The organism is Yersinia frederiksenii ATCC 33641 (assembly GCF_000754805.1).
Lineage (GTDB): Bacteria > Pseudomonadota > Gammaproteobacteria > Enterobacterales > Enterobacteriaceae > Yersinia > Yersinia frederiksenii.
Map to the genome: position 1 here is coordinate 1,713,559 of NZ_KN150731.1, position 57,671 is coordinate 1,771,229.

A 57,671-nucleotide genomic window follows, 5' to 3' on the forward strand; every position below is an offset into this window, starting at 1 on the left:
TAGTAATAAAATACCAGATGAGACAATTATATAGTAAATCATTAGTTCACCACAGAAAAAATGCTATTTAGTTCATCCGATAAATTATAAATACTTGCATTTATCTTAACGGAGGAACGACTTAGTAATCCATGATTAATAAATTCACCTTGAATCTTACCCTGATCGTCGCGGATTCCGCTTGGCTTAAATGAAAAAATATCTTGTAGTACGACGTTGTCACCTTCCATTCCCATAATTTCACTAATATGTTGTATTTTCCTTGTACCATCATTCATTCGTGAAACTTGTACAATAATATTGATCGCAGATGCTATATTTCGACGAATAGTAAATAACGGCATATTAACCGGCCCCATCATGATCATACTCTCCAAACGGGCAATAGCATCTCGTGGGGAGTTTGCATGTAGGGTTGACATCGAACCATTGTGACCTGTATTCATTGCCTGAAGCATCTCAAAGGTTTCCTCACCTCGGCATTCGCCAATAATAATTCTATCTGGACGCATTCGTAGTGAGTTTATGACCAAATCTCGCATACTGATTTGTCCAGTATTTTCCAGCCCCGCTAATCGTGTTTCCATTCTTACTACATGGGGTTGCTCTAGGTTTAACTCTGCCGCATCTTCTAAAGTAATCACTCTTTCATTTTTAGATATATACATTGATAAAGCATTAAGGAGTGTTGTCTTTCCCGAACCAGTACCTCCAGAGATAATTATATTTACTCTACAACTGGCTGCAATAATCAGAAAGTTAGCTATATCACTGCTCATTGCACCCATATCAACTAAGTCTTCTAATTTTCGTTTGTTATTACTGAACTTCCGAATAGAAAGTGCCGTACCATCCAGAGCGATGGGGCTCATTGCTATATTGATACGGCTACCATCAACTAAACGAGCATCTGCCAATGGGCGACCTTCATCAATTCGACGATTAACTTTTTGCATTAAACGCTTAGCAATATCCGTCAGTTGAGTGTTACTAATAAAACGGCGATCAGTTAAGGATATCAAGCCATAACGCTCAATAAATATTTTATCTGGGCCATTAACCATAATGTCACTGATCGAATCATCCTCCATAAGTTCTCTTAACGGCCCAAAACCGGTAATTTCATCAGCAATCATTGAGATTATTTTCTTCTGATCTTGAGTTGTTATCTGGTACTCATTATCATTAAATAAGTCATAAAATGTTTGAGACAATAAGTTATTGAGTTTATTGTAGTCATCAACGAGATCCTCAACTTCATCTATATCAATATTAGCCAGTATTTTTTCACGGATTAATTCTTGAATAGTTAGTGATACTTTCATTATTTATTTTATACCCTTCAGTAATGAAATTATTCTATCTTTCCATTCTTGACTTTTTAACGAGGAATCGACTTTTATACCTAACGTGTTTTTAGCCAAATAATTTATTTTTGTTTTTTTTCTACCGAAATAATTTTGATCGCTTAGTGTGCTTTTTGTCTTATATATATAAGGTATGTGTATATCGATAGTACGACCTAATAATGATTGTATATCCGCAGTATCTAGCATGTTTTTTGTCACTGGCCTGCTTTCGTTTAGGCATATTAACAATCGGATGGCTTGCCTATTGTCTCGTTTGAAACGGTCATATATTCCAATGAATTCTTTAGCGACGCGAACCGATATCATACTGTTATCAAACAATATAATAATACAGTTAGATTGCTCGATATATTCTGTTATATTCTCTTTTGATGCATTATGAACAGATTGGTCAAATACAATAAAATTGTGTTTTTTATTCGTTTGAGCATCAACCTCACTGAAGTTTTTCTCTCTACAGAACATGAGGTCAAAGTTTTTTTGATACTCAGTTAGTTCTGCATTCATCTTTTTTTCGGTAATGAGGTCAAGATCCTGAGAACCCTGATTACCTTGTAACAGCAGTGTTGGTGATTTTTTGATTTGATTAATTTCATTAGCTAAATGATAGCTTAGCAGTGTGTTACCAATGCCCCCTCTACACCCAAGGACACTAATAAAAAAAGCCTTCCGCTCTAAATCTATCTGAATGCCTTTAAGTAATAGTTGTGTAATTTCTGACGATTGTGACTGAATATTTAAATATAGTAATCCTCGCTCTGTGAATTGTTGTGCAATGCTAATTGAATCAATGTCACCGACTAATATACACCAGCAATCTCGTGGTGTATGACTTTTTATCAAATTTAGTATTTTCTCTATATCATCACTGTATCCAATATCAATAATTACGCCGATTGTTTGCTCGTGTAAATTAATTGATAGTGTACTGAATATATCTTTATCTACCTCTTTAATATTGTTAATATCGGCCAATCGTATTTTTTCAGATACTTTTTCTATTAGCCATGATCTTTGAGAGATAACAGCAATGGTGTTTTTTATTTTACTGTCTTTTTTATTGATTAAATCTTTATTTAGGATTAATTGCATATGTCACCATACGTATTAGAGTTTATCCTATTATTATTTACAGCACAGCCTGTTTCACTATCTTTACGATAACGATAATCATTAATACTATAATTACAATTCTTGCTTTTTACGGTGGTAATGTTTCTTTTGCAATCTAAGATAGTATTTACTCTTGATGGAATACAATTTACTAGAGTAAATAAGTGGTCATTATCCTCGGGTTGGATTGTTAGCCCAGCATGAGCTGTATTAGAAAAAAATACCATGCTACTTATTATAAATAGCTTCATTTAATAAACCCTCCTTTACGTAAAAATGCTCTGGCGGCTTTCTCTCTTTTTATTTCCATTATGTGTGTAAAGTTAAAGAATCGTTCAAGCGTTGAGGTCTGCATGAAATCAGGCAACTCAACTTCTTTTTCAGCCACTGGATTGACCAAATTTACGGTTGCGATGACAACTAACTCGGTTTGACTTTGCTCGGTTTGTGCATTGCGAAAAAATGCGCCTAATAATGGGATATCACCCATTAATGGTATTTTTTTAAGTGACTCTCTTTCGTTTCTACTGATGAGGCCGCCTAATATAAAACTTTCTCCATCTCCTAGTTCTAGCGTTGTTGCCGCTTTACGTGTTCTTATGGAAGGATAAGAGTCTCCACCATTAATATTAAATGTCTTACCTATGCTGCTAACTTCTTCATTTAAAATGATACGAATACGTTTTTTGTCATTAACTTTGGCGCCGATGTTTAATTTGATACCAAATTCTTTATAGCTAACCGCCGAACCATTTTGTGTCGTATTGACAATGGGGATTTCGCCCCCCACCAGAAAAGAGGCATCTTCACCCGATAATACAGAGAGGTTTGGCTCGGCTAAAACACGAGCAATAGCATTATCGTTAATAGCATGAACTAATGTGCTAATACCTTTTGCATTAAATTTAAATAATTGAAAAGAACCGACAGACTCACCAATTGTACTCCAGTTTATCCCTATATTTTCAGTAAAATCTTTGGTGACTTCTGCGATAGTCAGTTTTACATTCACCTGATTAGACTGAGACAATTTAATTTTATTAATAATATTAGTATGGTTTGTATTACCAACGGGATGGCGATCATTATTTATTCTTTTACTACCAATAGCCTCGCCAATAATGTTAACTACAGTATCTCTAACTTCTTCTGATTCTACTAACCCTGTCAGAATATAACTGCTACCTATTTTATTAATATCTATGTTACTTTCTGGATATTCAGCTTGTATTCTTCGATGGACTGAAGGAATAATGTTATTAACTAACACAACTGATTTAGTTATTGCCTTATGGTCATGATTAAACAAAGTAAACTCTGCTACTCCTTCATTTTTAGCGTATACAATGATGCTATTTTTACCAATGAGTTCATAGTCAGCAATGGCTGCAGCAGAAACAAAAACTGTATTTATTTCATCTTGTGTATTAATAATGTATGACTCGCCAGCCGATAAATAGACAGGTTTAGCATTTGCTCCCTGAGCTGTTATCAAGCAAGTTATAGTAGTGAATAACAAATACCAACTTATATATGCTAATCTAATTTTTTTCATCCTCTTAGCTCTCTTGTTGTTCGAAGTTTAGGGATAATCTCATATAAATTATTATGTTTAGTATTATCTCTGATGTTATAACTTGGCATTAAAAATATATCCCCTGAATTTTCCACTAAACGTATTAGGTCAAGATCTTTAGTTTTCATTACGACGTAAATATAACCTTTTATTTCTTCATTATTCTTTTGGTTATTTCTATTTTGTTCTGATAATTCCGCTGCGGAGTGCTTTTTTATTCTTACTACCTTCATGCTAGAAATAATGTCATTTAACGAATAGTTTTTGTTGCTAATACCACTCATTTTTTTTGTATTAATGACTATGCCATTCCCCATTCCTTTTTTTTTATCTGTTTCAAGTGTTCTCAATTGTAATGAGATAGTGTCGCCAATCCTTAGTGTATTTAGCAAATAGTCTTCTTGTTGTTTGATATCGAATTTATAAATCATGTGGTCTTTTTGTAAATTTAAATGTATAAATTCATCACTATCAGGCGGCACTAGCATATCTTTAGTGATATAAGACCCAGTTACAACATTGGTTTTCAGTAAGTAGCTATTGATATTGATAATGTCAGATATATCACTTTTTATTAGATCGCTTGATTCATCCACCGCTATTTTTTTTATAGCATAATCAGTCTTATCTAATAGGGTATCTGAAGGTAAATCACGAATGGCTTGTGCCAACAAAATGGTGACTTTTTTTTCATTATTTTGCTGTGCTAAGCGGGTAGTTTCTTTTTTATCATCGCCATAACCGACCAGTATGCCAGTAATACCTATTGCAATTATAAGAATTGAAAATAATAAAAGAAATTTACGATTCATAGTTATAACCTCTCAGTTATGCTGAAGTGGCTTACTTCCTGATTAAGAAAATAGAGATAATAAAAAACCACCGGAAATAGCAACAGCATAAGGCACACCTCTCTTTTTAATATCGACTTGATTGATTAACATACCTATGGTCATGACTACACCACCCATAATTGCAGTGTAAATAATGAAATCTAGTGATTCTTGTAAATTTAGAGAGAATAGTAATGCAGTTATTAACTTCACATCACCCCCACCAATAAAGTTGAAATGAAAGATGATATAGCCAACCAGTAATGAGCACAGTGGAATAATAATGTTTACAGTATTGTGTATAGTCAAACCTAAGGCTATTGTGTTGAGTGTAATAGTGATAATAAATCTATTACTAACCGTTCGGTGGAGGATATCGCTGTAGCAGATAGCCAGAAGCTGCATCAGTAACGATGTTATTAGTAGTATCTTAAAAAGACCCAACATTATATCCTTATAGGTGAAGTGCAATATGGCAACAAAGAGTTGCCATATTGTTAGTTAATACTAAGGCTTGATTTTATTTATCAGCTGTACCTGTGCTAATAGCTGTCTGTGCTGCTGTCATTGTATTACTAACCATAGTTGTTAGAGGCGATTTTACCAGACCTATAAAAATACCTGCCAGTGCAATTATCATGACGTACTCAATAATAGAGCCTCGTTGGTTTTTCAGAAACTCTTGTATCTTGCGTTGAACAGTTGCACAGCCTTGAGCGATAGAAATCATCATGATTTATTTTCCTTGTTAAATGTTTAGGGATTATCCCGTTATAATGAATTAAGTCCTGACTAGGTATGTCGCTACTACCAGAATTGATATTTTTTATACTCGCCTCGTTCGTAGTGGTAGTTATTTAACGATTTTTATCTACGAAATTCCTTTTTATTATCATCATTTAGTCTTTTAAAATCATACTCACTTCAAGGTGAGTATTAGTAATTAGACTTATCTCCATTGAATAAGATAATAATGACTAAGATTGAGAGGAATGAGAGCCAACAGAAAGAAAATAAGGCGAGTAAAGAGATCAATTTCTTCCAGCGATAACTCTGCAAGAAACTTTGCTTGGTGTGGGACTGGGTCTGATTGGCTAATGCCGCCATACTATTTGCCGGTAGAGGAATAGTATTTATCTGTGGTTGCTCGGTTATAGCCACTATTTGCTCGGTAGCATCGCTGTCTTGTGGGTTTTCAGGTTTTTTACATACTTCTATTTGACTGACAGAGCCAGTATATCGAACACCTTTACGTGGAATGGTATGGATAAGAGACTCTTTAAGCCCGACTTGAAGAAATGCTTTACGCAGCATGTAGAGCTGTCCATAGTAGCTGCTTTCGCTAACCGCCCCCCGTTGCTCTTTCCAGACCTGATTAATGATTTTTTCTTTTTCAGTAATCCCATTAAGTAATAGCTGTAAGAATCGCAGATTATTCTCAGTCAATATGACAACTGAACCGTCAGGACCATTTAAACAACGTTGTGAGGGGGAAAATAACACCGTTCCTTCTAATTTAAACACAATCTCATTTGTCTCCATATTGACTGCTACCTATCCTGTATAAGGGGTCTATTTATTCTTGTAGTACGTTAATTTTTTGTCTGGTCTTGGGTAAGTTAACTTTATGATTAATCAATGTTACTCTTTGATATTTTCTGCCGGGAGGTTTATTTTGCCATGTGATAGTAAGACTAAGATTATTAATTTATTGTTAATTTGTCTTTTTTAACTTTCAAACTTCTTTAATGGCAACCCAGCATATTCTTGCATGATGTAATTGTGATTAACAAGTAGGTATTTTCCCTGAACATACTCTTTGTTATTATTAGTTATCACTATTTCTTATTCGTTTATTATATTGTGTTATCAATATCTACGTTTTTTTACTGTTGCTCTGTATCTTATGGTTTTTTTATGTTATTTAATCTTAATATATTAAATATAATCTTTGTTATTAATTAAATATGATAGTTGGGAGTCTGTTGCTGAGTATCTACCTTATGATTATTTAGGTAGACTGCAATAGTCTTAATTATGTCGGTTTTTGAATTGGAGTGGGGCCACTATGACCATGGATCTATTTTCCCAGTTACCTGGTGAACCTTGGACTGAAGAACTGGCCCCTGGTGCAATTGTTTTGCATCTTTATGCGCAGGAGCAAGCATCCTTATTGCTAGCTGATGTAGCGGCAATTACTGAACTTGCTGTTTTTCGTCATTTAATTACCCCCGGTGGCTATCGAATGTCGGTTGCAATGAGTAATTGCGGTTCAGCCGGCTGGGTCAGTGATGCACAGGGTTATCGCTATAGTCCGATTGATCCATTAACAGATAAAGCCTGGCCTGCCATACCAACACGCTTTATGGCGTTGGCTATTTCTGCTGCTCGTGAGGCAGGTTTTACACATTTCCAACCCGATGCATGCTTGATAAACCGTTATGAAGTTGGGGCTAAGCTGTCATTACATCAAGATAAAGACGAGTTGGATTTACGCCAGCCAATTGTTTCGGTCTCATTAGGATTACCCGCAATATTTCAGTTTGGTGGGTTATCTCGTGAGGCAAAGTGTCAAAGAGTCTTGCTGGCCGAAGGGGATGTTGTGGTGTGGGGCGGGCCGTCTCGTTTAAATTATCATGGTGTATTGCCCATTAAGCCGGGGTTTTCTCCGCGGGCGGGTGCGTATCGGATTAATTTAACCTTTCGTTGTACCGGGCGCGCTGAGAAGTTATGAGATAGCCAAGAGATAGCCCTCAGTCCTGTCCAACTGAACTGAGGGCTTGATAATATGTATTTAGGTTTTTACTGCTGCTGATGCTCTTTTTTATGTAGCAACATATATACTGCCGGAATAACCAGCATTGAAAGCAGTGGTGCACTGACCATCCCGCCGATCATTGGTGCGGCAATACGTTGCATGACCTCTGAACCGGTTCCTCCTCCCCACATTATGGGAAGCAGACCGGCCATAATTGTGGCGACAGTCATGGCTTTTGGCCGCACGCGCAGTACCGCACCCTCATGGATGGCCGCGCTTATCTCACTGGCAGTCATGGCAATTCCCGGCCGCTGATGTTTTTTCAGTGCCTGATTAAGATATAGCACCATAATTACACCGAACTCTGCTGCAACACCGGCCAGTGCAATAAAGCCCACCGCTGCAGCTACTGAAAAGTTATATCCCAATCCATATAGCAGCCAGACCCCGCCAATTAATGCAAATGGTAGCGTTGCCATGATCAGGGCAGCATCGCGGACACTGCTGAAAGTCACATACAGCAGCACGAAAATAATCAGTAAAGTGACTGGCAGTACAATTTTTAGTTTCGCGGTGGCCCGTTCCAGATATTCAAATTGTCCAGACCAACTAAGTGACACTCCCTCCGGCAGTTTCACCTGTTGCGCGACGGCCTGTTGCATATCAGTAACGGCTGATTTCAGATCCCGCCCACGAAGATCAACATAAACCCAGTCCGATAGACGGGCATTTTCACTTTTTAGCATTGGTGGCCCTCCCGCTACTTTGATATCTGCCAGTTCTGATAATGCCACTTGCCCACCACTGGCCGTTACGACCGGTAAATCACGTAATTTCTGTAGTGAATCACGTATTTCCCGTGGATAACGCAAGTTGATGGGATAGCGTTCACGCCCTTCAATCGTTTCACCGATGTTTTGCCCGCCAATAACCGTTTCTACCAGTGATTGCAGCTCTTTGACCGAAACGCCATAGCGGGCAGCCCGCTTGCGGTCAATATCAATATCAACATAGCGTCCATCAGCCAACCGCTCAGAGAGGGCCGAGGTCACGCCCGGAACTTTACGTACCACCTGCTCAATTTGCTGTGCGACTTGCTCAATCTGCTGCACATTTTTGCCATTGACCTTGATCCCGACGGGACTTTTAATCCCAGTGGATAGCATGTCCAGCCGGTTACGGATTGGCGGCACCCACAGATTGGCAATCCCAGGGATATTAACGGTTGCGTCCAGTTCCTCGATCAATTTATCCATGGTCATACCGGGCCGCCACTGATCTTTGGGCTTAAAGCGAATGGTGGTTTCGATCATGGTGAGTGGGGCGGGATCTGTGGCTGTCTCTGCACGCCCAGCTTTGCCAAACACGGTATCGACTTCCGGCACGGTCTTAATTAGGCGATCGGTTTGTTGCAGTAAATGGCTAGCTTCCCGTACTGAAATCCCCGGTAAGGTCGAGGGCATATACAGCAAATCGCCTTCATCCAGCGCGGGCATAAATTCGCTACCCAGACGGCTGAGCGGATAGAGAGTTGCGAGTAACAACATGCCCGCAATAACCAAAGTAGTTTTTGGCCGCGCCAGCACGGTGGTTAACACCGGGTGATAAAGGGCAATCAAGCCACGGTTAATTGGATTGGCATTTTCGTCAGGGATCTTGCCGCGGATAAAATAGCCCATTAGCACCGGCACCAGTGTGATGGCTAAACCGGCAGAAACCGCCATGGCATAAGTTTTGGTAAAGGCCAGTGGAGAAAACATGCGCCCCTCTTGCGCCTGTAGGGTAAATACCGGAATAAACGACAAAGTGATGATCAATAAGCTGCAAAATAGCGCCGGGCCAACTTCGATTGCTGCCTGTTCTGAAATACGCCAGTAATCCTGACTGACGGGGGTCTGCCCTGGGTGATCCCGCCGCCATTGCTCCAATACTTTGTGCATGTTTTCGATCATGACGATCGCGGCATCCACCATGGCTCCGATAGCAATGGCAATTCCTCCCAGGGACATAATATTGGCATTAACTCCCTGATAGTGCATAACAATAAAGGCACCGAGGATACCCAGTGGCAGGGTGATTATGGCCACCAACGCCGAGCGGAAGTGGAACAGAAACAGTGAGCAGATGACCGCGACGACTAAAAATTCTTCCAGTAATTTAAACGACAAGCTGTCGATGGCTTGAGTAATCAGCTGTGAGCGGTCATAAACCGGCACGATCTCTACCCCGGCGGGCAAACTGCGCTGAATCTGTTGCAGTTTCTCTTTCACGCCATTGATAGTTTCCAGCGCGTTTTTGCCATAGCGCATCACAATGATGCCGCCCGCGACTTCGCCTTCGCCATTAAGCTCTGCCACACCGCGCCGCATCTCAGGCCCCATGCGCACGGTAGCAACATCGGACAGTAAAATCGGAATGCCATCACGGGCAGTTATCACAATATTCCTGAAATCCTCCAAAGTTTTCAGGTAGCCACTGGCTCGCACCATGTATTCGGCGGCCCCCATCTCTAATACTGAACCACCGGCCTCTTGGTTGCTGTCACGAATGGCGCTGGCTATTTGTTGATGGGAGAGATTCAGCGCTCGCATCCGTTCGGGGTCAAGTACCACTTGATACTGGCGGACCATGCCGCCCACACTGGCCACTTCCGAGACATTGGGCACAGTTTTCAGCTCAAATTTCAGTGTCCAATCCTGTAGTGCGCGCAGGTCCGCCAGACTGTGTTTGCCGGTGCGATCAATTAAGGCATATTCATAGATCCAGCCGACGCCAGTGGCATCCGGCCCCAGTGAGGCCTTGGCTTCGGCAGGCAGCGTGGATTGTACTTGGCTGAGGTATTCCAACACTCGTGAGCGCGCCCAGTAAGGATCTGTCCCATCGTCAAACAATACATAGACATAGGCGTCGCCGAACATAGAAAAGCCGCGCACCGTTTTGGCTCCGGGTACCGACAACATGGTGGTGGTTAGCGGGTAAGTCACCTGATCTTCCACCACTTGTGGTGCTTTGCCGGGATAACTGACACGAATGATCACCTGTGTATCTGACAGATCCGGCAGGGCATCCAGCGGTGTCTGTTGCAGGGACCAAATCCCCCATGCCGCCATCATTACCGCCCCTAATAGCACCAACAGCCGGTTACGTAATGACCAGCGGATAATGGCAGCAATCATAAGTGGCTCCCATGAGTATCCGTGCTGTTATTGGTTTTTACTGGCTTGATGTGGCGGATCTGTGCCCCTTCATCACTTAACGTAAAGGTAAAATTGACCTGACTGCCAACCCTAATCTCTGGCGACAAATCGCCCGGAGGCAGGAGGAAATCCATGGTCATCGCTCCCCATTTCAATGCCGCAATTGGGCCATGAGATAAGGTAATGGTTGAACCGTTAATGGCGTTGACTTCCCCTTGTACCGAATAGATATCTACGGGGGTCGTTGCGCTGTTATCCATGGACGGATCTGGAGTTTCTGGCATGTCATCCATTTGTGGTAGAGCACTTTGCAAACTGGCTTCCGAATCAATCAAGAATTGCCCGGACGTGACTACCTGCTGGCCACTGCTCAATCCGGATTTGATCTCAACCCAGCCATCCTGAGTTTGTCCGGCACTGACCTCAACTGGCTTAAAGTGACCCTTTCCTTGCGCCAGCAACACGCGGTTGCGGTTGCCTGTCATCAGCAAAGCTTCCTGTGGAATAGCCAGCACTGGCTTAAGGTTATCTGATTGTGCCGATTGCACATTCAGGTACATACCCGGTTTGAGTTTCTGTTGTGGATTTTCCAGTACGATCCTCGCTTTTAGCGTGCGGGTGGTGAGATCCATATTGGGTAATAATTCACTGACTTTGCCGTGGAAGGTTTCACCTGGCCAACTGGCGGTGGTGGCGGAAATGCCACTGCCAATAGAGACTAAACTGGCCTGTGACTGTGGATAATCCACGACGATCCACACCGGATCGAGGCTGGCTAATTCAAACAGTGATTGGGTCGCTGTCACTTGTGAGCCAGCTCGAATATCCAACTTATTCACATAACCATTGGCGGGGGAGCGTAATATCACCCGAGTTTGTGGTTGACCACTTTTCTCTACACTGCGAATGACCTCTTCCGGCATGAATTGCAGTTGTAGCCGTTGACGGGCTGCGGCGGTTAATGGGTGGTCGCCTAATTGCCGAATGGCCAAATACTCTTGTTGGGCGGCACTCCAGTCTGGTACCCATAGCTGAGCCAATGGCTGATTTTTCGTCACTGGTTGCTGCTCAGCCCGAACATAGAGTTGCTCGATAATGCCGTTGGCTCGCGCCGCGATAACCTGCACGCCGCGTTCATCCGTCACCACTGTGCCGTAGCCCGCAAGGCGATAATTAAGTGTGCGCATCTCTGCCGGTGCGGTTCGTACCCCCAAGTTTTGCTGCTGGCGGGCGCTGATAGTCACGCCGCCATCTTCTTCGGTTTCACCGGCATAGCGCGGCACCAGTTCCATATCCATAAAGGGTGATTTGCCTGGTTTATCAAAACGTTGACCGGGCGACATCGGATCATACCAATAGAGCACTTTGCGACTGTTTTCTGTGGCAGTGTCAGCGCTTATGGCACTCGCTGATGTGGCATGGGGCGCGGGTCTCCCTAATAAATAGCCGGTGAGGCCGCTAATCACGGCAACCGCTACTAGGGTCAGACTAAATAACTTTTTCATCGCACGCTCTCCTGCGGGGTCAAATAACGGATGGCAGCCCAGATGCGGGCTAATTCACGAGCGGCATTGCGAGTATTTAGCTGACTGTCGAGCAGGGCGCGCCGTGCTTCCAGTACCGTGCTCAAATCGCTTTTATTGGCCTGATACTGAGCCATCATCAAGTCAACACGTTGTTTTTGCAGCGGTAAAACTTCATTAGTCTGCCGCAGCCAGAGTTGTTGTGTGGCCTGATACTGTGCCAGTAGGGTATCGAGCTGCGCCCGATGGTCACGTGCCAGTAATGTCAGTTGGTCATTAGCTTCCATAGTGCGCGAGACATCGGCGGCATAGTCTTTATCCTGACGTTGTGAGCGGAACAGCGGCAAATCGACGGTAATCATCACGCCTGCCAAATCTTCAAATTCGTCCGCACGTTTGGCGTAATAGACTTCAATGCCGACATCTGGAGTGGCGGCAATAGCTGATTGTGCCGAGCGCGCTTTGGCCACTTCGGCTTCACGGCTGGCCAGTAAGATTTCGGGATGCTGACTAATGGCATCGCGTAAGACGGTGATATCAGCAGGTAGGCGAGTAAAGGGGGGCAGCGGGCCATTGATGTGCTGGACCTCAATACCGGTCAACAGAGTCAGCTGGGTTTGCGCCAAAACTACATCGCGTTGCGCGGTGGTGAGCCTATCTTGCATGGCGGAGAGTGCCAAGCGCGCATCCAACACGCTGCTGGGTAAGCTGCCGCCGCTGGCAACGCCTGCACGTTGCAACCCGACTTGTTTTTCGCTCTCTTGTACCAAGACTTTGGCATCACTTACCGCCTGCTCGGTCAGAGCCAGATCCAGCCAAGCTTGCGCCGTCTCTTTTTGTAACCGGGTGCGGATGGTTTCACTGCCCGCCGCTGTTTTACGGGCTTCTGCACTCAGGGTATCGGCTTTTCTCTGACGTTTATCACTGCTGACATAATCTTGCATGATACCCACCCGCTGCATTGTCATGCCCTCACGGGTAAAACGGCGAGCATTGCTGCCACCTATTGGCAGATTTTCAATGCCAAATTTCAGTTTGGGGTCTGGCAATTGGGTGGCCGAGCTGGCCATGTTTTCTAAGGCATTGACTTGATGTTGATTAGCAGACAATTCAGCAGAGTAGCGCTCGGCGGAAACCAGCGCCTGTTCCAGTGTGATATCGGCGGCATAGCCAATGGCAGGTAAGCTGAATGTTGCCGCCATCAACAGACGGGCTAATTTCAAACGCAAGCTAGCCGAAGCCCGCACCTGCTGTGGGTGATTAAATTGAGGGTTCATTTTGGCTCCCGCCTTACGGCTGTTGTGCTGAAATGGCGGTGAGCTGATAGCCTTGTTCGGTCTGGCGGAAGCTGAATGTGACCAGGGTCCCCACGGGGAGAGGGGAGGGCACCAGGTTATCCGGCAGGTCGAAAGTCATGGTCATGGGGGGCCAGTTCAGGGCCGAAATTGCACGGTGGGCGATGGAAACGCTGGCGGCATTCCAGGCTTTTATTTGCCCACTAGAGTGATAGTTGTGGGGGGCAGTTACTGCATCGGCCATCATCGCCCCGTGGTCATGGGACATTGGCATACTGTCTGACATGGGCGCGGTGGCGGCGAAAAGAGAGGTCGAAAAAAGAGCCGCAACACTGAGCATGATGCCCGCAGTGGCGGAGACAGCATTAGATAAGGTATTCATAGGAATAGCTCCAAAACATAAAGTAAGCACAACACGGCAAAATAGCGTGAATAACGTGGTTAAAAATGTCTGGATCTATTCTCTAAATCGGCAGAAAGCGATTTCAGTGGGTGGCCCGACAATGGGCGGGGTGTGCCAGTCAAAATGATGAATACGTGGCGTTTGTTGTACATCCACCAACACTAATTCGGTGTGGGTGGGCAATGCTGCCAACACTAACATTCCACTGTCAGACTGAATAGAGTCAGGGATACAGTGTTTGTCACACAGCGAGTTTTGCGCCTGACCATGCGACATATCCATCATTGATGGCATGGAGTGCATTGAATGTTGCACGTGATCCGGCTGTAAATGCCCTTGATGCTGGGTAAAGACTGGTGTGGCGCTCGGAGCTATATCACATTGATGGCCCGCGATGGCCAATTGCGCATTAAGGATAAGCCAGCAGGCAACCAGCAACATACCGCACATGCGCTTTTTACTGGCGCGCATCCGGTGCATAAGCTGTGGTATTCCCCTAAATGCTGGCATGTTTACCCTGAATAGGTGGCGGCATTAGATAATGTTGTCAGCGAGTATAGGACTATCCCCCTGTTTTTAAAATGGTTTTGTCCGGTTGCACTGAATGGAATGAAAGGTTACGGAAACGTTAGTTGGCTGAATTCATTCAATTTATTTTCAAGCGAAGAGCAAACAGAGCATTGAGCGGGGGTGAAAATTTACTTATCTTTAAATAATTTTCGCTATAAAAACCGCGCCAGTTTATGCCGGCGCGGGGAGTTAAATATCCACTAATCTTACCAAGAATAGCTGACTGTTGCGGTGGCAACACGGCCACTACCATAGAAACAGGCCGCCATTTGTGCGCAACTGGCAACATATTCTTTGTTAAACACATTGTTGACGTTAACTTGCAAACTGGTGCCTTTCATTGATGGCAGAGCTTGCCCCAGTTCATAGCGCATCATCCAGTCATATAGTGTTACCGCCGGAACTTTAAAGCTGTTTTTCGCATCACCCCAACTGGTACCGATATAGCGCACACCAACACCCGTAGATAAACCATCGACGACACCTTTATCAAAGGTATACATTCCCCACAATGAGGCAGAGTGGCTAGGTGTGCGGGCTGGCATTTTGCCTAATTCGGCCAGTGTCTTGGTCTCGCGTACTTTCCCTTTAGTGTAGGTATAAGCGGCGATCAGGTTGATATTGTCGTTAATCTCACTGTTTAACTGAGTTTCGATCCCCTGAGACTGCACTTCACCAATGGGGACGTTGTAGGCCAGTGCTTGGTCGTATTGGCTGATATTTTTCTGGCGTAAATCATACAAAGCGGTGGTCAATAGGGTGCTGCTGCCCGGTGGTTGGTATTTGAGGCCAAGCTCGACCTGACGTGCAGTGACTGGGTCTAATGCTCCAGTGCCCGGTGCGCCTTTGGCGGTGCTAGGTTCAAATGAAGTGCTGTAACTGACATACGGAGAAATACCGGAATCAAAAGCATAGAGCACCCCAGCGCGGCCGGTGAAGGCATGGTCATCTTGCTGGTCTTGCGTGACCGTTTTACGGCTCATGGTTTTCAGCTGCGACCAGTCATAGCGCCCGGACAACAGGAAGTTCCACTTATCCAGTTCAATTTGGTCTTGTAAATAGACTCCGATCTGATCAAGCTTGGTCAGATCACTGCTACTAAGTGATAAGTCACTGTCTTTAATATTCAGGCCATAAACCGGTGATACCCAGTCCAGATTATTTTTTGTCTGTACGGTGCCCATAAAGAATTGGCTATCAATACGAGTACGTTTGTAATCCAATCCGGTCAACACAGTGTGGTTCAATTGGCCAGTCCAGAAATCAGCTTGCAACTGGTTATCAACGGCAAACTCAGCCGTTGTTTGGCGCTCGATTTGTGGACGACGGGTCATCGTGCGGTTATCGGCCAGTAAATCCATAAACACTAAGTATTTATAATCTTGCTTGTTGTAGCTGTAGCGCAGGTTCTGACGGAATTTAAAAGTATCATTGAGGTAGTGCTCAAGCGCATAGCCGACCGAGGTTTGCTCACGTTCAGACTGATCAAATGAGGGGTCACTGACGTTAAAATCGTAAGGAATTTTGCCGTACGCGGTACCAAATACGGTTCCTGTTGCTGGCAAGAAGTTACGCGAACCGGCTTTGGGCTCTTTCTGATAACTGGTCAGTAAGGTGAAAGTGGTGTCTTCGTTGGGGATAAAAGTTAATGCCGGAGCAATAGCAAAACGTTCTTGTTTATAGCTATTAACTGCGTCGTCCTGTGTTCTGCCAATCCCATTCAGGCGATAGAGAACTTTACCTTCATCATCTAATACGCCACCAAAGTCGAAGGCAGCTTCTGCCAGGCTATTATTGCCAGCACCGACCTGCACTTTATGAATACTTTCTGCGGTCGGACGCTTGCTGACCATATTGATCAAACCACCTGGGTTGACCTGGCCGTACAGCACAGATGCAGGGCCACGGATGACTTCAACTCGCTCCAGCAGCCAGGGATCAATTTGACCACCACGGCGCGCGCCTCCCAGAGAGTTATAGCTTAAGCCATCAAGAAAACGTGGTGCATAGCCAAAACCGCGAATGATCACTTCGTCATTCATGTTAGAGCCGCCACGATATTCAGGTACCACACCTGCGGTATAGCGCAATGCTTGAGCCACCGAGGTTGCGCCCTGATCTTGCATTTGTTGGCGAGTAATAACGGAAACAGATTGCGGAGTGCGGATCAACGGGGTGTCGGTTTTAGTGCCGGTTGAACTATTTTTAGCGACGAAACCATCATCTTGTTGTCCGCTGCCCGCTTTGGCAACCACTATCAATTTGTCTTCTTTTGCCGCTGTCGCCTCTTTGGCTGTGGTGGCAGCAAAAGCAGGTAGCGTCGGTATTAATATTAATGCTGAGGTGAATAATAAGGTTTTTGATGTGTAGCCTGTCCGGAATGGCAATGTCCTTGGCATTTTCTTGCCAGAAATATCAAACATGATTTATCCCTACCTAAAACATAATAAAAATATTTAAAGCCCATAAAGTGGGGGCTTTGATGCCATCCGGGCTTTGTTATTGCCCGGTATGATTTAAGGACTTATAAGAAAAAGTTTATCCATTCACTCTGTTGCGGCACCACAACGTACCCATACCAATATGGCGGTAATGGGGTGATGCCTTAGAGAGAACGCGCACTATGTTATTGCAAATACTAATTGTTCTCAATATTATTTGTATTCACATAAGAATCACAAATCTATTTAACTTTCTATCAAGCCGCTACCGGACATGAATTTGCACGATGAGTGGTCAATAGACTCGAGTAATAAAATTAAGAGGATTGAGTGTGAGCACGACAAATGCGTATCCGGATAGCCAGAGCCTGTTGGCAGACCCTTTGGCGGGCAGTGATCCATGGTGGCAGCACATCGCGCAATGGGGAACGCCGCTGGTAGAGCCGGTAGCCACGGGTGAAGTAAAACTGACTTTTCTCTGGCGTGATCGGCAGGGTAAGGCGCAAGACTCTGTTTATAGCCGAGTCTATATCGACGTCAACGGAGTGACAGACCACCACAGTGTGAATCCGGAAACCCTCCAGCGCTTGGGCCAGACCGATGTCTGGTATTGGCAGGCCGAGGTGGAGTCTGATTTTCGTGGCAGTTATTGCTTTATTCCTGTTGCCGCAGAGCAGTGTTTAAATTTACCCGAGGGCACGTTACAAGAGCGGCGTCAGGCGCAGCGAAATTGGTGGATTTCATTGCTGGATCTGGCAGAAAACGACCCATTGAATCATACGGCGGCGCATTGCAGCTATCGAGGGATGCCACTGTCGGGAGTGCACTTAGCGGATGCCTTGCCGCAAGCTGCCTGGCAGCCGATAGATGCGGGCCAAAAATTGCCTGTCGACCCAAAGCGGCTGCAACTCATCACCTGGAGCAGCCCACTGCTAGGCAACAGCCGCAAGGTGTGGATTTACCATACCCTAGATAATCAATGCATTAGTGCTAATGACAAAGCCGAGCGGCCTCTGGCTATCTTGCTTGATGGTCAGTATTGGGCGCAGGGGCAGACGATATTGGGGGTGTTGGACAAGGAAACTGCCGCCGGTCACTTGCCAGCAAGTGTTTATGTGTTGATCGACATTATTGACCAGCCGCATCGCTCGGAAGAGTTGCCCTGCAATCAAGATTTCTGGCAGGCACTGCAAACTGAATTATTACCACAAGTTACCTTGCTGCAACCTTTCACTGAGAAGGCTTCTCACACAGTAGTGGCTGGGCAAAGTTTTGGTGGATTGGCGTCGTTATATGCCGGATTACATTGGCCGCAGCGTTTTGGTTGTGTACTGAGCCAGTCCGGTTCTTTTTGGTGGCCAGATGTCGACAATTTCAAGGCGTTGACGGCGGGAACAGCTGAACGTCAGGGCTGGTTGACGGAGCAGGTCTATCAAGGTCTGGGTGCTGACCATCCATTGGATATTTTTATGGAGGCCGGTCGGCGTGAAGATGTGATTTATCAAGTCAATGAAGCCATGAGTGAGGCGCTACGCCAGGCCGGACACCGGCTGCATTACCGTATTTATGCGGGGGGGCATGATGCCCTATGTTGGCGCGGTGGTTTGATTGATGGACTGCGGTGTCTATTAGGTTCCACTGATTCGAAACAAGGAAGTCATAGCCATGAACAATGAAACACAAATCAATCCATTTGATAACGAAGACCTGCCCTTTTTGGTACTGAGCAATGAGCAGCAGCAATACAGTTTGTGGCCACAAATTACCGCGATCCCTGCGGGGTGGGAAAAGGTTTATGGCCCACAAACCAGAGCCGATTGTGTGAAATATCTTGAGGCTAATTGGACCGACATGCGCCCGGCCAGCTTGATTCGAGCAGAGGCAGATCAGCAATAACGCCGGCCGTAGGCGAAAGGAATTATCGAACTGTCGTAGGTGAGAATTATTGTTGGCGCGGGTGCCGCAATAAGTCGTTTGTTGCCAAAAAAAGGAATACCCATCGTGTCAAAGGATTCAACCCCGATTTTCGCGGATGCTGCAGCTATTGAATTACCACTGATTGCAGCACAACCAGGGATCTGGTTTGCCGACCAGCTAAGTCATCAAAAGAACGTGTTTACTGTGGCGCATTATATTGAGCTGGTAGGCCCATTGGACCGCATACTATTTAGCGCCGCCGTCAGACAAGGATTAGCTGAAGCTGATACCCTTCATGCCCGTTTTTATGATAGTCACGATGGCCCGATGCAGCGTATTCCTCTACAGTTGGACGCGGCAGACATGCCAGAACTTGCATGGCTGGATCTGAGCTCGCGCACTGATGGGCGTTTGGTCGCACTGACATTAATGCAGGATGACACCGAGGCAGACTTACCGGCGGATAGCGAGGATCTGTTGTTTCGGCACTGGGTTATCCGTGTACCAGACCAGCAAGGAAAACCTGTCTGGTTCTGGTATCAACGTTATCATCATTTATTGCTTGATGGCTTCAGTTTCACTGCAGTTACCCGCCGTATTGCTGATATTTACACTGCGTTATTGCAACAGAAACCTATTGGGGAATCGCCGTTTTCTCCATTTAGTGATGTAGTCAGTGAATATTTGGCTTATGCCAACTCAGAAATGCAACAGCGTGATAAGCAGTTTTGGCAACAACATACTGCGGATTTACCTGCTGCTATTTCTCTCTCCTCCATAAATTCCCCGGTTCGAGTAGAACAAACTGATCATCGTGTCCTGCGCCAGCGTATTGATATTGACCCGGCGCTGTTTGGCCGCTTAACACAACAGGGTGCTGAGCAACGTTTTGTTGCTGCGGATATGACCATGGCGCTATTGCTGATTTATTTTGCCCGCATGAGCGGTGAAATGCGCCTCTCAGTAGGGTGTCCGTTTATGCGGCGCATGGGATCGGCTGCATTGTCAGCTACCGGACCGGTGGTGAATGTCCTGCCATTGCAGGTGACTTTACAACGTGAAATGCAGATTCTTGATGTGGCACGGGCAGTGGCCAGTGAGCTCAAAACAGTACGCAAGTATCAGCGCTATGAAGCGGAGCAACTACGACGTGATTTGGGGATGGTGGGCTCTCAACGGGCGCTGTATGGCCCGGTACTGAATTTCAAAATGTTTGATTTTGCCCTTAACTTTGGCGAGATACCCGGCATTACCCACACTCTTGCCTCTGGTCCAGTCGATGATTTAGAAATTGATATTTACCTCGATAATGGTCAGTTAGCACTGGAAATACTGGCGAACGCTGAGCGTTATGACAACGCCAGCCTGCTTGAGCATGGCGCACGCATTCAATTCTTGTTGCAACAGTTGGCGACTCAGCCCGAAATCACAGTTGGTCATCTCATTCTGACGCCAGAAAAAGAGCTGCAATCTATTGATTGTTGGGCTAAGGGCCCAGCATTAACACTACCCGCCGGTGTGGTTTCGGTGTTGGATATCTTCCAGCAGCAGGTCAATGCACAACAAGATGCTATCGCGGTGAGCTGTGGTGAGCAAAACCTGACTTATCGCCAGCTTTCAGCCCGTGTTACTCAACTGGGAAGAGCACTGATTGCCAGAGGTATTGGCGCTGAAGATGTGGTGGCGATTGGTATTCCCCGAACAGTGGATTCGTTGGTTGCCATTTTGGGTGTCTTGGCCAGTGGTGCAGCTTATATGCCCCTTGATCTGGATTACCCGATGGATCGGCTGACGCTGATGTGTGAAGACGCCAGTCCGCGTTTGCTCTTGGCCTATCAATCAACTGAAGACGTATTATTGCCGCTGACGGCCACGAGTGGGATGCCGCTAGTTTGTCTGGATGATGATATTTTCCGGCGTGAATGCGCCGCTTTCTCCACTCAGCTCATCAGTGATCCAGAACGCCGGCAGCCAATGCAGGGTGATCATTTGGCTTACATGATTTACACCTCCGGCTCTACCGGGCGGCCAAAAGGGGTAATGAGTACTCACGGCGGGTTAGTCAACTTGCTCTTGGCGCATTGTACTCATCTGTATGGCCCGGCAATGGCGGAGTTTAAGCAGCATAACGCGCGCCGGATGCGCGCTGGGCATACCGCGTCATTTTCCTTTGATTCCTCTTGGGAACCACTGTTCTGGATGATGATGGGCTGTGAGATGGTTATTTTTGATGAAGAAATGCGCCGTGATGTCTACGCCTTGGTGCAGACGATGGATCAAGTGCCGATCGACACTATGGATATTACCCCGTCATTCTTCACGCAAATGATCGACAGTGGTTTATTGGAAGAGGGACGTCATCGACCAGCATTCATTATGATCGGTGGCGAAGCCGCGACGCCGCGGTTATGGGATCTGCTGAAGCAGCATCCTGAGTTGAATGTCGTCAACTTCTACGGCCCGTCGGAATATACCATTGATACCCTTGGCGCTAACACCAAGGTCTCGGAGCAACCGGTTATTGGCCGCCCAGTGGCGAACACTGAAGTCTATTTGCTCGATAGTCAACTTACCAAAGTACCGGTTGGCGCGGTCGGCGAGCTATATATTGCCGGGCCTGGCTTGGCTCGTGGTTATTTAAATCGACCTGACTTAACGGCGGCACGTTTTGTGGCGAACCCCTTCCGCCACGGCGAAGTGATGTATCGCAGCGGGGATTTGATGCGCTGGACCGCGCAGGGGCAGTTGGACTTTGTCGGTCGCATTGACCACCAAATCAAAGTGCGTGGTTTCCGCGTTGAACTGGGTGAGATAGAAAATGCGCTGGTGGCCTTACCGGAAGTCAGCAGTGCTGTGGTTATCGCTGAAGCCATTGGCGCGACGCATCGGTTGATTGGTTACTGCGCTGTACCAGATGTACAGCTGCGTGCCAGTGACGACCTCAATACCCGCCTGATGAGCCAACTGGCGGTGACTTTGCCGGATTATATGGTGCCCGCCATCTTGATGGTGTTGGATGAAATGCCGCTAACAGTGAACGGCAAGATTGATCGTCAGGCGCTGCCTGCTCCCCAACAGCGGCAACAACCTGTCAGCCGCCAGCCGCAAACCTCGCAAGAAACATTATTGTGCGAGGCTATTGCCAGTTTGCTGCGTTTAGACAGCATCGGTGCGGAAGATGACTTCTTCCAACTCGGCGGCGACAGTATTTCAGCCATGGCATTGGGTAGCAGCTTGCGCCGCGCGGGTTTCCGGTTAGCGCCACGCGAAATTTTTGCCCTGCGCACACCGGCACAGATGGCACAGGCGTTACAGCCATTGGCTGAGACATCAATATCAGCCTTATCAGCAGCTTGTTATCCAGAAGCACTCTGGCGGGCGGCCCGCGAGAAATATGGCCTAATAGCGGATATTTTACCGGTATTGCCACTGCAACAAGGGCTGCTGTTTCATGCCGAGTTAGGGCAAGAAGCTAATAATTACAATGCTATCAGCCGGTTTGATCTTCTCGGTGAGCTTGACATCGAGCGCTTGCGCGATGCATTGGAAAGTTTGCTGCAACGCTACCCGCAACTGGGGGCGATTTTTGACAGCGAGCTGCACCATGAGTCACTACAGATCTTGCCGCAGATCCAAAATGGTGCTCGCCGTTGGCCGTGGCAGCAATATGATCTCAGCGCACTGACCGCAGATGAACAGAGAGCTAAAACACAGCAAATTGAGCGCGAAGGGCTGGCGCGGGATTTGGTGGGCGACACCGCAGGAACCTTACAACCCTTACTGATTGCCACCTTGATCCGCTACAGTGCCGAGCGCCACTCTTTGGTGATCATTGCTCATCATCTGGTGGGCGATGGCTGGTCCTCGGCGATCCTACTACATGATTTATTGCATCTGTATGGTAGCGGCCACGTATTACCGCCTCTTAGTGTCAGTTATGGTGATTTGATTCGCCGCATGACAGCGCGCGATTTGCAACTCGATAGACAGGCTTGGCAGCAAGCTATTCGTGGCGTCACACCGACAATTCTCTATCCAGAAGCTAACGCTGCTGGCCCGGTACACGAATGGGTCATTGAGTTGGACAGCGAGCTGGAAACCGCCCTCAGCACACTGCAACGGCGTGAGGGCATCACGCTCAACACGTTATTGCAAGGTGTCTGGGCCACCTTATTGGGGGTGCTAAGTGGCCGCGATGACGTGGTATTCGGCTCGCCGGTTTCTGGACGTTTCAGTGAAATTGAAGGTATTGAACAGCATGTCGGGCTGTTCAGTAATACCATACCGGTGCGAGTGAAATTACAGCCGCAGTTACCACTGTTAGCGCAGTTGGCGGCCTTACAGCAACAGCAGATCCAGCTATTGGAGCATGATGGCTTGGGGTTGGGTGAGATCCAACGTCTGGCGGGGACAAATACCTTATTTGATACCTTGCTGGTGGTAGAGAATTACCCCGAAAACAACCAATTGCATCAGCAATCCTTCCACGGCCTGCGTTGTGATGCCTTGAATAACCGTGGCTATACCCATTATCCACTGACCTTATTAGTGCTGCCGGGTGAGAAATTACAACTGCAACTTGAATACCGTGATGCAGTCACTGATCCGCAGCGGTTAGCCCAGCAGCTAGTAATGTTGCTTGAATATCTAGTCTGGCAGCCAGAGCTGCCGTTATCTGCACTGGATTTGCTCACACCCGGTGAAAAAGCTTTGTTAGCATCGGTCAATGACACCGCCATTGCCCTGCCGACGGTCACGTTATGTGATTTGATGAACCAGCAGTCACAACTGACGCCACAGGCTGTCGCCTTGCTTGATGTTAACGAAACGCTGACTTATCAGCAGGTAAGTCAGCGAGTTAGCGTGCTGGCAGCTGATCTACGGCAGCAAGGAGTGCAACCCGGTGATCGGGTGGCTGTTGCACTACCGCGCTCAGTTAACCTGAGTTTGGCTCTGATGGCTATTCTGGCGGCCGGTGCCGCTTATTTACCGCTGGATACCGGTTATCCTGACGATCGTTTGGCTTATATGATAAGTGATGCCAAACCGCGGTTGATTATCACGATCAATGCGTTGGCTGAGCGTTTTGCCGGTCAGGCACCCTTATTATTGCTGGATCAATTGCCATCATCGGATCAATTGCCCCAGTTACCCGCCGTGGTGATCACCCCGGATCATCCGGCTTATCTGATTTATACCTCGGGTTCTACCGGGCGGCCAAAAGGAGTGGTGGTTTCACACGGTGCTATCGTCAACCGCCTGTTATGGATGCAAAATGAATATCCACTGGGCAGTGATGACGTGGTGTTGCAAAAGACACCGTGCAGTTTCGATGTTTCGGTGTGGGAGTTTTTCTGGCCAATGATAACCGGAGCCAGATTAGTGATGGCTCCGCCGCAAGCACATCGTGACCCAGATGCATTACGCGCCATTATTGAGGATTACGGCGTCACGACGGCCCACTTTGTGCCGTCAATGTTGGCTGCTTTTGTCAGTGCGATGCATGGGCAGCGCCAACCTTGCCCTAGCCTGCGACGGGTATTTTGTAGCGGCGAAGCATTATCACGCGAACTTTCACAGCTGTACCAGCATATTTTCTCCGCGCCATTACATAACTTATATGGCCCCACGGAAGCGGCAGTCGATGTCACTTATCAGCCTGCGTATGGCGATGCATTAGCGCGGGTGACCGGCAGTAGTGTGCCGATCGGTAAACCGGTCTGGAATACTCAACTGCGGATCCTTGATGGCATGCTGCGCCAAGTTCCTGTCGGCATAGCGGGCGATCTCTACCTGTGTGGTGCGCAACTGGCGCATGGCTACTATGCTCGCCCAGATCTGACGGCCAGTCGTTTTGTCGCCGATCCTTATGATCGTGGCCAGCGTATGTATCGTACTGGTGATATTGCTCGCTGGCTGCCGGATGGCACAGTCGAGTATCTGGGGCGCAGCGACGATCAATTGAAGATCCGAGGTCAACGTATTGAATTAGGTGAGATTGAGTCTGCACTGTTGGAGTTGCCGCAAGTTCAGCAAGCGGTGGTGCATGCCCGTACTTTGGTAGGAGAAGAAGGGGCTTTAGCGGGCGCAGATACTCGCCAATTGGTGGGCTACATTGTACCGGTGGCTGGGGCAGAAGAGACGGATATGGCAACTTTGCGTAATCAGCTCAGTGAGCGCTTACCACCACATATGGTGCCGGTCATTATTGTCAGTCTGAAGGCTTTCCCACTGAGTGCTAATGGCAAACTGGATCGCAAGGCATTGCCAGCACCGGTTAATCAGGTGGGCAGTGGCGGGCGTGCGCCACAAGTGGGGTTGGAAAGCGTGATTGCCGGGTTATTTGTCAATTTACTGGGGGTTGAATCCGTCAGTGCGGATGATGATTTCTTTGCATTGGGCGGGCACTCCTTACTGGCAATGAGGCTAGCGGCTGATTTGCGTCGTGAGCTACAACAGCCGGTTGCTGTCGGGCAGGTGATGGTGGCTTCGACAGTGGCAACATTGGCGGCAGCATTGAGCTTACCGCAATCCGAGCAACATGCGGTTAAAGCTGGTTTTAGCGAAATACTTCCGCTACGTAGTGGCAAGGGGAATCCGCTATTTTGTCTTCATCCGGCTTCAGGTTTCGCCTGGCAGTTCCGTTTATTACCGCGTTATTTACCGGGTAACTGGCCAGTGTTGGGGATTCAATCACCGCGCCCACATGGGGCAATTGCTACCTGTCAGGATATGGATAGCCTGTGTGACCATCATCTGGCAACGCTACGTCAGGTGCAGCCGCAGGGGCCCTACCATCTTATGGGTTATTCACTGGGCGGCACCGTGGCGCAGGCAATGGCAGTAAAATTGCAGGCGCAGGGTGAGGAAGTGGCTTTCTTGGGGTTATTGGATACCTATCCACCGGAAACGCAGGACTGGAATGTCGCGATAGAGGCCGAGGCACTGGAAGAAGTTGAACGTGAGCGGGCTTTATTTATGGCGGCGGCCGGAGATGAGTTGGAAGACAAGCGCGAGATGTTTGCACAAATCCAGGCTAACTATGACGATGCTGTTGGGTTGTTATCGGGCGCTAAAACACCAGTTTATGAGGGTGAAACCACGCTGTTTGTTGCGACCCAAACCTTACCTGCCGGAGAAACCCCCGAGGAAATCTGGCAGCCATATGTGAAGCAACTGCGAACTTACAGTTTGGATTGCTCCCATATGACGATGATGTCACCAGAGACATTAAAAGTATTAGGGCCGATTTTGCAGCAGGTGTTTAGCGGGGTTAAGTCATTATCATAGAGGGATTATTGGCATCTATGATGCAGGGTGTGTGGGCGCACACACCCGCGCCTACGCACTCTTTGCTCAGCAGCTCAAATATGCTTTTAACCTCAAAACCTAAAATCTATGGTTTTGAGGTTGAATTTCTCTTTTGACGTTGAGCGCAATCAGGAATATTGCCGACGAGGATAGAGGATAGAGGATAGAGGGTAGAGTGAGCGGGCATGGACGCCCGCGAAAAGCGCGCTTGAGCATGGATGCGACAACACAGCGGAGCAGTTTTTAACAACGCTTGCGTTGACCCGAAGGGTAGCCTCGAAGAGGCAATAATCGCGCTGGCTCGTCAGCCCGGAAGACGTAGGAGGTTTACCCACAGGGCAATATTTCGTGCAAGCCGCAGGTGCTGGAGGGTCGGCTAGCCCTCCTGCTCGGTTGAGGTGACAGAGATAAGTTGATCACTGAACGATTATCAACCGAAACTTACTCCAGCACTCGATCAACCAAAATCTAAAACCGCCCCTTTGGTATCACTAACGGGGTATGGGAAACCGGATCATCAATTATTAAACATGGCATGCCAAACACCTGCTCCACCAGATCGGCGGTGATCACCTCTCGGGGGTTACCTTGGGTGACAATTTGCCCGTCGCGCATGGCGATAATATGGGTGGCATAGCGGCAGGCATGGTTAAGGTCATGCAGAACAGCAACCAGCGTATGATTATGCTGCTGATTAAGATCACTAAATAGCTCAAGTAAATCAATTTGATGGGCAATATCCAGATAAGTGGTTGGCTCATCCAACAGTAATAATGGCGTTTGCTGGGCCAGCACCATGGCAATCCAGACGCGCTGGCGTTGCCCGCCAGATAGAGCATCCACAGGTCTGTCTGCTAACTCACTGACTCCGGTGGCTTGCATGGCATTACTCACCGCCAGCCTGTCTGCTTGTGTCCACTGCTGTAATAATTTCTGATGTGGATAGCGGCCGCGCGCCACTAAATCCAATACGCTGATACCGTCCGGCGCTTGTGAACTTTGTGGCAATAACCCTAAATGGCGTGCTACGTGGCGGGTATCAACGCAGGCTATATTCTTGCCATCTAATATTACCTGGCCTGCCTGCGGTTTTAGTAAACGGCTCAAGGCGCGCAGCAGTGTCGACTTCCCACAGGCATTAGGGCCAACGATGACAGTAAACTCCCCATCAGGGATGGCGACACTCAGGTTCTCACTGATGATTTTGCCGTCATAGCCCAAGGTCAGTGCTTCGGCTTGCAAGCGAGCAGCCTGTGTTGTGGCTGGGTTAACTATACTCATGAACGGCCGGACTCCCGAATTAAAAGCCAAATAAGATACAGGCCGCCGATGCTGATAGTGACCACGCCCACCGGCAACTGATTCGGTGCGAACAGATGTTGGGAGCATAAATCAGCAGCAATCAATAAAAATGCCCCCATCAGCGCAGAAGCGGTTAAGGTGACGGATGCAGTACCTGACAGGCGTTTTGCAATCTGTGGTGCCGCTAAGGCGATAAAGGAAATCGGCCCAGCCGCTGCCGTGACCGCCGCCATCAAAATCACCCCAATAGCCATCAACCCCAGACGGGTTCTTTCAACCGGCACACCTAAGGCTCCGGCAGCATCATCGCCCATTTCCAGCAGTGGCATTCGTCGGCTAAGTAGCATGGCGGCTAGAGTGGCAATCACGATAAATATTACTGATGGCAGGCCTTTGGCCCATGTCAGTCCATTAAGCGAGCCGGCACCCCAAGCGGCAGCGGTCATGGCGGCCTCCAATGATGCGGTGATGGTCAACCAAGTATTGAATGCCGTCAGCATCGCGCCAATGGCAATACCCACAATAATCAGCCGAAAACCTTGAATCCCTTGGCGATAAGCCAACAAATAGACCGCGATTGCAGACAGTAAACCGCCACCAAGGGCGCTACTGGCTATCTCAAAATAGTTGCCGTTAAACAAGGTGATTGCCACCAGTGCGCCGGTATAGGCTCCCGCATTAAAGCCGATGATATCGGGGCTACCTAACGGGTTGCGCACTAATGATTGAAATATTGCGCCACTGATACCCAGAGCTGCGCCGAAAATCAGCGCCATCACTGCTCGGGGCAGTCGCCATTGATTGACAATAATATTCGCCGCACCACTGGTATGGCCGAATAAAGCATCAAGTACTTGTTGAGGGGATAACGATAAAGTGCCGATCATCAATGCCAGCAGGGCACCCAATAAGCAGGCCAGAAGCAGTAAACTACTCACTATCAGGTTGCGTGGCTGGATGCGTAGATTTATCGGGCCATCAGGGCGGCCAAATAACCAGGGTGAAGTGGCTGGTTTCATAGTGTGGTCATCCTTTTGTTACTGCGGACCAGCCAGATCAACAAGGGCGCGCCAATAAACGCGGTGACGACGGAGACCCGTAATTCACCGGGAACCAGAAAGCGGCCTACAATATCCGAGACCAATAACAAAATGGGCGTCATCACCAGAGTGAAAGGCAGAATCCAACATTGATTCGGCCCGACAATCCAGCGAGCAATATGTGGCACCATCAGGCCAACAAAGGCGATAGGGCCGACGGCGGCGGTAGCAGCTCCACAGAGTAAGGTCACGGTGACTACCGCCCAGAATTGGGTTTGTGCAATGCGCGCGCCAATGGCGGCGGCCAAATCTTCCCCCATGTGCATTGCATTGAGCGGGCGTGCCAGCAGCAAGGCTATCACGCAGCCGATAGCAATCGCCGGTGCTACCGCCATCACCACCGACATATTGCGAATATCCAGAGAACCGGCTTGCCAGAAGCGCACCTTATCGTAGACCTGCGGATGGGTCAGTGATATGCCGGTCGTAATCCCCAGCAAGACAGCGGCGATAGCCACACCAGAGAGTGTGAGGCGCAGAGGATTCACCCGTCCACCACCTAGCGTCCCTACCCAATACACCACCAGCGTGGTGATCATGGCCCCGATAAACGCAGAAATCATGTAGCCATAAATGGCATGAACGCCGAACACCGTAATCCCAATCACTACCGCAAAACTGGCCCCGGCATTGACACCCAAAATCCCTGGGTCAGCCAGTGGGTTACGGGTGAGTGCTTGAATTACTGCGCCCGATAACCCCAAAGCGGCACCGGCAAGCACGCCAATAAGCGTCCGTGGTAGGCGAGCTTCTAAAATTAAAATACTGTCGGCGCTGTTGTGCTCCCCCAACAAACTCTGCCAGACCACCGAAAAAGGGATGGCTTTGGCACCGAGCATCAGGCTGGCGGCCATCACAAGTATCAATACAACAAGGCTGAGTAACAGTAACAACCCACGGTGGCGCGGGGCTGGTTTCAGCGATTTCAATGAAGATGGGTTTGGGGAATCAGTTGCTGACATTGTAACTCTTCTTTAACAAATGATTATTATTATCGTTTTGATTATCATTATTATTTATTTTATGTTAACACGACTTATTATGGGAATGCATCGATAAAATCGGCTGACTTACCCTATTTCTGGCAGGAACATTTTCAACTTTCTATTTTCATAACCATGGCAGGTAATTCTTACCAGCATTAACGGATTAAATAATCATGGCAAAATCGCCAATTCTTTTAGATTTCAGCTTGTTAAAAGATAACGCTAACTTTCGTGCCGTATTTTTTGCCCGCTTTATTTCGATATTAGGGCTGGGGATGCTCACGGTTGCGGTACCGGTACAGATACAAATGATGACCGGCTCTACCTTGCAGGTCGGGCTAGCAGTCACCTTGGATGGGGTAGGAATGTTTATTGGCCTACTACTGGGAGGGGTACTGGCAGATAGGCTTGACCGACGTAAACTGATTTTATTCGCGCGCTTTACCTGTGGTTTAGGTTTTATTGGCTTAAGTTTCAATGCGTTTTCCGCCACCCCCTCACTGTGGGTGCTGTATGTATTAGCGGCTTGGGATGGGTTCTTTGGTGCCTTGGGTATGACGGCGTTGATGGCAGCAACACCGTCATTGGTCGGGCGCGAGAATCTGGCTGCCGCAGGGGGATTAAGCATGTTAACCGTGCGCTTTGGCTCGGTTATCTCTCCGGCAATTGGCGGCTTGGTAATTGTGTATGGCGGAGTGGGTTGGAACTATGGTATTGCCGCTGTGGGGACGATGTTAACGTTGTTGCCGCTGTTGAGTCTGCCTGCAATGAAACCGGCGACCAGCCAGCATGAGCACCCGCTACGGGCATTAGCCACCGGGATTTCGTTCGTTTTTAGCCATAAAGTGGTGGGTTCCGTGGTGTTACTGGGGACGTTGGTGAGTATGATTGGGGCGATTCGCATTCTGTTCCCGGCACTGGCGGAAAATACCTATCATGTCGGGGCTTCACAGGTCGGTTTGATGTATTCCGTGGTGCCGCTCGGTGCGACGATTGGGGCTTTTACCAGTGGGTGGGTGAATCAGGTGCGACGGCCCGGAATAGTATTGATGTACAGCTCGATTGCCGCCTTTTTAGCCATCGGAACCTTAGGATTAACCCATAATTTCTATCTGGCATTACCCGGTTTATTGCTGTATGGCTATCTGGGTTCTATTAGCGGATTACTGCAATATACCTTGGTACAAACCCATACCCCGGATGCTCTACTGGGGCGGGTAAATAGCTTGTGGAATGTGCAGTTTGTCGCCGGTGAATCATTCGGCGCCTTGGGGTTAGGTGTGCTGGCGAGAGTCATGGCTCCTGCGCTCAGCGCTCTGACCTTTGGTGCGGCGGCAGCGATATTGGGGGGAATAATCGTAGTCTGTGGCGGTACGTTACGAAGGGCGACTATGGGGGGGAATCAGAGTGCTTCAGAGGGGGACGAGGCGGTCGTTGAATAAATTATTTCTTTTAGTTGAAAGTTAACTGGATGATCAGTTCGGCTGTGAAGTTGAATCAACCGAACTGATCCTCTAACCGGATATCAACTAAAACCCGGCCCAATACCTCATTCAATTTCATATCTAAAACAAAAATAAGGCTTAAGGCTTGGTCTTAAACATCCCCTCAATCCGTGCTAACAAATTACTCGCACTATAATAATCCAAGCGGAATGTATCATAGCCCGCAGCATAAACTCGCTGGTGCTCAATGGCTGGGATATGGGATAAAAACTTGTTACTTTTCAAAGCATCTATTGCCGGTTGATCACCAGAAAATAGCAAGATAGTCTCGCCGTTAAGACCTTCGGCCAGCTTCTCTCCGCCTAGTTGGATGATATCTTTGCGGTGCCCCATACTGGTGTTGCCCTTCACGGCATCAGGAACTTCAGCCAATGTGAAGCCCAGTTCCTGTAACAATTTTCCCTGCGCGGAATCTTCGGTCCACAAATTGGCGGTGCTACCAGCAGCCTGATAGACAAATGCTGAAGTTGGTTGTGGCGGCAGAGTAATATTCTGCTTTACCTCATTGAGCCGACGGGTGAAATTATCAATCACTTGCTGAGCATCAGCTTCATGCCCGGTTGCTTGCCCCAGTACGATAGCCAACTCTTGCCAGCTCTTGTCATCGTAATTAATCACCAAAGTGGGGGCGATTGCTGACAATTGCTCATATAACTTCAATGCCGAATCTCCGCCAGTGGCAGAAATGATAATTAAGTCCGGATTCATACCCGCAACAGCTTCGGCATTGGGCTCTGTTTGGTACATCGGTACGAGTTTTTTAGCCTGTGCAACATCTGACCATTGGGTAAAGAAACCTTGATGATCCGCGACTGTAGTGTCGGGCACCGTCGCCCCGGTAGCAATGACCGGCGCATTGATCGCCAGCAAGGTACCGGTGATGGTAATGCTGGTGGACACAATGCGTGTTGGCTGATGCGTCAGTGTCACCGGGCCTGTGGCCGTTTCTACTGTACGTGACCATGTAGATGTATTTTCACTGGTTGCTGATGATGCTGGCTTACTTGTTGTTTCTTCAGCAGGTTTACAGGCGGATAAGCATAAAATAAGGCTTAAAATCCCCAAACCAGTCAATACTGAGCGGAATTTTTTGTGCTGAACGTGATGGATAGCAAGGGACATAATGGCGTTTTCTCTTCCTATTTATACCCGTCATCTTTCAAGTTGCAGATGTGTTGGCCACCCTGTTACTTCAGTCAATTGACTTTGTAAACTCATCGGGATGCCCCCTTTACCGCCTTCCTACATCCTGAAAGCTATTAGGTACATATTAATAATGGTTAATAATAATATCTTTACATTGATTGACAATGCGAATGGTTAGTCGTAATTTACCACGCACAAAAAGGAATGATAGTAATTATTATTTAGATTACTATTAACATCGCAGTGGAGGTCTCTGTGCGATACAGCAACTCTGAAGAACATGGCAGCTCTGAAGAAATGCCCATTAATTCGTCGTTTTCAGCCGTACCCTCAGCATTTTTATTCACTTCAAGACACCAGAGTATCAAAACTCAGGGTATCTTCGAGCGAATTCATCAAGCAGCACAAAGTCGTGCTGGTAATGATAATACGCTGCAAAATGCCTTAAAACAGGCATTCCAGCGCGCACGTCATGCCGGGCAGCAACAACCTATCATCGTTGGGGCAATTCCTTTTGATGCCAGTCAGGCATCGTGTTTATTTGTTCCGGATCATTATCAGCTTTGTGATCGACAAGCATTGGTCGATGCGGCGCAAGTTGTACATCGCCACCCTGTCACCGTAAGTGCAGTACGCAGTTTGCCGGATGAAAACCAATTTAAACAGAGTGTTGCTGAGGCAGTTTCTGCTTGCCGGCGCGGAACAATCCATAAAGTTGTTCTTTCGCGCATTCTGGAAATTGATACTGATAGCCCAGTTGATAGCGATCAGGTTATGAATCATTTACTGGTCCAAAACAGTGCGGCACATCACTTCCGGGTGCCTTTGGCTGATGGTGGGGTATTGCTTGGTGCTAGCCCTGAATTATTGGTACGTAAGCATCAATCTGATGTCTACACCAATCCATTAGCTGGGTCGGCAAAACGTCAGGCCGATCCGCAGGATGACCTGGCTATCAGCGAAACGCTACTGGATTCCGAAAAAGACCAATATGAGCATCGTTTGGTTATCGATGAAATTCGCCGCTTGCTGACACCACATTGCCGCAACCTGAATATTCCCTCACAACCTTCATTGATTAACACCGCGGCACTGTGGCACTTATCTTCCGCCATCAGTGGTGAGTTGGAAAACCCAAATATGACGGTGTTGGAACTGGCGAATTTGTTGCATCCGACTCCTGCCTTGTGTGGTTTACCAACACAAAAAGCCCGGCAGTTAATCAACCAAATAGAGCCCTTTGATCGCGGCTTATTCAGTGGGATTGTCGGTTGGTGTGATGAACAGGGCAATGGCGAGTGGGCGGTGATCATTCGCTGTGCCACGGTGCATCCAACTCAGGTCCGACTTTTTGCTGGTGCGGGTATTGTCGCTGCCTCACAACCGGCGTTGGAATGGGCGGAAACTGAAGCCAAATTGGGCACCATGCTCAATGCTCTGGCGATTAGTCTCTCAGGAGAGCAGCCATGAGCATCGAGTTTACCCGCTGGCCAGATGAGTTTGCCCGCCGTTATCGCGAGAAAGGCTATTGGACTGATCAGCCGATGACCGAGATTTTAGCCCGTCAATGCCAGAGACGACCTGATGCGACGGCGATCATTTGTGGTGAGCGCCATATCAGCTATGCGCAGTTCGAGCAGGCTGCCCAGCGCTTGGCTATTCGCCTGACGAAACTGGGCTTAAGCTGTGGCGACACGGCCTTGGTTCAACTCCCCAATTGTGCCGAGTTTTATCTGGTCTATTTTGCATTATTAAAAATGGGTGTTGCGCCAGTTAATGCCCTTTTCAGCCATAACCGACTGGAATTAAACGCTTATATTGAACAGGTTCAGCCGCGGTTGCTGATTGCTCATGCTGGCCATAGTCTGTTTGCTGAGGGGGATTATTGCACCCAGCTGCAGCAAAAAGCACCAATGCTAGACGTGGTGATTGTGGCGGGAAATACTGATTATGCCCAGTCGCTAGAAGCCCTGCTGTATGCTGATGAATGGAATGATGAAGCCGCAGCGTTTCATCCATCAGCCGCTGATAATGTGGCCTTCTTCCAGCTTTCTGGTGGTAGCACTGGAACACCAAAACTGATCCCCCGCACTCACAATGATTATTACTACAGTGTGCGTGCCAGCGCGGAGATTTGTCAGCTCAATGAGCATACTCGCTACCTCTGCGCCTTACCGGCGGCCCATAATTACCCGCTAAGCTCACCGGGAGCCTTAGGGGTATTCTATGCGGGTGGTTGTGTGGTGTTAGCGCCAGATCCAAGTGCCATGAGCTGTTTCCCGCTGATTAAACGTCATCAAATCACTTTCACTTCTTTGGTACCGCCCGCGGTGGCCCTGTGGTTACAGGCTGCGGAGCATTTTGCTGATGACCTGGCCAGTTTGCAGGTATTGCAAGTCGGTGGGGCGAAACTCAGTGAGTCTTTGGCGCGACGTATTCCGCAGATACTGGGTTGCCAATTACAACAGGTGCTGGGCATGGCGGAAGGGTTGGTGAATTACACCCGCTTTGATGACAGTGACCATCTGGTGTTTACCACTCAAGGCCGCCCGATAAGCGAAGATGATGAAATCAAAGTGGTTGATAGTGCCGGAGTTGCTGTCGCTATCGGCGAAGTCGGTGCTTTGGTCACTCGTGGCCCCTATACCTTCCGTGGCTATTATCGTAGCCCCATCCACAACGCGAATGCCTTTGATAATGAAGGTTTTTACCACTCAGGCGATTTGGTGAAGATGACCGAAGAAGGCTATTTACGGGTGGTTGGGCGAGAAAAAGATCAGATTAACCGGGGGGGTGAAAAGATTGCCGCGGAAGAGATTGAAAACTTGCTGGTGGCTCATGACGACATTATTCACGCGGCGCTGGTTTCAATGCCGGATGAAATAATGGGGGAGAAAAGCTGTGCCTTTATTGTCGCCACAAATATCCGTCTCAAACCGGTCACTTTACGCAAATATCTGCGTGAGCTGGGGGTGGCGGATTTCAAATTGCCCGATCGTTTTGAAATGGTTGCCAGCCTGCCTGTTACGCCCGTCGGCAAGATAGATAAAAAGCGGTTACGTCAGGATATTCAAGACCGCCTCACTCCGCTTAGCAAATAAGGATTTTACTATGGCTATTCCTGTTCTTCCTGCTTACGACCTCCCTAAAGCGGGGCAATTTCCGGCCAATAAAGTGAATTGGCAGTTTAACCCAGCCCGCGCAGTGTTATTAATTCACGATATGCAGGACTATTTTGTTAGCTTTTATGGTGAAAATAATCCATTGATACAGCAGGTTATCGCTAATATTGCTGCGTTGCGAGATTATTGCAAACAGCAGGGAGTTCCGGTTATCTACACCGCCCAACCCAATCATCAAAGTGCAGAGGATCGTGCGCTGCTTAATGATATGTGGGGTGCGGGTTTAAATCATCATCCGGCGAAACAGCGGGTGGTGCCAGAGCTGGCCCCGGATGAAGATGACGAAGTGCTGGTCAAATGGCGATACAGTGCATTTTACCGCTCGCCATTACGCCAAATCATGACTGATAAGGGCCGTGATCAGTTAGTTATCTGCGGTATTTATGGTCATATCGGGTGCCTAACGACGGCTACAGATGCTTTTATGCAAGATATTCAGCCTTTTATGGTTGCTGATGCTATAGCCGATTTTTCGTTAGATGAACATTTGATGGCACTTAAGTATGTGGCAACGCGCAGTGGACGAGTTATTTTTGCCGATGAAATTGTGGCTCATGGGAACAACAGTGTGGCTAATTTCAGCAAAAATGAGCTCAAACAGCAGTTGCTGGCTCTGATAGATGAAAGTGCTGAAGAGTTCGATGAAGACGAAAACCTTATCGATTATGGTTTGAATTCAGTGCATATCATGGCGCTGGCGACACAGTGGCGTCAGCAAGGAATTGAGCTAAGTTTTGTCGATTTAGCCAAAAGCCCGAGCCTGAATGGTTGGTGGAAACTGCTGGAGAAACAGCTAGCAGCCCAGACGGATAACTTGACCATAGCAGGGGTAGAATAATGGCGGTGAATCAGACTTCATCCGCTAAAAGCATGCTAGCAGCGACACTGGTCGCGCAGATGGATTTTACCGGTAAACGTGTTTGGGTGACTGGGGCCGGGCAGGGGATTGGCTATCAGATTGCCTGTCAGTTTTTTGCTTTGGGGGCAGACGTGGTGGGGCTGGATAAATGCTTCAGTGCTGACCCTACTCAGGGTTATCCATTTACCACTGCATTGTTGGATATCAGTCAGCCGCAGCAAGTGGAGTTGGTGTGCCAGTATCTGCTGAGTGAAGTTCCGCGTATCGATATCTTGGTCAATGGTGCCGGTATCCTGCGCATGGCTGATACCCAGGAACTGAGCTTGGAGGATTGGCAACAATGCTTCAATGTGAATGTTTCCGGTGCTTTCTATCTTTTACGTCAATTGATTCCGCAGTTCAAACAACAGCGATTTGGCGCGGTAGTCACTCTTGGTTCCAATGCGGCCCATGTGCCACGTATTAAAATGTCGGCCTATTGTGCATCTAAAGCGGCATTAACCAGTTTTAGTCACTGTGTCGGGCTAGAGTTAGCGGCATATGGTATCCGGTGTAATCTGGTGTCGCCCGGTTCCACCGATACCCCGATGCAGCGCGCTATGTGGCGCAGTGAAGATGCCCAACAACAGACGATTGCCGGTTTCCCGCTGCAATATAAGTTGGGGATCCCACTGGGTAAGATTGCCACACCGCAAGAGATTGCCAATACCGTGGTATTTCTGGCCTCAGATTTAGCCAGTCATATCACGATGCAAGATATCGTGGTGGATGGCGGTGCGACACTGTCGGCGTAATGGGCATTATTTTCTGCTGGCAGGTTATTCGGCCTTTATGTTTTAACAATAATGCTTGATGGAAGATATTTGGAATGAATAACCTGACAGCGCTCACTGTGACCGATTTGATCGAAGCACAGTGCTTACAGGTACCAGGGCATATTGCTGCTCAGCATTATGTTAATGATGAACACCTCACCTATGCTCAGCTTAATCAGGATGCCAACCGAATTGCCGGTTGGCTGCATCAACAGGGCATCGGTCCGCACTCCTTGATAGGGGTTTTAACTTCTGATGATCCCTATCTATTGGTTGCCTTATTAGCAATATGGAAGGCTGGTGCGGCCTACGTTCCTTTAGATAGTCATGCTTCATTGGCTCGCCTGACTCACTGTATGACGGATGCTCGTTTGGCAGTTATTCTGGGCTGTGGCTCTGCAGAGCCATTGTTACTTTGGCCAAATTGCCGCTATTTCGATATTTCCGCCCCTTCTTTTCGTCGGGCAATGCAGACTTGGCCTGCCGAACAGCCACCGGGATTCATTCGCCGCCCAGAGCAACTGGCCATGGTGGTCTATACCTCTGGTTCTACCGGGATCCCCAAGGGCGTCATGATCGAGCATCGCGCGTTGGCGAATGTCTTGCTGGATCATCAACAACGTCTTGGTGTTTGCGAGATGAGTCGGATTTATAACACACTGCCACTGGCATTCGATGCGGGAAATATGGCCACCTTGCTCCCGCTGATTGCCGGGGCGTGTTTAATCTCTGCGCTGGCCGACGTCAGTATGATTCATCAGGCCGAGGCTAGGTCAGCTACTCATTTATTACTACCGACCGCGTGGCTCACAGGCTTAAATCCCGATGATCTTCAAAAGCTGTCGGTAATGATAGTTGGGGGACAAGATTGTCCTCAAAGTGAGGCCGAACGCTGGGCTGGGCGAGTTGAACTGCACAATATGTATGGCCCGGCTGAATGTACGGTAACTGCACTTTGTGCCTGCTTGAAACCCGGTGAGACCGTCAATATTGGCAATCCTATCAACCAGATGCAGGCTTGGATACTTAATGAACAGGGCGTTCCGTGCCCAACAGGTATGGCTGGCGAGCTGTGCTTAACCGGTATTGGGTTGGCTCGCGGTTATCTTAATCAGCCACAGCTCACTGCCCACTGCTTTATTGACTGGCAGCAGCCTGATGGTCAGCAAGTTCGTCTCTACCGCACTGGAGATAAAGCTTGTCAATGGGCTACGGGAGAATTCCGCTTTTTGGGCCGAATAGCAAATGAAGTGCATATTAATGGCTATCTTATTGATATTAATGAGATTGAATCTCAGCTTAGCCTAGTATGCCCCTTGCTCTCGCAAGTGAGGGTGATGGTGCGTCAGCAGGGGAACAAGTTATTGGCTTTTGCGACGTGCTCTTGTTCATTGTCATGTTCACCAGAGCCTTGCCGAATATTGGGTGATCTGGCTTGCCGATTGCCGGACTATCTGGTGCCGGATAGATTGTACCTACTAACTGAAATGCCACTCACGGCGAATGGTAAGCTGGATGAGGAACGGTTACTGGCGCTGGAGTATTGACCAAACCACTGAACGGCAGAGGTGTTGCTTGTCCGGTTTATACTCAATTTTTCTCAATTTTCTTCATTGGCCTTTGGGTATGCACCTCGTCGCCACTCAATGCATAAAGTTGTTATTTCTCCGGTTATATTCCTCGACCTAAAAAATGACAAAAGGATCAACATGAATAAATAGATAAATTCTGCTGTATATCGTACCTGATGGTTTGATATGAATTTTTGTTAGTTTTTTATTTATCGCGCCCAATCTTATTTAATAAAATATTTAATTCTGTTGTTGTAAAAATAGCTAATGGGCTATCTGTAAATAAATTAATTAATAGGCTAACTATCTCAACACTCAATAGACATTTTGACACTGTATTTATATTCATAATAAATACATATTTCTCGGTAAACGCTGAGGGTTACTAATCATTTTTCGATTAAAATTAGCGATCGCTATTTACATTTTAATAGATGAAATCAATCAGTTTTTTATTATTGATCGGTCATCTTGATCTTTTGTATTGGTTTTATGCTATTTTGATGCCTAATCCTGATAATGAGTCTTTTTTCCCTTGCGGAAATTATCAGCGATAAACACCTTGAAATCTCAAGGAAATAAACTAAAAAAATAAAACACAGGGGTATTCCCGTGAATTTTCTAAAACATATCACCATCAGGATGGCGCTATTATCTATTCTTGTTATATTTTTGTTGCTATGGGGAGGAGTATCTGCCTTTACATTATTCTCGCTTAACCAATTAACTCACTCTTTACAGCAGAGTTCCAGCCAACAAAAAAACATTAATATTATTAATCGTGGTAATGACCAATATTTCCGAGTAGTGACGCGTTTGAGCCGTGCAGAGGCTTATCGTAAAAATGGGGCGGTTGCTGATGCTGATCGTGAATTAGCGTCGGCAGGTGTCGCGCTTAAGAATACTCAAGAAGCACTGGAGAAGTTTAAACGGCAATCTCATGAAGGCATGGACCCATCATTGACGGATAAAACTATTGAGGTCTGGTCAACATTGTTGAGTAAAGGGATTGAACCGATGTTTAAGGCGGTTAGCGATAATCGCATTGAAGATTATAACAAGCTGTTTAACAACGTATATCCACCATTTAGCCGTGAGTTTGGTGCTGCGGTGGAGAAATATAACTCTACCATTAATGAGGCAACTGAAGCGGCAAGTGTGCGGGTTCAGTTATTAGTCGAATGGTGTCAACGAGCATTACTGGCCGCCTTAATTGCGGGTGTCATCATTTTATTCTTAACTGACCGTTATATCGTCGCCTATCTGGTGCATCCGCTTAACTCTATTAAATTGCACTTTAAGCGCTTGGCTGAAGGGCAGTTAGGCCGGCCAATGGCTGAATTTGGTCGTAACTGTGTTGGCCAATTAATCCCTTATTTGCGTGAAATGCAAAATAGCCTGGTGAATACGGTATCAACTATCCGCAATAGTACCGATGCGATTTACACCGGTGCAGGTGAGATTGCAGCAGGAAATGCCGACCTCTCTTCACGCACAGAGCAACAAGCTGCAGCACTGGAAGAAACTGCCGCCAGCATGGAACAGCTGAATGCAACGGTAAAGCAGAATGCAGAAAATGCCCACCAGGCCAGTAAGCTGGCAGAAAATGCCTCTACCACCGCACAAAATGGCGGACGTATTGTCAATGATGTCGTCGCCACCATGAGCAGTATTACCGACAGTTCGCGGCGTATTGCGGATATCATTGGTGTGATCAACAGCATTGCCTTCCAGACCAATATTCTGGCACTAAACGCGGCTGTTGAAGCGGCACGCGCAGGGGAACAAGGTCGTGGTTTTGCGGTTGTTGCCAGCGAAGTCCGTAATTTAGCCCAACGCAGTGCGCAAGCAGCGAAAGAAATTGAGGGGCTGATTAGTGAATCGGTATCTCGGGTCAATATGGGATCTAAACAAGTCTCAGAAGCCGGAGAAACGATGAACAGTATTGTTCAAGCAGTGACAAATGTGACTGATATCATGGGCGAAATAGCCTCCGCCTCTGATGAGCAAAGCCGAGGAATAAGCCAAATTGGTCAGGCCGTCGCGGAAATGGATGGTGTGACACAGCAAAATGCCTCTCTGGTACAAGAGTCAGCCGCCGCCGCCGCCTCATTAGAAGAGCAGGCACGCCAATTAACGGAGGCCGTATCTGTTTTCAATCTCTCGGATAGCGCGCAAGTGTCTTAATAGTGTCAAAAATAGAGATTAAAATTAAGTAATAGAAATTACTGTCGTCATAAATAGTGTAAGCCACCGGATTGTGTTGATTGTTGAGCACACATTGGTGGCTTTTTATTGTCTATTAAAGATTTTTGATCATAAAAAAGATATAGTGAGCATGCTTTATGTCATCTCATTAATAATAAAAAACATACTTTTCATTGGGTTAAATAATAAATATGGCTTGTTTTCGCGGTATTTTCTTTCTGTTGATGATGATTATCTCATCATCCGCTTTTGCCATTAACTGCCAGCGTGCCGCGACACCGGTTGAGTACACTGTGTGTAGTGATGAGGATTTACATTGGCTAGATCAGACATTCAGTGACATTTATCAGGCAATGCTAGTGAAATATGATACTGAAACTGTTTACCAGCAGCGGCGAGCATGGGAAAAAGCCCTAAATAGCTGTACCAGTAATAGTTGTATTCAACGCGCTTATTTTCAGGGCATTGCTTCCATGTCTGATATTGATAAAGATTTTGGTTGGAGCGGCCAATGGTGGAATATCACTAAAGGAAATGACCGTGGAGGTATTATCAAAATAAACCGAGTCACTAAGTGGGGATTCAGTATTGATAGTAGTGCCTGGTCAGGTGAAAATGCAGGTAACTTTCGGGCAGAAGCTCGCAAAGTTGAAGGATTAGCGGTAGTTGATGTCATTGAAAATACAACTAATTGTCGGTTACTGTTGATTCCAACAAAAGATGGTTCTATTCAGGTACATAGTAACGGTAGTTGGGGATGTCGTATTTCGATGCCAAAAGATGTTTTTATTGATGGTCAATATGTTAGGGCAGAGAAAGATCCTAGGGAGACACCAAGCTTGCTCTCTATTGGTATTTTTACTGATGCCGCTGTTGATAAATCATTCCATGATTTAGTCGGTGAAAGCTATGAGCAATTTGTAGCGTCGGCCAACGTTTATATTTATAGCCATGACCTGGATAACCGGGGTGCAAAAGTATTATCTACCTGGGTTAGAGGTGCCGCGAATAAACGCGCATCGATAATTATGTATAACCGTACGGGGCAAATATGGGCCGCTTTTGTTGCACCAGAAAAAGATGGCAGCTTACGTGTTCACTATTTTACTAATGTGCCTGAAAATAAAGAGAAAAGACCAAAGACAATTATGGAGTGGCAGCAGACGTTTATTGATAATTAAATCCTGTGTACCTGAAGTCGCAGGGTTGTTAGCTGCTCTCGTTCGCCCAAATTACTTACTTGAGTAAGCTCATCGGGACTTACTCGTTGGTTGTCTACCTGCAACTCCAATAACTTTGGATTACATCCTGCGTACTTGAAGCCGCAGGGTGGTTAGCTACTCTCTAGGACTTGGCCCATCCTTGGGCCTCGCCTCTTCGGAATGACCACTTTTATTCCAGTGTACCAATCACATTCAGCGCCATATCATCAGGCACTTCGTTATAAGACAATACATTTAACCCATTACAGAATAACCGAGCATAACGCGATATTACTGGTCGTAGCTGTGGTGTTACCAATAAGATCGGCTGGTGATTCTCCGCTTTCATCTGTTCTTTAATGATGGGCATATTTTGCTGTAGTTGAGTCAAAATATTCGGATCGACCGGGAAATTATCCAAGACCACTTTCCCTGCTTGCTGGGCCTGATTAAGCGAGCCAAGTAACATATTCTCTAACTCGTGATTGATGGTATAAACCGCTAGATTTTTGTCATCACCATTGATGCTATTGACGATCCCGGTACGCAATGCGTAACGCACATCAGAAGTTAATAAAAGAGCGTCTTTGGTGATAGTTGCACTGTCCAATAATGCTGTCGCGATGGTAACAATATCTTTTAGGGAGACATTATCTGTTAATAACTGACGATACACTTTCAACAGCAGGCTAAAATTAAGCGCAGTGGTTAAATCTTCGGCCAGCCGTGGTGATAATGATTCAAGTCGTTGTTGCAACTGAGTTATATCATCATAATTAAACAACACGGGTAAATGGTCACGCACTACTTTATTGACATGAGTAGCAACCACACTGGCGCAATCCACTATCTGATAACCAAAGTTTAAGGCACTCGTTTTATTTTGCGGATCTATCCACACAACGGCCAGACCATAAGTTGGGTCTATCGCCAGAATACCATCCACTTCGCCGTATTGTTCCGCAGTAGGGATTGCCATCAGTTTATCAATATGAACTTCCCCTCCAGCAACTTTGACTCCATTAATATTGATGCTGTATTGCGAAGGCTTTAAGCGAAAATTTTCCCGTACTTTAACTTCAGGTAATAAAATTCCGCAGGTCTCTGAAATAATTTGTCGGACACCGCGTAGGCGCTGGATCAAGGGTCTGCCCTTTGACTCATCAACCAAGGTCACCAGCTTATAACCAAGATTGAGGCCGATAGGTTCTACGATTGGAATACTATCCCAATTGATATTTAGCGAGTTATCATCAGAAATGGCTTGGTTGAGGGCTGTAAGATCGGGTTCAACATCCGCTTGCTGTATTTTTTTACTTTGCTGCCTAGCGGCGAACACCAGTAATCCGGTGAAACTGAGAAAGGCAAGATGGGGCATCCCCGGCACAATGGCGAGAATGAACATCACGAATGCTGCCGCATATAAAATGGTTGGTTTTGCCAGCAACTGATCTTTAATTTCATCCGTCATGTCGCCACCATCACTGACGCGGGTGACAATAATTGCTGCAGCAGTGGCTAATAGCAGAGAGGGAATTTGTGCAACTAAACCATCACCGATAGTCAGTAATACATATTGCTGGAATGATTGGCTGGCACTGAGGTCGTATTTAAAAATACCAATACAAATGCCACCGATAACATTGATCACCAAGATCATAATCCCAGCAATGGCATCTCCGCGAACAAATTTGGATGCTCCGTCCATCGCACCATAGAAATCGGCTTCACTGGCGACCTCTTTACGTCGTAGGCGCGCTTGTTCTTGATTGATTAATCCGGCATTCAGATCGGCATCAATAGCCATCTGTTTTCCAGGTAATGCATCTAAAGTAAAGCGGGCGGAGACCTCGGAAATTCGTTCAGCACCTTTCGTCACGACCACAAAATTGATTGTTGGAGTGGTATCGGAGGAGGAGCGACAAGAAATTGTGGCGCAGATAAATGGCCAAACCATTTTTTCACAACAATCCTTTATTTCCATCCCTTCTAACAGCAAAAGTGGCGGCGGCAAGTTCTCTGACAGTATTGATGGTCAGGAACAAGCCAAAGAGACCAAAAGTAACCTTGCGGTTGAAGTACCGGAACCGGAACAATCCTTGGAAGACGTGGTGGATAAATCTCGTCAGGAGATGGAGGAGTTATCGCGCATTATTATGCAGATTACCTCTGCTTATGACGCACAGTCCAATCTACATATGGAAGTGGTTCCCCAAGGTCTGCGTATTCTGATTCAGGATGATAAACAGCGGGATATGTTCCAACGCAGCAGTGCCGTGCTGACACCTTTTTTCAGTCGTTTACTGGGCGAGTTAGCTCCGGCCTTTAATGAAATGGACAATAAAATCATTATTACCGGACATACCGATGCTTCCCGTTATCGCGACCAAGAGTTGTACAACAACTGGAACTTGTCGGGTGAAAGAGCATTAATGGCGCATAAAGCCTTGGTCAAAGGTGGGCTGGCCGATGGGCGAGTATTGCAAATTAATGCGATGGGGCATCAGATGTTGCTACACGAGACGGAACCACTCGCGGCTAAAAACCGCCGCATTGAGATCATGATCTTAACCAAAACTGCCTCTGACACGCTATATCAGTTCTTTGGCAATCACCGAGAGAATGTAGTGAAATCAGTAATGAATAAAGCTGGGTAATTGCATTGCTATTTTCACTGTCCAGCCAACCCTCGATCCCCCGGCTGGACGGTGCTTTTTATTGGAAACTACAATGTTAACCACTGGCTAAACAGCGACGTATAGCATCATGTTTGGCAATTGAAAAACCCTGTTGTGGCTTTTGCTGTGCTGAACAAATTAACCAAGGCAGACTGCGCGGTTTGTATCTCACTACCCAGCCTCCATCGCTATCAATAAGATAACGTAATGCGCTAAAACGTGGCGCTATTCCACCTTGAATATCAATAACCTGTAGATCTATACCTGCATTCAACGTTGGGCTGAGTTGTAGTTCTCTATTCATTTGGTTCACCAACTCGAGCTGACCATGACTCTTTGAGTCAATAAACAACAATACCTGATTGGGTTGTGTGCAACCGATGCCAGGGATCCCCAGTACTAGCAGCGCGATTATTTGTTTAAACCAGCCCATATAGCTTCCTATGTGTCATTGTTGATTATGCCAATCCGACAAAAAATGAGATGGCAGGTAGAGGCCTGCCAAATAGTAAATTACTGCGTTTTGCTTGTCGGCCCTGTGGTTATCAATGCCGGTGTGGCGGGGACAAATGAGGCTGAGGTGGTTTTCGCACTGTTCATGGCAACCGCTTTATCATTACTAGCGCCGGGAGAATAGGGTTGGATAGAGACATCTGCTAATGCCTCGACCAGGGTATCTGGATAAGGGGCCATATTTTCCATTTCGATAATTTCTTTGGCATAACGATAATCGCCACTTTTTAATAATGCAAATACCAGATTATGGGTTAAATTCTGTTCTTTGTAGCCACGTAAATAGAGCGGGAGCAAATAACGCACTGCCGATTCATATCTCTGAGAGAATATTTCAACCATGGCGAGATTATTATTAATGATCTCATCTTTAACATACAGATTACGTGCAGTTTCAAAAGCACGGGCCGCTTCTACTAACTGACCATTTTCCGCCAGGATAATCCCTTTAGTATTATAACTTTCACCAGATTTAGGGTTCTTATTGATGGCCATATTGATAAAGTTAATCGCTGACTTATATTGACGCTGTGCTGCCAGATTTTTAGCTTGCAATAGATAAACATGCTCATCTGGGGCACTCTGTAACAGTGGGGATAAGTAATGTACAGAGGAATTGTAGTCATTTACTTTATAGTAATACTCAGCCAGTCTATAGCGGGTATTTCTATCCTCGCTATTTTTTAGCCGGTCTTTATAAACCTCAATCAGCCCACTATAGTTTTTTGACTGCTGTAAAACATACTCCTTTTCTGCACTATCTTTTGACTGATAATCACTATTTCCAGCAAATTTATAGGATGGCGAGTGCGACTGACATGCAGCTAATAAGAACATAGAAGAGAGCAATACTATCCGTGTGAAAATAAACATAATTTACCCCTGAGACATAACACGCATAATACCCGGCGCAGCAATAATAATAACTACCGGGAACATAAAGAAGAGAACGAGCGGAATACTCATTTTCGCAGAAAGTTTACCGATGATTTCTTCTGTTTTTAGCAGTTGTAATTCCCGCATTTCGGAAGAGAGTTCCATTAGGTATTCGTAAATCGAAGAACCATAGCGCAGACTTTGCTGCAAAGTGACACACAACATGCTGACTTCTCGGCTGGGTAACTCTTTTTGCAAGTGTGTTAGTCCGGCTTCCAGGCCGTTGACCTCAATTTTTTTTACCAGACGATCTAAAAACGGCACGAAGTTATCATTAATATCACCGACATTTTCAGCCAAGAATTTCAAGGAGCTTTCGATAGTCAAACCGGATTGCACGCAAATAGCCAAGAGGTCAACAAACAGGGGCATGTCTCGTTCAATTTTCTCGATACGGGCGTTAACGATATATTTTCGTACAATTCCGGGAATAATAATGACGGCAATAATAATGATTAAGCAGGAGATCATCAGGTCTTTGCTACTGAGATCTAATTTTAGCAGTTCATCTGCCATCATGACCATACTAATCAAAAATAGAGAAAACAGGAATTTCCCTAAACCTTTTTCATCAAAAATGCGCACCAGGAATAAAAAACGATTTCCTGATGCAATGATTGATTCTGTTCTGGTGCTCACTTTTGTGTAATTCTCAGTGATATTTTCACTGCTCTCCAGTGAGGAAATAACTATTTTATTTCTTGCTCTCGTGAGTCGTTGATTTTTAATGATCTGGAAAATAACAAGACCCAGACCTAACAGCATAATAATACTAAAAGACATAATCATGGTTATATTTTCCTCATCAAAAATAATACAATTACCATGCCGATAAATTCACTACTAAGAAAATAGTAGAGAATTTTAATGCCCTCAGGGTCATTCATAATAAAGTCATAATTTATTGGACTTAAAAACTGCAAGCTAAATAGAAAAATAAAAGGAATAATTGCGGTGATTTTAGAGGACATACGTGCTTCTGCGGTCATTGCCAGTTTTTTGTTTTCCATGGCGCGAGCATTAGCTACCGTTTTGCCTAAACGTAATAAAACTTCTCTGAGTTTTGCCCCACTTTTCATATTAACCAGAATCGCAATAGTAAAAAAGTAATACTCTTTATAAGGTAGGCGATGATAGGAGGACTTAAATACTCGTTCTGGGGCTTCACCTACATTTAGGCGACGACTCACCCGCCCTAACTCTTCCCCCAGAGGCTCTGGCATAATTAGGGCACAATCAGCTAATGCTTGTACGATACTGTTTCCTGAACTGATTGCACCATTTATGATAGTCAGTGCTTCCGGGAATATTTGCTGAAAAGATTTACGTAAAATCGTTTTTTCGACTTTATCAACCACTAGCAGCCCGATAAGCAAACTGATAGGCAGTACGACCATGATTGCTTGATGAAAAACATAATGGTTTAAAGCAAGACAGACGGCTGTGGTGGCTAGCATTAATAGTACATTTCGGCCTAATACTCGGTTTTGCCGATGGCGGAATAAATCAATGTAGTTGAGTATAAAGCCGCGAGCACCCAGCACAAACTGCCGCCGGCGTGGTTGCTGAGGGGTGGTTTTAAGCATGACTTTAATCATGCTATTAGCTTCATTAATTGAGGTGCTTTTTTGCATGGCCTGCCAGCGCTTGGCAATCAAATAAAGCATTAGCACACCGAAGCACATAATTAATACATAGAGTTTGGTCATTATGTCCCCTCAAAAATCATTTTGAGCACATGTTCCAGATTCATTAGACGGGCATGTGTGTATAAAGCAGAGCGCTGAGAAAGACCGTTACAGACAAATTTACCGACGATATTTCCTTGTTGGTCGCGAGCATTTTCTGTCACAAAGCGGAAGATGTCCTGAATGACCACCATTTCGCCTTCAATACCCATAACTTCAGAAACAGCCATGATTTTTCGGCTGCCGTCATTCATCCTTGATACTTGGATAATCATATTGACAGCGGAGGCTATATTTCTGCGAATAACCTCAACCGGTAGACTTAATCCCGCCATCATGACCATATTTTCCAGGCGGGCAATGGCATCACGTGGTGTATTGGCATGCAACGTTGTCATGGAACCATCATGGCCGGTATTCATGGCTTGCAGCATTTCAAATGTTTCTTCACCACGACACTCACCAATGATTATTCGGTCTGGGCGCATACGTAAGGCGTTAATAACTAGGTTACGCATTGTGACTTTGCCGGTATTCTCAATACTGGCCATTTTGGTTTCTAACCGGACGACATGTGGCTGTAATAGCCGTAATTCAGCAGCATCCTCTAATGTAATAATGCGTTCATCTGATGAGATATGTTGAGATAGGGCGTTCATTAACGTTGTTTTACCGGAGCCAGTACCGCCGGAAATAATGATATTTATCCGGCATTTTGCTGCCATAATTAATAAGTTAGCCAGTTTTTCATCGAGGGTGCCGTAGTTGATCAGATCCTTGAAAGTTTTAGATATTTTACTGAATTTACGAATTGAAATAGAGGTGCCGTCTAATGCAATAGGGTTTATCACCACATTCAAACGACTACCATCGTGTAAGCGGGCATCTACTAATGGCTGTGATTCATCAATACGGCGTCCGACTCTGGCGACTAAACGTTTTGCGATATCAGTTAGCTGGTCATTGTCTAAAAAGGTTAATTTGGTCTTCTCTAACTTCCCCCGCCGTTCAACAAAAATATTGTCCGGGCCATTAACCAAAATATCGTTAACAGTCTCATCTTCCAATAATTCACGCATAGGACCAAAGCCAAGGATTTCATCGGTAATGGCGTGACTGAGTTTTTCGGTATCTTCTTTCGACAGATAGCGGTTTGTCGCCTGACTAATCTTTTGCACAATAGCGATAATTTCACGCAGCAATGCCATCCGATTAGTAATCAGCGTATCTATACGGTCGACATCAATGCTATCCAATACTTGTTGACGGATAATTCGTTGTGTCTCTTTTAGTTCGTTATTACGCTCCATACGACCCTATTCCGCCTACTTTTTTAAATAACGTTGCATCAAGCCAGAAAGATGACTGGTGTATTTACGTGATGTCGGATTTTGTCCCAAGACTTTTTGTGCCAGAACAGTTAAAGATTCCGCTGGTTTTCCTTGTAGTCTTAGTGGCTTAGAAGGATCGTTGGGTGGGCGCTGATAGATAATTTGTGCTGATATCTCATTGTTAAGTAATGCAGTTAAATCCCCAAGGGATAGAATTGCTCCCCCTGCGGGCTTAATCTGATTCAAACAGGTAAATTCGCGTTTAACACCATTACCGACTGTTTGTAGAAAGCGATTAACTTCTTGTGATAATTTAGCAACCCGTAGTGATGCCAAGTCATGACTGATAATAAAAATTACACAATCAGAAAAATTTAAAATATGTTCAATTTTCTCTTTATCAAGATTAAAAACAGGATAATCAAAAATAGAAAAATTATAACGTTCCAGTAACGGGTCATAGAAGTTTGATGTTATCTCACCACCATTCTTCTTAATGGAAAGGTAATCTGTCACTTCCGTTACATCATTGTCCAGTATATGGTCAGAAATAATATCTATATCCTGAGAACCACCATGCCCCTGTACCAGTAATACCGGAACACGGTTATTGACTGCGATACGTTGTGCCAGATGGTAGCTGATAGTCGAGGTGCCAATCCCACCTTTGCATCCCAGCACACTAATTTTAATTGCTGAGCGTTTATTACTCAATTCCAGCCGGGTACTTTTTACGCGTGCAACAATATCCGTGAGTTGTGAAGGGTAATGAAGATAATCTACTCCAGCCTGCACAAATTGTTGCGATAAAACAATTGAATCACTATCACCAACCACTAGGCAGCTAGCTGTGTTTAGCAGAATAGTATTGATTTTATTCGTTATTTTTTGTGTGTTAGTGGCATTTTCGATATCAATAATGACAGTGTGGATTGTTGATGATAAATCCAGTGACTCTATTTTAAGAAAGTTGTCAGTAATCCTCTGGATATTACTGACATTCTTCAACACTAATTGGCTACTGACTTCATCCATCCAAGAAGCACGCGCCGAAATAAGAACAACCGTATCTTTATCGGTGGATGTCTCCGATTTATCGTTATTAGAGAATAATAGCATTCAGAAATACCTGTTAATGATGATAAATAGAGAATATTATTTTTTATTGATAATGCTTAAGTTACGAAGGTTCTCAACACTGCAACCTACCTTATCCCTATCTCGGTATTTATAATCTTGCCGATGGTAGTTACAGGTATATTGTGGAACGCGGTATTGCTCCAATGATAGGGTAATTAACCCGTGATTTTGCATATTAGACCCAGTAGAACTTGGTTGCATATAAATAGATGAAGGAGAAATATTAGCTGAAATTAATTGTGCACGAATATCGTAAGCTAAATGACGAAAAGCAGGTTGGTACCCGTTAATCAATATCACGGCATCACTCAATTTCCGGTAATTCTGTAGCACCTCACCGATCAAAATCTCTCTATCTATCACCGTGTTCGTATAGAGAGTATGTTCAGAGACACGGCTCATTAATTGTGATGGATTCCCCTCTGATGCAGCCAGCGTCTGAGCAGAGAAGATCGACATCCCAAATGTAAAAAGCAGAGAACTCATGACTAACCATCGGCGAAGGATCATTGTGCAAATCCTCCCTTATCAAGAAACTCAGTAACTTGTTTGCGAGATTTTGATTCGCGTATGGCGCTGATATTAAAGAAACGCTCTGCGAGGTTACTGCGTACAAAATTAGGCAATACCACTTTGTTAAATGAAATGGGTTTAACCAGATTGACAGTAGCAACCACGACTAACTCAGTACGTTCTCGTTCGGCACCCGTCCGGCGGAATAAAGCACCTAATATCGGAATATCACTAATAAACGGAATACCCGATAGTGATTCTTTTTCGTTTTCATTTAATAGGCCACCCAGTACAAAACTATCCCCATCACCAAGTTCCACGGTCGTTCTGGCTTTTCGTGAACGCAATTTAGGAATATTGAGGTCACCCAAAGCATATTGGCCATCTAAACTACTGATCTCTTCACTCAGGTTGAGTTTTATTTTGTTATTACTTTCAACCTTGGCGGCGATCACCAGCTTTACACCAAACTCTTTATAGGTAATGGTGGAACCAGCCATCGAAGTTGTCACAATCGGAATTTCACCGCCGACTAAAAAGTCAGCTGTTTCACCAGAGAGCACCGATAAATTTGGTTCTGCCAAGATGCGTGCAATAGAGTCGTTCTTAATAGCGTAAATCAGGCTATTTAATGAATTGGCATCGAATCTAAATTTTGTCAGGTTAAATTGTCCTGCCCCCAATCCGGCATTGCTCCAATCAACCCCAACATTGTCCATGAAGGTTTTTGTCACTTCGACAACGGTCAATTTTACATTGACTTGGTTTGTTGTAGGCAATTTCAGGCGATTAACCAATCCCTCAAAAACCACTTTTTGCATAAAATCGATCGGCGTATCGTTGCTATCATCGCCACCGATAGAGTTAACAGAACCGGGTTTAATTTTGAGTTCAGTCTCTTTCCTTTTCAGCCCTAATGCCTGACCTACAGTCATATAGATACCTTCTCTGGCATCTTCATCCGGTACTGTGCCAGTCAATACATAACCTTCACCGTATTTTTTGATATCGATATCACTACCGGGATACTCTTCAGCCATTTCTTTTTTTATATTACCCAGTAGTGGGTCAACAATAATACTCATTGTCATTAGGGTGGCATTGTTATCTCCACCATAAATCTCAAGGCTGGCCCGGCCATTTTCTCTGGCAAATATTACGACTTGTTTTTCATCAATGACTTCATAGTCAGCAACATCGGGATTTGAGATGAATACCGTATCGACCGCAGCATTGACTTTTAGGGTGCGTGCTTCACCTTTCTCCATATATATATCTTGAGAAAATGCACTCCCTATCATTAATGCCATTGCAATAAAGGCTGCCAGGATCCGTGACGGTAAGTATCTGGAAAAATCCAGATTTGGCCGGTAATTATTTACCATAAATTATCCTTTTTTCCCTTTTAATTGACGAATAGTCTCTGGCAGCGTTTCATCTGTAGAGCTTGCTTTATTTTTAGCAAAACTGGCCGGAAATAGAATAAAGTCACCGTAAGGATCAATGGTGTACAACCGCTTAATGTCATGATCACTTAATTCTACGTATAGTTTTGCACTACTTTCAGGTTTGCTTTTAGCGGTATTCTTGTTCGCTGGCTTAGTATCTTTTGTCATCATTTTATTGATATTGGATACCACACCATTGCTTGCATTTTGGTCCATATACAATAATTTTTTGGAACTTAAAATAGGCAATATTTTGGTGCCGTTGAAATTTCCGATACGACGGATTTCAGGTTCAACACGCTGTAAAATTTGTGTTTTGTACCCGGAAATAATCATATTGTAACGAAAGTAAATATCGATATATTCACCTGCTTTCGTCGCGGCTAACTGTGAAATTTGCTGCTCACTCAAGTTGAATGCATAAACGTGATAACCCGGTGTAACCATTTGCGATAAATAGGCAGGGGAACCAGGCATAGCAATCTGGCTGGTACGAATACGACTATTTGCATTGATATCAACCAATGTGACATAACCGACCATAAATAACTGACCGGCATCTTGTTCTTCTACTAACCAATGTCCCGGCTCCAGCAACACTGTCTCTATTTTTATATCTTGTTCGGTAATGATAGAACCTGCTTTTAGCCCGACTTTAGCAATAGTAAAGTTGACAGAGACTTGCTCTATGGCCGGTTTTTTCTCTGTTTGAGTGCCAGTATTTTCACTGAGCCCATCATTCTTGTTGCCAGAAAAAATAAAAATCCCCAGCCCACCGACTAAAATGAGTAATACCGCCATGGCCATGATTATTTTTTGATTCACGTTCCAAGCCCCGTATAATTTTTATCTCAGGTGATAAATAAGTCATAAAGAACAAATAAATAGCTTCCTGCTATTGCCACGCCATAAGGCAAACCACGTGACTGCCGTTTTTCAAATCTCAGTCTGATAAATTCAATGATGGCTAAGCCACAACCCAATATCGACATGACCAGTAGGTAGCCTAAAATAATGCCATCGGGGAAGGTTAGCGCCAGAACGGCGAGTAGCTTGATATCACCAGCACCGACGATATTTATCGTGACCAAAATAAACCCGATGGCTAGTGTGATGAGTGCGCAAGAATAGTTAAATGGCTTATCAAAGATAAGCAGTGTACTGATAACGCAAACCAGTAATATAAGAATGTCTTGATTTTTTATTAACCTGTATCGAATGTCGGTATAACAGATTCTCATAAGGAGACCACACCAAATTAGCAAGATCCCATAATTTAGCCACATAAATTTATTGGTCTCATTCGAACATGTATGGGGAGTAACACTCACTACTAGCCAATATAGGCTAAAAGTGAGTGTTAGCTTAAGGCTACCTACTATGGCGTAGGGAATGCACTAATAGACTGATCTAAACTTTCTTTAATTTTCTCGAAGGCTAAAATAATTTTACCCAAGAAGTTATCACCACTTGTTCCATCACCCAGAACAATATACAGCATTGCAGAAACAGCTACTGCGATCATTGAATACTCAATGGCAGTAACACCCTTTTCATTTGTCAGCATATTTTGCAGTTTTTCTTGACCTTTAACTGCCAGATATACAGATGAGTTCAATACCATGTTTGAGGCTTTAGTAAACATTATAATTCCTTTATAAATGAAATTTAGCAAAGATAACTTATAGGCGGTTTTATCCTGTATATAAGTTATGTGTTTACTATATTTTGATAGTCACAATCATGGTAGAGCCAAAGTGTTTTATTTATCAATCACAGCTAATTATAAAATTTAGGTACAGATTTTTATTATTTAGCATAAATTTTACAATGAAAGAACAATGTTTATATTCTTGATGTATTAAATCTGCCGGCAAGTGATTGTTTTATTTTTAACATCACTAATCGGCAGTCTTTATCAGTACTCAGTTTGAGATATAATAATTGTTACGGAAAACATCTTACTGCTCTTGTACCATTTTTAGAAAATAGTCATTGATCAGTTTTATTTGCTCCAACTCCAGTGAGGCAAAGGGATAAATAATTCGCTGCCCCAGCCAGCTAAAGCCAAAAGTATCAAAGATTGTGGACATAGGAATTAAGCTGGTTGGAAAAGAATCAGGGTCTACTGTAATCCCTGGAGGTATGAAAAACGAGAAGTAGATCGAACGGGGTGCCCCCCAGATCTGGGGATGACCAAAGGCTTTGCGTAAGCCATCTGTCGCGAGCTGGTATTTTTTACGTCTTTTATGTGCCAGATTGGCAATATCACGGATCACTCTATTCGAGTGTAAGTAGTTTGAAACCAAACGATAGCAAAGTAGCGAGTCTTCACTGCAAAGTATGCTTTCCAACTGGCTGATTTCAGGATACAGATCTGCGGGCAGTATGCCAATACTGGCGCTGTTTTCGCTGCCGAGGATCAGTGCCATTGATGAAACATAGATGTTCTTTTCACTGGGATGACTGACGTATATGGGGCTGCTGGTCTTTTCGCCAAAATTCATCAGTGATAAAGAATCGTCTTCAATTAACCAGACATTATTCCTCTGACACCACTCTGATAGATAATCCCGCCGTTCCTGGCTTAATACCGCTCCAGTGGGGAATTGATGGGCGGGAGTGAGATAAATACAATCGGCATTAAGATTTTCCAGGTTTTCCACCTGTAGTCCATGCTGATCGACGGGAACCAGAATTATTTTAAACCCAAGTGAGGTAAAAATATCATGTACCTTGTTGTAACACGGATATTCAAGGATGATAGTTGGGCAGGGTGTTCTCTTCTTAATTGCTACCGCGACAGTCAATAGGAATGACACCACATTTTTGGTGACTATCGAGGCATTATAGTTTGCCTTTATTCGACGCATGGAGAATAGCGTGTCGGCCATTAGCTGCCTAATATCTAATAGCTCAGGAGAATCATTTTTGCGCAGCCTTATTTCCGTGAGGAATTTTCTTACAAATACATCTGGAATTCCTACGTCCCTCGCATGATAAATCCTATCTTGTTGTAGCTTATTTTCAGCCTTCTCTTTAAACATGATTTTTGTTTTTAATTTTACCCCTTGGTTATTATCAACAATAATGGAGATAAAATAACCACTTCGTTCTTTGCTTTGAATGATCCCTAATTTAACTAATTTTTCATAAGCGCCAATTACTGAAGTTCGTGATACTAATAATGAATCACTCATTGCAGTAATGGAGGGAAGATGATCACCAAATTTTAGGTCCCCCTTGTTTGTTAATTCTATGATTTCCTTAACAATTTGATTTTGTATATTATCATTTTTATTAATTTTTAATCGTAGCATGCTAAACCCTTAAAGTGTCTTGAAATACAATGGATTAACGGAACTATAAAATGATTTTTTGAAGATAACTGCGATATCTTGATTTTCAAAGTTAATACTTACCATAATGATTAAATTAACTTTGTCTTAACGTTATGATATTAATCACCACCAAAATTTATCGTGGTTTTTTTAACATAATAATCAACAGTTCATTCAATGAATCCCTATGTTGTTAGCCCAAAAATCAAATGCTTTATGTAAACTAATCACAAATAAAATTCGTACAAGTGATCAGAGATTATTTTTTTATGAGCACAGATTGCAAGTTGTTTAAATTGAAAGTGTTTTATGGTTTTTTTTAATTGATATATATTCGGTGGGATTATTATTATTGTAATTTATCTCTCCTTGTCGTTTAATGACATTAGATATCTTACAAGCCGAGTTTGAGTATGCGTAATTACGTACTACTCATGAACACTTATTGTATTAATTATTTTAACGAGGCATTACGCCCATTTTATCTAACAGATAACCTATGGATCGCTATATGTATAGCAACAAGCTGGTGCTGATTATCAGAGAACGTGTCAAGTCTGATTCGGGCGCTATTTCTCTTGAGTTTGCACTATTGATTGGGCCATTTTTACTTTTAGTCTTTCTATTTCTCGAAATTTGTCGAGTTATCTTTATCTCGGCTGCCTTGGATCTTGCTGTGGCTGAGTCAGGCAGAGAAGCCTCTTTTGATAGCCGTGCCTCCATTAATTACCGCACCAGCTTTATCCACAGCCTGGAGAATAATAGTCAGTTATGGCCTTGGTTGGGAAACTCAGATGCGATAACCATCGAGGATGTTTTGTATTGTCGAACGGTAGAGGAATTGGTTGCCAATAATTGCCTCGCTTCAACACCAGCAAGTGGAGCGAAATTGGCGGTTTACAGTATTAAGTATCAGTACAGCCCAGTTCTCGCCCAGCTATTTTTTCTGTCTTCATTTAAAGACAGCCTACTGAGTCGCAAGGTTGTTTATGTCCAACATTATGAATTGGCGTAATCCGTCGTTAGTCCCTCGATTCCAAGGAATACAGTCCTTGGTGCAATCCGCTAATGGAGCTGTGGCTCTGGAGGCATCGATAGTATTCACTTTACTGATTGTGCTGATTTATTTCGTGCTAGACCTCAGCCAGCTCAATCTCAATAGAGGCAAAGCCGAACGTACTCTGCATTCTATTGCCTCTGTTATTCGCGAGCGAACTTATCTGTATGACGAGAGAAAACAGATAGTGCCCGCAGAGGTCGATGATATGGCAAAAGTGGCATTGAATTTGTTAGGCAGTACATTTCCCGGTAAAGCAACCGCCGTGCGCCTCGAAACTTTTTATTTCACAACCGGCAGCGCCGGTGATGCAACGGTTGATAACAGTTGGATAGATGGTAAACCACTCACTATGTCTTATGCCACGGATGATAATTGTGTTGCTGCTGACGGCGCATTCACCGCGGTGGATGCAGCCCAAATGACTTTTATTAGTGAACGAACGCAATGGGGATGGGTGCCAATTTATCGCGTCACGCTGTGTGTTGAACGCAGTGATACCAGTGTCTTTTCGGCTTTTATCGGTTCATTGCTCAAGATGCCCCCTAATATCGCTATTTCCAACATTGTGATGCCACGTTGAGCTACGGAGATTTTTAGCCATGATCCTCACTAATATGATTAAAAAAACTTTCCGAACGCTGGCTGGTGAAAAGGGCGCACTAACACTGATGTATGCGTTGTTATTACCTTTATTAGCGGCACTGCTTTCTTTTACTCTTGATGGTAGCAATTTGTTAGCTAAACAAGCTCGACTGGCAGATATCGTGACCGAGAGTCTGGTCAGTAGCGGGACCCACAGTTATAGCCAACAAGTGCGCAGTAGCAGTGTGTTGAAAACTA

At 45.5% G+C, this 57,671-nt stretch carries 44 protein-coding genes and 2 pseudogenes (1 of these 46 running past the window's edge); 16 read left to right on the plus strand and 30 right to left on the minus strand.

Annotated elements, in window-relative coordinates:
• Window positions 1–41: 41 nt before the first annotated feature.
• The 7 genes from DJ58_RS13990 to DJ58_RS13960 form a co-directional block, all read right to left on the minus strand.
• A complete protein-coding gene (locus DJ58_RS13990) occupies window positions 42–1,325 on the minus strand; it encodes a TadA family conjugal transfer-associated ATPase (RefSeq protein WP_004709717.1) in 1,284 nt (427 codons plus the stop codon).
• A 3-nt stretch (window positions 1,326–1,328) separates the two neighbouring features.
• The gene (locus tag DJ58_RS13985; protein WP_032913221.1) at window positions 1,329–2,462 is read right to left on the minus strand and encodes a CpaE/TadZ family protein; all 1,134 of its coding nucleotides are present in this window, start codon (window positions 2,460–2,462) and stop codon (window positions 1,329–1,331) included.
• A 268-nt stretch (window positions 2,463–2,730) separates the two neighbouring features.
• Entirely contained in the window at window positions 2,731–4,038 is a 1,308-nt protein-coding gene (locus DJ58_RS13980; RefSeq protein WP_032911224.1) for a type II and III secretion system protein family protein, read from the minus strand.
• Complete coding sequence (locus tag DJ58_RS13975) at window positions 4,035–4,871, minus strand: tight adherance operon protein (protein WP_004709713.1); 837 nt, start codon at window positions 4,869–4,871, stop codon at window positions 4,035–4,037. The genes DJ58_RS13980 and DJ58_RS13975 overlap by 4 nt, the downstream gene beginning before the upstream one ends.
• A gap of 42 nt (window positions 4,872–4,913) precedes the next feature.
• Window positions 4,914–5,336 (minus strand): A24 family peptidase, encoded by a 423-nt coding sequence (locus DJ58_RS13970; protein WP_032911264.1) that lies wholly within the window; start codon window positions 5,334–5,336, stop codon window positions 4,914–4,916.
• A 76-nt stretch (window positions 5,337–5,412) separates the two neighbouring features.
• Entirely contained in the window at window positions 5,413–5,625 is a 213-nt protein-coding gene (locus tag DJ58_RS13965; RefSeq protein WP_004709709.1) for a hypothetical protein, read from the minus strand.
• Between the two features lie 203 nt (window positions 5,626–5,828).
• Window positions 5,829–6,434, minus strand: coding sequence for a winged helix-turn-helix domain-containing protein (locus tag DJ58_RS13960; protein ID WP_004709707.1), 606 nt, complete (start codon window positions 6,432–6,434; stop codon window positions 5,829–5,831).
• A 526-nt stretch (window positions 6,435–6,960) separates the two neighbouring features.
• On the opposite strand from DJ58_RS13960, the gene alkB reads away from it, so the two are divergent.
• Window positions 6,961–7,626, plus strand: coding sequence for a DNA oxidative demethylase AlkB (alkB, locus tag DJ58_RS13955; protein WP_004709706.1), 666 nt, complete (start codon window positions 6,961–6,963; stop codon window positions 7,624–7,626).
• Between the two features lie 68 nt (window positions 7,627–7,694).
• On the opposite strand, the gene DJ58_RS13950 is transcribed toward alkB, so the two are convergent.
• From DJ58_RS13950 to DJ58_RS13925, 6 genes are all read right to left on the minus strand, one after another.
• The gene (locus DJ58_RS13950) at window positions 7,695–10,826 is read right to left on the minus strand and encodes an efflux RND transporter permease subunit (RefSeq protein ID WP_032911222.1); all 3,132 of its coding nucleotides are present in this window, start codon (window positions 10,824–10,826) and stop codon (window positions 7,695–7,697) included.
• On the minus strand, window positions 10,823–12,352 hold the full coding sequence (locus DJ58_RS13945; protein WP_032911220.1) for an efflux RND transporter periplasmic adaptor subunit: 1,530 nt from the start codon (window positions 12,350–12,352) through the stop codon (window positions 10,823–10,825). The genes DJ58_RS13950 and DJ58_RS13945 overlap by 4 nt, the downstream gene beginning before the upstream one ends.
• Entirely contained in the window at window positions 12,349–13,647 is a 1,299-nt protein-coding gene (locus DJ58_RS13940; RefSeq protein WP_004709700.1) for a TolC family protein, read from the minus strand. The genes DJ58_RS13945 and DJ58_RS13940 overlap by 4 nt, the downstream gene beginning before the upstream one ends.
• A 13-nt stretch (window positions 13,648–13,660) precedes the next feature.
• Window positions 13,661–14,047, minus strand: a complete 387-nt coding sequence (locus DJ58_RS13935; RefSeq protein WP_004709698.1) for a copper-binding protein — start codon at window positions 14,045–14,047, stop codon at window positions 13,661–13,663.
• 75 nt (window positions 14,048–14,122) lie between these two features.
• The gene (locus DJ58_RS13930) at window positions 14,123–14,548 is read right to left on the minus strand and encodes a hypothetical protein (RefSeq protein WP_004709696.1); all 426 of its coding nucleotides are present in this window, start codon (window positions 14,546–14,548) and stop codon (window positions 14,123–14,125) included.
• Window positions 14,549–14,844: 296 nt separating this feature from the next.
• Window positions 14,845–17,061, minus strand: coding sequence for a TonB-dependent siderophore receptor (locus DJ58_RS13925; RefSeq protein WP_004709694.1), 2,217 nt, complete (start codon window positions 17,059–17,061; stop codon window positions 14,845–14,847).
• Between the two features lie 350 nt (window positions 17,062–17,411).
• Between DJ58_RS13925 and fes the strand changes: the two genes are divergently transcribed.
• The 3 genes from fes to DJ58_RS13910 all read left to right on the plus strand — a co-directional run bounded on the left by fes (window position 17,412) and on the right by DJ58_RS13910 (window position 26,286).
• Window positions 17,412–18,755 carry an enterochelin esterase gene (fes, locus tag DJ58_RS13920; RefSeq protein WP_004709692.1) on the plus strand — a complete coding sequence of 448 codons (1,344 nt, stop codon included), beginning with the start codon at window positions 17,412–17,414 and terminating at the stop codon, window positions 18,753–18,755.
• Window positions 18,745–18,975 carry an MbtH family protein gene (locus DJ58_RS13915; RefSeq protein ID WP_032911217.1) on the plus strand — a complete coding sequence of 77 codons (231 nt, stop codon included), beginning with the start codon at window positions 18,745–18,747 and terminating at the stop codon, window positions 18,973–18,975. Before fes ends, DJ58_RS13915 begins: the two co-directional genes overlap by 11 nt.
• Before the next feature lie 105 nt (window positions 18,976–19,080).
• Window positions 19,081–26,286: a non-ribosomal peptide synthetase gene (locus DJ58_RS13910; protein WP_050504533.1), complete on the plus strand. Its 7,206-nt coding sequence runs from the start codon at window positions 19,081–19,083 to the stop codon at window positions 26,284–26,286.
• A 489-nt stretch (window positions 26,287–26,775) separates the two neighbouring features.
• On the opposite strand, the gene DJ58_RS13905 is transcribed toward DJ58_RS13910, so the two are convergent.
• The 3 genes from DJ58_RS13905 to fepD are packed head-to-tail and all read right to left on the minus strand — an operon-like array spanning window position 26,776 to window position 29,671.
• Window positions 26,776–27,588, minus strand: a complete 813-nt coding sequence (locus DJ58_RS13905; protein WP_032911803.1) for an ABC transporter ATP-binding protein — start codon at window positions 27,586–27,588, stop codon at window positions 26,776–26,778.
• The gene (fepG, locus tag DJ58_RS13900; protein WP_032911802.1) at window positions 27,585–28,628 is read right to left on the minus strand and encodes an iron-enterobactin ABC transporter permease; all 1,044 of its coding nucleotides are present in this window, start codon (window positions 28,626–28,628) and stop codon (window positions 27,585–27,587) included. Before fepG ends, DJ58_RS13905 begins: the two co-directional genes overlap by 4 nt.
• Window positions 28,625–29,671, minus strand: a complete 1,047-nt coding sequence (gene fepD, locus DJ58_RS13895) for a Fe(3+)-siderophore ABC transporter permease (RefSeq protein ID WP_004711942.1) — start codon at window positions 29,669–29,671, stop codon at window positions 28,625–28,627. The genes fepG and fepD overlap by 4 nt, the downstream gene beginning before the upstream one ends.
• A 197-nt stretch (window positions 29,672–29,868) precedes the next feature.
• Here fepD and entS point away from each other — a divergent pair, with 197 nt between their 5' ends.
• A complete protein-coding gene (entS, locus tag DJ58_RS13890) occupies window positions 29,869–31,137 on the plus strand; it encodes an enterobactin transporter EntS (protein WP_004711941.1) in 1,269 nt (422 codons plus the stop codon).
• Window positions 31,138–31,278: 141 nt separating this feature from the next.
• Here the strand turns inward: entS and fepB are convergent, their stop codons facing one another.
• On the minus strand, window positions 31,279–32,322 hold the full coding sequence (fepB, locus tag DJ58_RS13885) for a Fe2+-enterobactin ABC transporter substrate-binding protein (RefSeq protein WP_004711939.1): 1,044 nt from the start codon (window positions 32,320–32,322) through the stop codon (window positions 31,279–31,281).
• Window positions 32,323–32,643: 321 nt separating this feature from the next.
• Between fepB and DJ58_RS13880 the strand changes: the two genes are divergently transcribed.
• The 7 genes from DJ58_RS13880 to DJ58_RS13850 all read left to right on the plus strand — a co-directional run bounded on the left by DJ58_RS13880 (window position 32,644) and on the right by DJ58_RS13850 (window position 42,162).
• Window positions 32,644–33,816, plus strand: coding sequence for an isochorismate synthase (locus DJ58_RS13880; RefSeq protein WP_004711937.1), 1,173 nt, complete (start codon window positions 32,644–32,646; stop codon window positions 33,814–33,816).
• On the plus strand, window positions 33,813–35,447 hold the full coding sequence (locus DJ58_RS13875; protein WP_032911801.1) for a (2,3-dihydroxybenzoyl)adenylate synthase: 1,635 nt from the start codon (window positions 33,813–33,815) through the stop codon (window positions 35,445–35,447). The genes DJ58_RS13880 and DJ58_RS13875 overlap by 4 nt, the downstream gene beginning before the upstream one ends.
• Before the next feature lie 10 nt (window positions 35,448–35,457).
• Window positions 35,458–36,366 (plus strand): isochorismatase, encoded by a 909-nt coding sequence (locus DJ58_RS13870; protein WP_004711933.1) that lies wholly within the window; start codon window positions 35,458–35,460, stop codon window positions 36,364–36,366.
• Window positions 36,366–37,181 carry a 2,3-dihydro-2,3-dihydroxybenzoate dehydrogenase gene (gene dhbA / locus DJ58_RS13865; protein WP_279624986.1) on the plus strand — a complete coding sequence of 272 codons (816 nt, stop codon included), beginning with the start codon at window positions 36,366–36,368 and terminating at the stop codon, window positions 37,179–37,181. Before DJ58_RS13870 ends, dhbA begins: the two co-directional genes overlap by 1 nt.
• A 74-nt stretch (window positions 37,182–37,255) precedes the next feature.
• Window positions 37,256–38,749 carry an amino acid adenylation domain-containing protein gene (locus tag DJ58_RS13860; RefSeq protein WP_004711931.1) on the plus strand — a complete coding sequence of 498 codons (1,494 nt, stop codon included), beginning with the start codon at window positions 37,256–37,258 and terminating at the stop codon, window positions 38,747–38,749.
• Window positions 38,750–39,385: 636 nt separating this feature from the next.
• The gene (locus tag DJ58_RS13855; protein WP_032911799.1) at window positions 39,386–40,960 is read left to right on the plus strand and encodes a methyl-accepting chemotaxis protein; all 1,575 of its coding nucleotides are present in this window, start codon (window positions 39,386–39,388) and stop codon (window positions 40,958–40,960) included.
• A gap of 212 nt (window positions 40,961–41,172) precedes the next feature.
• Window positions 41,173–42,162, plus strand: coding sequence for a lysozyme inhibitor LprI family protein (locus tag DJ58_RS13850; RefSeq protein WP_004711925.1), 990 nt, complete (start codon window positions 41,173–41,175; stop codon window positions 42,160–42,162).
• Between the two features lie 211 nt (window positions 42,163–42,373).
• Here the strand turns inward: DJ58_RS13850 and DJ58_RS13845 are convergent.
• Window positions 42,374–44,077: pseudogene (locus DJ58_RS13845) on the minus strand (flagellar biosynthesis protein FlhA); the annotation flags it as partial.
• Here DJ58_RS13845 and lafU point away from each other — a divergent pair.
• Window positions 44,076–44,840: pseudogene (lafU, locus tag DJ58_RS13840) on the plus strand (putative lateral flagellar export/assembly protein LafU); the annotation flags it as partial. The pseudogenes DJ58_RS13845 and lafU overlap by 2 nt on opposite strands.
• Before the next feature lie 76 nt (window positions 44,841–44,916).
• Here the strand turns inward: lafU and DJ58_RS13835 are convergent.
• The 12 genes from DJ58_RS13835 to DJ58_RS13790 all read right to left on the minus strand — a co-directional run bounded on the left by DJ58_RS13835 (window position 44,917) and on the right by DJ58_RS13790 (window position 55,750).
• Window positions 44,917–45,294, minus strand: coding sequence for a hypothetical protein (locus DJ58_RS13835; protein ID WP_004711919.1), 378 nt, complete (start codon window positions 45,292–45,294; stop codon window positions 44,917–44,919).
• An 80-nt stretch (window positions 45,295–45,374) separates the two neighbouring features.
• On the minus strand, window positions 45,375–46,247 hold the full coding sequence (locus DJ58_RS13830) for a tetratricopeptide repeat protein (RefSeq protein ID WP_050413915.1): 873 nt from the start codon (window positions 46,245–46,247) through the stop codon (window positions 45,375–45,377).
• Between the two features lie 3 nt (window positions 46,248–46,250).
• The gene (locus DJ58_RS13825; RefSeq protein ID WP_004711914.1) at window positions 46,251–47,099 is read right to left on the minus strand and encodes a type II secretion system F family protein; all 849 of its coding nucleotides are present in this window, start codon (window positions 47,097–47,099) and stop codon (window positions 46,251–46,253) included.
• A gap of 2 nt (window positions 47,100–47,101) precedes the next feature.
• A complete protein-coding gene (locus tag DJ58_RS0121710; RefSeq protein ID WP_161598518.1) occupies window positions 47,102–47,908 on the minus strand; it encodes a type II secretion system F family protein in 807 nt (268 codons plus the stop codon).
• 110 nt (window positions 47,909–48,018) lie between these two features.
• Complete coding sequence (locus DJ58_RS13820) at window positions 48,019–49,308, minus strand: TadA family conjugal transfer-associated ATPase (RefSeq protein ID WP_004711912.1); 1,290 nt, start codon at window positions 49,306–49,308, stop codon at window positions 48,019–48,021.
• Window positions 49,309–49,323: 15 nt separating this feature from the next.
• A complete protein-coding gene (locus DJ58_RS0121715) occupies window positions 49,324–50,448 on the minus strand; it encodes a CpaE/TadZ family protein (RefSeq protein ID WP_050413913.1) in 1,125 nt (374 codons plus the stop codon).
• 36 nt (window positions 50,449–50,484) lie between these two features.
• Window positions 50,485–50,979, minus strand: coding sequence for a hypothetical protein (locus DJ58_RS13815; RefSeq protein ID WP_032911795.1), 495 nt, complete (start codon window positions 50,977–50,979; stop codon window positions 50,485–50,487).
• Window positions 50,976–52,367, minus strand: coding sequence for a type II and III secretion system protein family protein (locus tag DJ58_RS13810; RefSeq protein WP_004711905.1), 1,392 nt, complete (start codon window positions 52,365–52,367; stop codon window positions 50,976–50,978). The genes DJ58_RS13815 and DJ58_RS13810 overlap by 4 nt, the downstream gene beginning before the upstream one ends.
• Window positions 52,368–52,370: 3 nt before the next feature.
• A complete protein-coding gene (locus DJ58_RS13805) occupies window positions 52,371–53,255 on the minus strand; it encodes a hypothetical protein (RefSeq protein ID WP_032911793.1) in 885 nt (294 codons plus the stop codon).
• 26 nt (window positions 53,256–53,281) lie between these two features.
• A complete protein-coding gene (locus DJ58_RS13800; protein ID WP_032911792.1) occupies window positions 53,282–53,716 on the minus strand; it encodes an A24 family peptidase in 435 nt (144 codons plus the stop codon).
• A 92-nt stretch (window positions 53,717–53,808) separates the two neighbouring features.
• A complete protein-coding gene (locus tag DJ58_RS13795) occupies window positions 53,809–54,075 on the minus strand; it encodes a Flp family type IVb pilin (RefSeq protein ID WP_032911790.1) in 267 nt (88 codons plus the stop codon).
• Window positions 54,076–54,391: 316 nt separating this feature from the next.
• Window positions 54,392–55,750, minus strand: a complete 1,359-nt coding sequence (locus tag DJ58_RS13790; RefSeq protein WP_004711898.1) for an aminotransferase class I/II-fold pyridoxal phosphate-dependent enzyme — start codon at window positions 55,748–55,750, stop codon at window positions 54,392–54,394.
• A gap of 532 nt (window positions 55,751–56,282) precedes the next feature.
• Between DJ58_RS13790 and DJ58_RS13785 the strand changes: the two genes are divergently transcribed.
• The 3 genes in view from DJ58_RS13785 to DJ58_RS13775 are tightly spaced (at most 19 nt apart) and all read left to right on the plus strand, a layout consistent with a single transcriptional unit that may run on beyond the window.
• A complete protein-coding gene (locus tag DJ58_RS13785) occupies window positions 56,283–56,786 on the plus strand; it encodes a TadE/TadG family type IV pilus assembly protein (RefSeq protein ID WP_032911788.1) in 504 nt (167 codons plus the stop codon).
• A complete protein-coding gene (tadF, locus tag DJ58_RS13780) occupies window positions 56,761–57,411 on the plus strand; it encodes a tight adherence pilus pseudopilin TadF (RefSeq protein WP_080544677.1) in 651 nt (216 codons plus the stop codon). The genes DJ58_RS13785 and tadF overlap by 26 nt, the downstream gene beginning before the upstream one ends.
• Before the next feature lie 19 nt (window positions 57,412–57,430).
• Window positions 57,431–57,671 carry the 5' end (the start) of an RCC1 domain-containing protein gene (locus DJ58_RS13775; RefSeq protein ID WP_004711893.1) on the plus strand. 1,559 nt of this gene lie beyond the right edge of the window, so the window shows 241 of its 1,800 coding nt (coding positions 1–241); the start codon lies at window positions 57,431–57,433; its stop codon lies beyond the right edge, outside the window.

Bases quoted from the DNA above. Each gene is read 5' to 3' on its own strand.
- DJ58_RS13990 (WP_004709717.1), bottom strand. From the start codon at position 1,325: ATGAAAGTATCACTAACTATTCAAGAATTAATCCGTGAAAAAATACTG.
- DJ58_RS13985 (WP_032913221.1), bottom strand. From the start codon at position 2,462: ATGCAATTAATCCTAAATAAAGATTTAATCAATAAAAAAGACAGTAAA.
- DJ58_RS13980 (WP_032911224.1), bottom strand. From the start codon at position 4,038: ATGAAAAAAATTAGATTAGCATATATAAGTTGGTATTTGTTATTCACT.
- DJ58_RS13975 (WP_004709713.1), bottom strand. From the start codon at position 4,871: ATGAATCGTAAATTTCTTTTATTATTTTCAATTCTTATAATTGCAATA.
- DJ58_RS13965 (WP_004709709.1), bottom strand. From the start codon at position 5,625: ATGATGATTTCTATCGCTCAAGGCTGTGCAACTGTTCAACGCAAGATA.
- DJ58_RS13960 (WP_004709707.1), bottom strand. From the start codon at position 6,434: ATGGAGACAAATGAGATTGTGTTTAAATTAGAAGGAACGGTGTTATTT.
- alkB (WP_004709706.1), top strand. From the start codon at position 6,961: ATGACCATGGATCTATTTTCCCAGTTACCTGGTGAACCTTGGACTGAA.
- DJ58_RS13950 (WP_032911222.1), bottom strand. From the start codon at position 10,826: ATGATTGCTGCCATTATCCGCTGGTCATTACGTAACCGGCTGTTGGTG.
- DJ58_RS13945 (WP_032911220.1), bottom strand. From the start codon at position 12,352: ATGAAAAAGTTATTTAGTCTGACCCTAGTAGCGGTTGCCGTGATTAGC.
- DJ58_RS13940 (WP_004709700.1), bottom strand. From the start codon at position 13,647: ATGAACCCTCAATTTAATCACCCACAGCAGGTGCGGGCTTCGGCTAGC.
- DJ58_RS13935 (WP_004709698.1), bottom strand. From the start codon at position 14,047: ATGAATACCTTATCTAATGCTGTCTCCGCCACTGCGGGCATCATGCTC.
- DJ58_RS13930 (WP_004709696.1), bottom strand. From the start codon at position 14,548: ATGCACCGGATGCGCGCCAGTAAAAAGCGCATGTGCGGTATGTTGCTG.
- DJ58_RS13925 (WP_004709694.1), bottom strand. From the start codon at position 17,061: ATGTTTGATATTTCTGGCAAGAAAATGCCAAGGACATTGCCATTCCGG.
- DJ58_RS13915 (WP_032911217.1), top strand. From the start codon at position 18,745: ATGAACAATGAAACACAAATCAATCCATTTGATAACGAAGACCTGCCC.
- DJ58_RS13905 (WP_032911803.1), bottom strand. From the start codon at position 27,588: ATGAGTATAGTTAACCCAGCCACAACACAGGCTGCTCGCTTGCAAGCC.
- fepG (WP_032911802.1), bottom strand. From the start codon at position 28,628: ATGAAACCAGCCACTTCACCCTGGTTATTTGGCCGCCCTGATGGCCCG.
- fepD (WP_004711942.1), bottom strand. From the start codon at position 29,671: ATGTCAGCAACTGATTCCCCAAACCCATCTTCATTGAAATCGCTGAAA.
- entS (WP_004711941.1), top strand. From the start codon at position 29,869: ATGGCAAAATCGCCAATTCTTTTAGATTTCAGCTTGTTAAAAGATAAC.
- fepB (WP_004711939.1), bottom strand. From the start codon at position 32,322: ATGTCCCTTGCTATCCATCACGTTCAGCACAAAAAATTCCGCTCAGTA.
- DJ58_RS13880 (WP_004711937.1), top strand. From the start codon at position 32,644: ATGCCCATTAATTCGTCGTTTTCAGCCGTACCCTCAGCATTTTTATTC.
- DJ58_RS13875 (WP_032911801.1), top strand. From the start codon at position 33,813: ATGAGCATCGAGTTTACCCGCTGGCCAGATGAGTTTGCCCGCCGTTAT.
- DJ58_RS13870 (WP_004711933.1), top strand. From the start codon at position 35,458: ATGGCTATTCCTGTTCTTCCTGCTTACGACCTCCCTAAAGCGGGGCAA.
- dhbA (WP_279624986.1), top strand. From the start codon at position 36,366: ATGGCGGTGAATCAGACTTCATCCGCTAAAAGCATGCTAGCAGCGACA.
- DJ58_RS13860 (WP_004711931.1), top strand. From the start codon at position 37,256: ATGAATAACCTGACAGCGCTCACTGTGACCGATTTGATCGAAGCACAG.
- DJ58_RS13850 (WP_004711925.1), top strand. From the start codon at position 41,173: ATGGCTTGTTTTCGCGGTATTTTCTTTCTGTTGATGATGATTATCTCA.
- DJ58_RS13835 (WP_004711919.1), bottom strand. From the start codon at position 45,294: ATGGGCTGGTTTAAACAAATAATCGCGCTGCTAGTACTGGGGATCCCT.
- DJ58_RS13830 (WP_050413915.1), bottom strand. From the start codon at position 46,247: ATGTTTATTTTCACACGGATAGTATTGCTCTCTTCTATGTTCTTATTA.
- DJ58_RS13825 (WP_004711914.1), bottom strand. From the start codon at position 47,099: ATGATTATGTCTTTTAGTATTATTATGCTGTTAGGTCTGGGTCTTGTT.
- DJ58_RS0121710 (WP_161598518.1), bottom strand. From the start codon at position 47,908: ATGATTAAAGTCATGCTTAAAACCACCCCTCAGCAACCACGCCGGCGG.
- DJ58_RS13820 (WP_004711912.1), bottom strand. From the start codon at position 49,308: ATGGAGCGTAATAACGAACTAAAAGAGACACAACGAATTATCCGTCAA.
- DJ58_RS0121715 (WP_050413913.1), bottom strand. From the start codon at position 50,448: ATGCTATTATTCTCTAATAACGATAAATCGGAGACATCCACCGATAAA.
- DJ58_RS13815 (WP_032911795.1), bottom strand. From the start codon at position 50,979: ATGATCCTTCGCCGATGGTTAGTCATGAGTTCTCTGCTTTTTACATTT.
- DJ58_RS13810 (WP_004711905.1), bottom strand. From the start codon at position 52,367: ATGGTAAATAATTACCGGCCAAATCTGGATTTTTCCAGATACTTACCG.
- DJ58_RS13800 (WP_032911792.1), bottom strand. From the start codon at position 53,716: ATGTGGCTAAATTATGGGATCTTGCTAATTTGGTGTGGTCTCCTTATG.
- DJ58_RS13795 (WP_032911790.1), bottom strand. From the start codon at position 54,075: ATGTTTACTAAAGCCTCAAACATGGTATTGAACTCATCTGTATATCTG.
- DJ58_RS13790 (WP_004711898.1), bottom strand. From the start codon at position 55,750: ATGCTACGATTAAAAATTAATAAAAATGATAATATACAAAATCAAATT.
- DJ58_RS13785 (WP_032911788.1), top strand. From the start codon at position 56,283: ATGTATAGCAACAAGCTGGTGCTGATTATCAGAGAACGTGTCAAGTCT.
- tadF (WP_080544677.1), top strand. From the start codon at position 56,761: ATGTCCAACATTATGAATTGGCGTAATCCGTCGTTAGTCCCTCGATTC.